This is a genomic window from Duganella sp. FT27W (assembly GCF_009295655.1).
GTDB lineage: Bacteria > Pseudomonadota > Gammaproteobacteria > Burkholderiales > Burkholderiaceae_D > Rugamonas > Rugamonas zoogloeoides.
In genome coordinates, this window is the sequence record NZ_WHIV01000001.1 from 1 (window position 1) to 56,555 (window position 56,555).

At 58.1% G+C, this 56,555-nt stretch carries 52 protein-coding genes, 5 pseudogenes and 1 other annotated feature (1 of these 58 running past the window's edge); of the genes and pseudogenes, 21 read left to right on the plus strand and 36 right to left on the minus strand.

Going from position 1 to position 56,555, the window contains the following annotated elements; translation table 11 throughout:
* The first annotated feature begins 178 nt into the window (after nt 1–178).
* Nucleotides 179–568, plus strand: coding sequence for a hypothetical protein (locus tag F8197_RS00005; protein ID WP_227011997.1), 390 nt, complete (start codon nt 179–181; stop codon nt 566–568).
* Nucleotides 569–596: 28 nt separating this feature from the next.
* Here the strand turns inward: F8197_RS00005 and F8197_RS00010 are convergent, their stop codons facing one another.
* Nucleotides 597–833, minus strand: coding sequence for an AlpA family transcriptional regulator (locus F8197_RS00010; protein ID WP_152878921.1), 237 nt, complete (start codon nt 831–833; stop codon nt 597–599).
* A gap of 1,149 nt (nt 834–1,982) precedes the next feature.
* On the opposite strand from F8197_RS00010, the gene F8197_RS00020 reads away from it, so the two are divergent.
* From F8197_RS00020 to F8197_RS00030, 3 genes are all read left to right on the plus strand, one after another.
* Entirely contained in the window at nt 1,983–2,453 is a 471-nt protein-coding gene (locus F8197_RS00020; protein WP_152878923.1) for an antirestriction protein, read from the plus strand.
* A gap of 157 nt (nt 2,454–2,610) precedes the next feature.
* Nucleotides 2,611–2,883, plus strand: coding sequence for a type II toxin-antitoxin system prevent-host-death family antitoxin (locus tag F8197_RS00025; RefSeq protein ID WP_152878925.1), 273 nt, complete (start codon nt 2,611–2,613; stop codon nt 2,881–2,883).
* 8 nt (nt 2,884–2,891) lie between these two features.
* Nucleotides 2,892–3,215, plus strand: a complete 324-nt coding sequence (locus F8197_RS00030; protein ID WP_193333282.1) for a type II toxin-antitoxin system RelE/ParE family toxin — start codon at nt 2,892–2,894, stop codon at nt 3,213–3,215.
* Nucleotides 3,216–3,826: 611 nt separating this feature from the next.
* Here F8197_RS00030 and F8197_RS00035 read toward each other — a convergent pair.
* The 3 genes and pseudogenes from F8197_RS00035 to F8197_RS00045 form a co-directional block, all read right to left on the minus strand.
* Entirely contained in the window at nt 3,827–4,198 is a 372-nt protein-coding gene (locus F8197_RS00035) for a hypothetical protein (protein ID WP_152878927.1), read from the minus strand.
* Between the two features lie 2 nt (nt 4,199–4,200).
* On the minus strand, nt 4,201–5,022 hold the full coding sequence (locus tag F8197_RS00040) for a DNA-binding protein (RefSeq protein WP_193333283.1): 822 nt from the start codon (nt 5,020–5,022) through the stop codon (nt 4,201–4,203).
* Between the two features lie 234 nt (nt 5,023–5,256).
* Nucleotides 5,257–5,882 (minus strand): annotated as a pseudogene (locus tag F8197_RS00045) (IS3 family transposase); the annotation flags it as partial.
* Nucleotides 5,541–5,656: a sequence feature (AL1L pseudoknot), on the minus strand. It overlaps the preceding pseudogene by 116 nt.
* A 404-nt stretch (nt 5,883–6,286) precedes the next feature.
* On the opposite strand from F8197_RS00045, the gene hxsB reads away from it, so the two are divergent.
* From hxsB to F8197_RS28450, 5 genes are all read left to right on the plus strand, one after another.
* A complete protein-coding gene (gene hxsB / locus F8197_RS00050) occupies nt 6,287–7,798 on the plus strand; it encodes a His-Xaa-Ser system radical SAM maturase HxsB (RefSeq protein ID WP_373996742.1) in 1,512 nt (503 codons plus the stop codon).
* Nucleotides 7,799–7,944: 146 nt separating this feature from the next.
* Nucleotides 7,945–8,919, plus strand: coding sequence for a His-Xaa-Ser system radical SAM maturase HxsC (gene hxsC, locus F8197_RS00055; protein ID WP_227011998.1), 975 nt, complete (start codon nt 7,945–7,947; stop codon nt 8,917–8,919).
* Nucleotides 8,916–9,623: a His-Xaa-Ser repeat protein HxsA gene (gene hxsA, locus F8197_RS00060; RefSeq protein ID WP_152878933.1), complete on the plus strand. Its 708-nt coding sequence runs from the start codon at nt 8,916–8,918 to the stop codon at nt 9,621–9,623. The genes hxsC and hxsA overlap by 4 nt, the downstream gene beginning before the upstream one ends.
* Before the next feature lie 187 nt (nt 9,624–9,810).
* Nucleotides 9,811–13,497, plus strand: coding sequence for a hypothetical protein (locus F8197_RS00065; RefSeq protein WP_152878934.1), 3,687 nt, complete (start codon nt 9,811–9,813; stop codon nt 13,495–13,497).
* Nucleotides 13,498–13,554: 57 nt separating this feature from the next.
* A complete protein-coding gene (locus F8197_RS28450; protein WP_193333284.1) occupies nt 13,555–13,935 on the plus strand; it encodes a hypothetical protein in 381 nt (126 codons plus the stop codon).
* Between the two features lie 38 nt (nt 13,936–13,973).
* On the opposite strand, the gene F8197_RS29125 is transcribed toward F8197_RS28450, so the two are convergent.
* The 4 genes from F8197_RS29125 to F8197_RS00080 all read right to left on the minus strand — a co-directional run bounded on the left by F8197_RS29125 (nt 13,974) and on the right by F8197_RS00080 (nt 16,350).
* Nucleotides 13,974–14,105, minus strand: coding sequence for a hypothetical protein (locus F8197_RS29125; protein WP_255472741.1), 132 nt, complete (start codon nt 14,103–14,105; stop codon nt 13,974–13,976).
* Between the two features lie 220 nt (nt 14,106–14,325).
* Nucleotides 14,326–14,580, minus strand: a complete 255-nt coding sequence (locus F8197_RS00070; RefSeq protein ID WP_152878935.1) for a hypothetical protein — start codon at nt 14,578–14,580, stop codon at nt 14,326–14,328.
* Entirely contained in the window at nt 14,577–15,344 is a 768-nt protein-coding gene (locus F8197_RS00075) for a hypothetical protein (protein ID WP_152878937.1), read from the minus strand. Before F8197_RS00075 ends, F8197_RS00070 begins: the two co-directional genes overlap by 4 nt.
* A gap of 538 nt (nt 15,345–15,882) precedes the next feature.
* Nucleotides 15,883–16,350: a hypothetical protein gene (locus tag F8197_RS00080; RefSeq protein ID WP_152878939.1), complete on the minus strand. Its 468-nt coding sequence runs from the start codon at nt 16,348–16,350 to the stop codon at nt 15,883–15,885.
* A gap of 977 nt (nt 16,351–17,327) precedes the next feature.
* Here F8197_RS00080 and F8197_RS00085 point away from each other — a divergent pair.
* The 6 genes from F8197_RS00085 (at nt 17,328) to F8197_RS00110 (ending at nt 22,035) form a co-directional block, all read left to right on the plus strand.
* The gene (locus F8197_RS00085) at nt 17,328–17,768 is read left to right on the plus strand and encodes an antirestriction protein (protein WP_152878941.1); all 441 of its coding nucleotides are present in this window, start codon (nt 17,328–17,330) and stop codon (nt 17,766–17,768) included.
* A 105-nt stretch (nt 17,769–17,873) separates the two neighbouring features.
* Nucleotides 17,874–19,853: a ParB/RepB/Spo0J family partition protein gene (locus F8197_RS00090; RefSeq protein ID WP_152878943.1), complete on the plus strand. Its 1,980-nt coding sequence runs from the start codon at nt 17,874–17,876 to the stop codon at nt 19,851–19,853.
* 67 nt (nt 19,854–19,920) lie between these two features.
* Nucleotides 19,921–20,448, plus strand: a complete 528-nt coding sequence (locus tag F8197_RS00095) for a single-stranded DNA-binding protein (RefSeq protein ID WP_152878945.1) — start codon at nt 19,921–19,923, stop codon at nt 20,446–20,448.
* A 267-nt stretch (nt 20,449–20,715) separates the two neighbouring features.
* On the plus strand, nt 20,716–21,231 hold the full coding sequence (locus F8197_RS00100) for a hypothetical protein (RefSeq protein ID WP_152878947.1): 516 nt from the start codon (nt 20,716–20,718) through the stop codon (nt 21,229–21,231).
* 25 nt (nt 21,232–21,256) lie between these two features.
* Nucleotides 21,257–21,829 (plus strand): hypothetical protein, encoded by a 573-nt coding sequence (locus F8197_RS00105; RefSeq protein ID WP_152878949.1) that lies wholly within the window; start codon nt 21,257–21,259, stop codon nt 21,827–21,829.
* The gene (locus F8197_RS00110; RefSeq protein WP_152878951.1) at nt 21,817–22,035 is read left to right on the plus strand and encodes a DUF3717 domain-containing protein; all 219 of its coding nucleotides are present in this window, start codon (nt 21,817–21,819) and stop codon (nt 22,033–22,035) included. Before F8197_RS00105 ends, F8197_RS00110 begins: the two co-directional genes overlap by 13 nt.
* Before the next feature lie 22 nt (nt 22,036–22,057).
* Here the strand turns inward: F8197_RS00110 and F8197_RS00115 are convergent, their stop codons facing one another.
* The 5 genes from F8197_RS00115 to F8197_RS00135 are packed head-to-tail and all read right to left on the minus strand — an operon-like array spanning nt 22,058 to nt 24,849.
* A complete protein-coding gene (locus F8197_RS00115) occupies nt 22,058–22,885 on the minus strand; it encodes a hypothetical protein (RefSeq protein ID WP_152878953.1) in 828 nt (275 codons plus the stop codon).
* Entirely contained in the window at nt 22,872–23,078 is a 207-nt protein-coding gene (locus F8197_RS00120) for a hypothetical protein (protein ID WP_152878955.1), read from the minus strand. The genes F8197_RS00115 and F8197_RS00120 overlap by 14 nt, the downstream gene beginning before the upstream one ends.
* Entirely contained in the window at nt 23,075–23,749 is a 675-nt protein-coding gene (locus tag F8197_RS00125; RefSeq protein WP_152878957.1) for a hypothetical protein, read from the minus strand. The genes F8197_RS00120 and F8197_RS00125 overlap by 4 nt, the downstream gene beginning before the upstream one ends.
* A gap of 1 nt (nt 23,750) precedes the next feature.
* Nucleotides 23,751–24,476: a conjugal transfer protein TraL gene (locus tag F8197_RS00130; RefSeq protein ID WP_152878959.1), complete on the minus strand. Its 726-nt coding sequence runs from the start codon at nt 24,474–24,476 to the stop codon at nt 23,751–23,753.
* A 10-nt stretch (nt 24,477–24,486) separates the two neighbouring features.
* Complete coding sequence (locus F8197_RS00135; RefSeq protein ID WP_152878961.1) at nt 24,487–24,849, minus strand: hypothetical protein; 363 nt, start codon at nt 24,847–24,849, stop codon at nt 24,487–24,489.
* A gap of 630 nt (nt 24,850–25,479) precedes the next feature.
* Here F8197_RS00135 and F8197_RS28455 point away from each other — a divergent pair.
* Genes F8197_RS28455 through mobF form a run of 3 tightly spaced genes read left to right on the plus strand, consistent with a single transcriptional unit; the run spans nt 25,480 to nt 30,443 of the window.
* Nucleotides 25,480–25,830 (plus strand): hypothetical protein, encoded by a 351-nt coding sequence (locus F8197_RS28455; protein ID WP_193333285.1) that lies wholly within the window; start codon nt 25,480–25,482, stop codon nt 25,828–25,830.
* Nucleotides 25,820–27,568: a type IV secretion system DNA-binding domain-containing protein gene (locus F8197_RS00140; RefSeq protein ID WP_193333286.1), complete on the plus strand. Its 1,749-nt coding sequence runs from the start codon at nt 25,820–25,822 to the stop codon at nt 27,566–27,568. The genes F8197_RS28455 and F8197_RS00140 overlap by 11 nt, the downstream gene beginning before the upstream one ends.
* On the plus strand, nt 27,561–30,443 hold the full coding sequence (gene mobF / locus F8197_RS00145; RefSeq protein WP_193333287.1) for a MobF family relaxase: 2,883 nt from the start codon (nt 27,561–27,563) through the stop codon (nt 30,441–30,443). Before F8197_RS00140 ends, mobF begins: the two co-directional genes overlap by 8 nt.
* A gap of 936 nt (nt 30,444–31,379) precedes the next feature.
* On the opposite strand, the gene F8197_RS00150 is transcribed toward mobF, so the two are convergent.
* The gene (locus tag F8197_RS00150; RefSeq protein ID WP_152878967.1) at nt 31,380–32,093 is read right to left on the minus strand and encodes a hypothetical protein; all 714 of its coding nucleotides are present in this window, start codon (nt 32,091–32,093) and stop codon (nt 31,380–31,382) included.
* 423 nt (nt 32,094–32,516) lie between these two features.
* Here F8197_RS00150 and F8197_RS00155 point away from each other — a divergent pair.
* Nucleotides 32,517–32,773 (plus strand): annotated as a pseudogene (locus F8197_RS00155) (IS5/IS1182 family transposase); the annotation flags it as partial.
* 135 nt (nt 32,774–32,908) lie between these two features.
* Here the strand turns inward: F8197_RS00155 and F8197_RS00160 are convergent.
* The 8 genes and pseudogenes from F8197_RS00160 to F8197_RS00195 form a co-directional block, all read right to left on the minus strand.
* Nucleotides 32,909–33,412, minus strand: a complete 504-nt coding sequence (locus tag F8197_RS00160; RefSeq protein ID WP_152878970.1) for a hypothetical protein — start codon at nt 33,410–33,412, stop codon at nt 32,909–32,911.
* Nucleotides 33,409–34,931 (minus strand): annotated as a pseudogene (locus F8197_RS00165) (IS66 family transposase). The gene F8197_RS00160 and the pseudogene F8197_RS00165 overlap by 4 nt, the downstream one beginning before the upstream one ends.
* A 186-nt stretch (nt 34,932–35,117) precedes the next feature.
* Nucleotides 35,118–35,471, minus strand: coding sequence for an IS66 family insertion sequence element accessory protein TnpB (tnpB, locus tag F8197_RS00170; RefSeq protein ID WP_152878972.1), 354 nt, complete (start codon nt 35,469–35,471; stop codon nt 35,118–35,120).
* On the minus strand, nt 35,471–35,782 hold the full coding sequence (locus F8197_RS00175; protein WP_152878974.1) for a hypothetical protein: 312 nt from the start codon (nt 35,780–35,782) through the stop codon (nt 35,471–35,473). The genes tnpB and F8197_RS00175 overlap by 1 nt, the downstream gene beginning before the upstream one ends.
* Nucleotides 35,783–36,654: 872 nt before the next feature.
* Nucleotides 36,655–38,274 (minus strand): UvrD-helicase domain-containing protein, encoded by a 1,620-nt coding sequence (locus F8197_RS00180; RefSeq protein WP_152878977.1) that lies wholly within the window; start codon nt 38,272–38,274, stop codon nt 36,655–36,657.
* Entirely contained in the window at nt 38,271–39,995 is a 1,725-nt protein-coding gene (locus F8197_RS00185; protein WP_152878979.1) for an ATP-dependent endonuclease, read from the minus strand. Before F8197_RS00185 ends, F8197_RS00180 begins: the two co-directional genes overlap by 4 nt.
* A 306-nt stretch (nt 39,996–40,301) precedes the next feature.
* A pseudogene (locus tag F8197_RS00190) lies at nt 40,302–40,533 on the minus strand (transposase domain-containing protein); the annotation flags it as partial.
* Nucleotides 40,534–40,566: 33 nt separating this feature from the next.
* Nucleotides 40,567–40,812: a helix-turn-helix domain-containing protein gene (locus F8197_RS00195; RefSeq protein WP_152878981.1), complete on the minus strand. Its 246-nt coding sequence runs from the start codon at nt 40,810–40,812 to the stop codon at nt 40,567–40,569.
* A 376-nt stretch (nt 40,813–41,188) separates the two neighbouring features.
* Here F8197_RS00195 and F8197_RS00200 point away from each other — a divergent pair.
* Nucleotides 41,189–41,370 (plus strand): annotated as a pseudogene (locus tag F8197_RS00200) (IS3 family transposase); the annotation flags it as partial.
* A gap of 86 nt (nt 41,371–41,456) precedes the next feature.
* Nucleotides 41,457–42,872: a hypothetical protein gene (locus F8197_RS00205; protein ID WP_152878983.1), complete on the plus strand. Its 1,416-nt coding sequence runs from the start codon at nt 41,457–41,459 to the stop codon at nt 42,870–42,872.
* A gap of 539 nt (nt 42,873–43,411) precedes the next feature.
* Here the strand turns inward: F8197_RS00205 and F8197_RS29045 are convergent.
* From F8197_RS29045 to traC, 14 genes are all read right to left on the minus strand, one after another.
* Nucleotides 43,412–43,666 carry an AAA family ATPase gene (locus F8197_RS29045; protein ID WP_373996743.1) on the minus strand — a complete coding sequence of 85 codons (255 nt, stop codon included), beginning with the start codon at nt 43,664–43,666 and terminating at the stop codon, nt 43,412–43,414.
* Nucleotides 43,667–43,953: 287 nt separating this feature from the next.
* Nucleotides 43,954–46,821: a conjugal transfer protein TraG N-terminal domain-containing protein gene (locus tag F8197_RS00215; protein WP_152878985.1), complete on the minus strand. Its 2,868-nt coding sequence runs from the start codon at nt 46,819–46,821 to the stop codon at nt 43,954–43,956.
* Nucleotides 46,822–46,832: 11 nt separating this feature from the next.
* Complete coding sequence (locus tag F8197_RS00220; RefSeq protein WP_152878987.1) at nt 46,833–48,230, minus strand: conjugal transfer protein TraH; 1,398 nt, start codon at nt 48,228–48,230, stop codon at nt 46,833–46,835.
* 2 nt (nt 48,231–48,232) lie between these two features.
* Nucleotides 48,233–49,030 carry a conjugal transfer protein TraF gene (locus tag F8197_RS00225; protein WP_152878989.1) on the minus strand — a complete coding sequence of 266 codons (798 nt, stop codon included), beginning with the start codon at nt 49,028–49,030 and terminating at the stop codon, nt 48,233–48,235.
* Nucleotides 49,027–49,398, minus strand: a complete 372-nt coding sequence (locus F8197_RS00230) for a hypothetical protein (protein WP_152878991.1) — start codon at nt 49,396–49,398, stop codon at nt 49,027–49,029. The genes F8197_RS00225 and F8197_RS00230 overlap by 4 nt, the downstream gene beginning before the upstream one ends.
* A gap of 33 nt (nt 49,399–49,431) precedes the next feature.
* Entirely contained in the window at nt 49,432–50,511 is a 1,080-nt protein-coding gene (locus F8197_RS00235; protein ID WP_152878994.1) for a conjugal transfer protein TraN, read from the minus strand.
* Nucleotides 50,512–50,520: 9 nt separating this feature from the next.
* On the minus strand, nt 50,521–51,519 hold the full coding sequence (locus F8197_RS00240) for a hypothetical protein (protein WP_152878996.1): 999 nt from the start codon (nt 51,517–51,519) through the stop codon (nt 50,521–50,523).
* On the minus strand, nt 51,516–52,148 hold the full coding sequence (gene trbC, locus F8197_RS00245; protein WP_193333288.1) for a type-F conjugative transfer system pilin assembly protein TrbC: 633 nt from the start codon (nt 52,146–52,148) through the stop codon (nt 51,516–51,518). Before trbC ends, F8197_RS00240 begins: the two co-directional genes overlap by 4 nt.
* An 87-nt stretch (nt 52,149–52,235) precedes the next feature.
* Nucleotides 52,236–53,267, minus strand: a complete 1,032-nt coding sequence (gene traU / locus F8197_RS00250) for a conjugal transfer pilus assembly protein TraU (RefSeq protein WP_152878999.1) — start codon at nt 53,265–53,267, stop codon at nt 52,236–52,238.
* Nucleotides 53,251–53,880, minus strand: coding sequence for a type-F conjugative transfer system protein TraW (gene traW / locus F8197_RS00255; protein ID WP_152879001.1), 630 nt, complete (start codon nt 53,878–53,880; stop codon nt 53,251–53,253). Before traW ends, traU begins: the two co-directional genes overlap by 17 nt.
* The gene (locus tag F8197_RS00260; protein WP_152879003.1) at nt 53,867–54,385 is read right to left on the minus strand and encodes a S26 family signal peptidase; all 519 of its coding nucleotides are present in this window, start codon (nt 54,383–54,385) and stop codon (nt 53,867–53,869) included. Before F8197_RS00260 ends, traW begins: the two co-directional genes overlap by 14 nt.
* A 9-nt stretch (nt 54,386–54,394) precedes the next feature.
* Nucleotides 54,395–54,634, minus strand: a complete 240-nt coding sequence (locus tag F8197_RS00265; RefSeq protein WP_152879005.1) for a hypothetical protein — start codon at nt 54,632–54,634, stop codon at nt 54,395–54,397.
* 7 nt (nt 54,635–54,641) lie between these two features.
* A complete protein-coding gene (locus tag F8197_RS00270; RefSeq protein WP_152879007.1) occupies nt 54,642–55,031 on the minus strand; it encodes a TrbI F-type domain-containing protein in 390 nt (129 codons plus the stop codon).
* Nucleotides 55,028–56,555 carry the 3' portion of a type IV secretion system protein TraC gene (gene traC / locus F8197_RS00275; RefSeq protein WP_193333289.1) on the minus strand. It continues 1,073 nt past the right edge of the window, so 1,528 of the gene's 2,601 nt are visible here — the last part of the coding sequence; its start codon lies off the right edge, out of view — the gene reads right to left on this strand; it ends in the stop codon at nt 55,028–55,030. The genes F8197_RS00270 and traC overlap by 4 nt, the downstream gene beginning before the upstream one ends.

The window sequence follows — 56,555 nt, forward strand, 5'->3', positions numbered from 1 at the left end:
CTCAATAACTGAATTTCCACGTACACCTCGTTGGGTTTCAAGGCTGCTCCGCAAAGCAGCCATCATCTCAAAACGGTGTATCAGTTTTCAATCGCTGCTTGTATCAGTTTACAACCGCTGCTGACAAACGATTCCATGGGTGCGTATGAAGCGCGGAAAAAGGAAGGTCAACCCCGACATGAACGATCACCACGTCTGCGCGCCCTGGCAAGCGCGGGCGCTATTGAAAGAGCTACACGGCTACACCGGTGGAGGAATTCTGTTGTTCCCGAATATGCGCGATCCAGCTGTACCTATGAGTAACAATACGCTATTGAAAGCGATAGAGCGGATGGGGTACAAGGGTGATATGACGGGGCATGGATTTCGCGCGCTGGCGATGAGCACGTTGAAGGAGCATCTGCGGTATCGCCATGAGGTGGTGGACCGGCAGTTGGCCCATGCGCAAAAAGACAAGCTCAACAGCGCATACGATAGAGCTCGCTATCTCGATGAACGCCGGGAGATGATGCAAGCCTGGGCAGACTATCTGGATGGCGTTTGTCCTGCGCTTGCGGTGCCCAGGTGACCGCGGCCGTCGACTTCTGTGCAAATGCCTAGGATCGGTCCTTGCGGCGGGTGGAGGCAATCTGCTCCTCCACCCATGCATCAACCTCCTGCTTAACCCAAGCGCTCGCACGTCCCAGTTTGACCGCAGGCGGAAATGTGCCGCGTTTTATCGCGCCATAGATACTTGCCCTCGATAGTCCGCAAATACGCTTGACTTCGTCCAGCCTGATCAGCCTTGAAGGCAAGGTGCGCGGCTTGGATCGTCTTTCTATGATGGTGTTCATGGCTGCCTCCCTTGTCTATTGTGAGGAATGGGATAGGCGCGTCGGTGCGATGAATCAAGGTGGGCGTCCAACGGTAACGCCGGTGGCGGAATTTAAAATTCTGCTTGCAGATTAGCGCTGTGCCCGGACTCGTCGAACGGCTGGCCTGCGGCGTCAATGATGCTGCGGACGATATCGGAGCAATGTCGTCGGCGGCCATGGCGTGCTCTGCTGCCTGATTGTCAGCATAGTTCACACGGTGGCGAAAGCCCGTTCGTGCATGTGCCGTACGATATGGTGGACAGCAAGGTGAGACCGCATCTGGGACAAAGTTCAGCGGGTTAAATTAGCGCTGGAACTTGGCTTCGAGCTACCACGCCAGGTGCCTGCAATGCCACTTCCTCGGCCGGCACAACGGTCGATCGCTGCAGCACAGGCATGTCGGGCAGCGGCACAAAAATCAACTCGTCGCTGTCCGGCCCCTTCCTCTTGATTATGTCCACGGACACGCCACCGGCTGCGGGTTGAATCGACATGCGCAGCGGGGATGGTGACGGGGCTGGCGGAGTAGGGCGAAAGCACTGCAGGCCCGTCCTCCTTCCGGGGCGCTGCGCTCTGTCCACTGCGTTTCCGGACCGGCACTGCGTGCCGCCTCCAGTCCTTCTCTCGCAACACCCGCTCCACAAGGGGATGCTGCGCAACCCCTTGGCCGCGCGGCGCATCCCGCAACCCCAACATCTACCCCACGCGATGCGCTGCGCACAACGCTGCCCCCCCGAAATGCCTGAAGTGAGTGGTGGATGCTTTCAAAGGCCACGCCAGCGATGAGGCCGCTGGCATGGCCTGTGAGCCGCCGCTTGCGCTATGAGGCCGGCCGCATCCCCCACTGGGGGCGCCGACGGCGCCTGCCCCCACGTGGGCAGCACGGGCCGCAGCGCCCATGGCATCAATCCCGCCACCAGCCTCCCAAGTCAAGCGAGGAGGACTGGTGGCGGGATGAACATGCAATGGGCTGGAAGCGCGGCCCGCACCTCGCTGCCTGAACACCACCCTACCCAAACCCTTCCCTGAGGGAAGGGATTCGCCGCCCCCCCGCCCCGCCCCGGCGGGGAGCGAGGAGGTGAGAGGACCACCTTCCTCTTGTGTGCAACTTTTACTAGGAGAAAAAGCATGGATACCAATCAATTCGGAAAGCTCAGCCGCTGCCAACTGGTGCTGATGGCGGCGCCAACACTCCGCAGTGGGCCGGTCACCGCCAAGCTGATGCCACAGAAAGCCCGGATGCGCCTGATGCATGAGCTGTTTCAGAAGCATTTCATCACGGTTGAAAACCTGATCTACATGAACATGGTGCGGGTATGCCCGCACTACGAGGGCGGCGAGTGGGCGTTTTATTCGCTGTCGAACGGCGGCTTTTACATGGCCCCGCTGGCCGCGCCCAGCTGGTTCGTGGTGTACGCGGCCAAGGAATATCAGGGTTCGTTCCTGGCCAACCCCACCGGGATGCTGGTCACGTCAATGGCGTTGAGCCAGCTCACGTGCTGGCGCGACGGTGAGTACATGACTGAAATGGCTTTCCGCCTGCGCGACTTCATCAAACTGCAACCGGATGCGGAGAGGTTGTGCGAATTGCTCGACTAATTTGCTGGGCGGCTGCTACGAGGTGGCCGCCTGCCTTGCAGTCCAAACGTGGTGATCTAACGTGGGGATCTATTTTGGAGCGAAGTCATGGTGATGCCAATTGTGCTCCTGGCTCACGCCAGGTGCTATCATTTATCGCAGCATTCAGGAGGACGATATGAACTTACTCGATATTCAACCGCTCAGCTATCTGGCCTCGAACACGAGCGACGTGGTCAAGCAGGTCAACGACACGGGCCATCCGGTGGCGATCAGCGTCGACGGCCAGGTGCAGGCAGTGTTGCAGGACTCGGCCAGTTATCACAAGACCCAGGGCCAGATCGCCATGCTGCGACTGCTGGCGATGGGCAGGCAGCAGGTCGAAGCAGGAAAGGTACAGGACCACGACGCGGTAGTGGCGCTGTTCGCGGCACAGGACCGTGCACGCTGACCACGGCCGTGCGCATCATCTGGACCGACCACGCGATCGATGACGTGACGGCGATCCGTGAATACCTGCTGGAAAACGAATCGCCTTTGTTCGTGGAAAGGGTGACCGCGCAGATTCTGGACGAGGTGGCATCGTTATCCACCTGGCCCAGCAAAGGGGTGTTCATACCTGAGCTGGAAGACCTGCAACTGGTGAACTATCGTCAGCTTCTGGCGGGGCAACATCGCATCATCATCGAACGGGACCCGCGCGATATCTGCTACATCCACATCGTCGCCCACACGACCCGTGACCTGGGCGCGCTGATCCGCCGCCGGCTAGGCGTTGCCTGAACAGTGGTGCTGGGAGTGCTCATCGAGCGCTCCCGCCTGAACGCCATCCCATCTCGCCGTGCTGCTTCTTAATCGAGTATCTCCGGCAACTTCGACGGGCGTTTTTCTGAACAGTGCATCGCCGTTATGAAAGCCGTGCCGCTGCACTTCGTCGAATTTTCTCCCCGCCGCATACGGGCTGCAGTGGCTACGATGCTGCGGACGGTGAACTGGGTGTCATTCCCATGTGCGCCGAAGCCAGCACGCTCTGACGGCAACTTATTCTCGGGCCATCGGCGGCGCGGATGATATGTGCGCGGTCGTCGCCGCTCCGACCGTGTTCGCGTGCTGCCGTGGGGCCGCGGATCGAGTAGGGCGACCGCGCCATCGCGGTGAGGGTGCGCAAGATCTGCACCGCCGCTGAACTGCGTCGGGCGCGTCCGCTAGGGCACGACAGCGATATGGCGCCGCCATACCGCTTGGTGCCGGGAATGCCCACTTCCAACACCGCTTTTCGCGCTTTGCAGTGCTCCTCGGTTCCTCGATATCGAAGTGAGCGTGACAAGGGGACAGTTTGGACAGGCGTTACGGACTGTCCCAAGCCCTGTCGGTTCTCGTCGTGGCCAAAAAGTTCAGGCCACGGGCTGCTGCTCAGCCGGGGCATCGAGAACACTGGCTTCGCACGGCTGACTGGCGGTCGTGTAGCGCTGGCGCTCGTTGTGCAGATTCCATAACTGGGTGAGCGTCACGGTTTCCCGCTGTGAGCGAACGGGATTGATTTCGCCAGCGTAGGCGGTGCACACATTCCACATGTTGGGCGGCGCGATGACCAGCAGGTCAAAGGGTTCATAGTCGGAGCTGAAAAGTTCTGCCGTACCGATGCTGTTGGCAATGGCGGCATCGATCGCAGTGCGCAGACGGGCCAGCGCCACGACATCACCGGCGATCATCGCCGGACTGCCGTCCCTGCATGGTCCGATCAAGTGCAGGATGGGGGTGTCCATGGTCATTCTCCTTGAGGTGGTGCAGGGTTGGCCTGCGTGGATGGCGGCTTGCCGTTCTGTCTTCTCGAAGTCTTTGTTTGTGGGCTGGGCAGGGGCGACGCCGACTGGGCCAGCCTGGCGCGTAGTTCGCCGACCTCCTGACGTAGCTGTCCTAACTGCTCGGCCGTGCTTGTCTGTTCGGCCAGGTGGCGTTCAGCAGCAGCGACTTGCGCTCGCAACTGCTCCTGCAATTGTTGGGTAATGCGCTCCTGCGCTGCTTGTGCGGCAACCAGCAGTTTGCGCAGTTCGAGAATCTCTTCCTGGGCCTGGCGCAGTACGCGCTCGCTGCCGATATGTGCCGTTTCCGCTTCGATGGTCCGTTGTTCCAGGGTGGAGCAGGCTGCGGCCCGTTCGTCGCTTTCCTTGCGGAGTGTCGCCAGTGCAGCTTGCGCCGCCTGCAGTTCCTGTGACTGGGCATCGAACGCCGTTGAGAGCTGGCGGCGGAACTCTTCCAGTTCCCCGCGCTCCTCCTCCCACGCCGCTTTGGCGCTGGCCAGGTGTGTGTTGGCTGTCTTGGTCGCCTCGCGCCAGATGTTGAGCATCAGTTGGTTGCCGACGTGGCGCAGGCTTTCCGGCATCACCTCTTCGGCAGGGCCGGGCTGGGCCTTCAGTTGCTGGCGCCAGGTGCGCATCACCAGCGATGCATGGTTCATGTTGGCGCGCGCGCGGCGCCGTACGGCGTCAACGCTGGGCACGGCATTGTGTCCGCCTTCGTTGAAAAGCTGGTCTGCCGCGTCACTGATGCGCCGAATGATCTCGGGATCGATGTCGTCGTGGGGAAGCATGATGTCCTCCGGTTGGTGCTGCTCATTGAGCATAGGCCTTCAAGAAGCGGACGGTTTGATCTGGGGCAGAAGAATAAGCATTAGCCGGTATTGCTTATTCTTATCAACCAATTTTCATCTTCTTATTCTTACCGTTTTTACTTATCTTGGCGGACGGTGGTGGTGTCGGAGTATCGGCTACAGCGATTCCATATCTGAGTGGCGCCGGTTCACGTTACGGGCGAGTTACGCCGAGCGATCAAGGTGGCACGGTGTCGTTGCGTCGGCAACCGTCGTGTGCACAACCTTGCCGCGCATGATGCCACGCAGATCGGACTTGAGTATCAAGCGCTCCACCGTGCACCGGGCTACTTCGGTTCCCTCACGTCGCATTTGACGCCATACTTCGTCGTCGCCGTAAACCTGAAGGCTTGCTTGCCAACCCGCTCAATATCGACACTCAGCGCATCGTCCCGCTGGACTCGTGCACAGCGCAACGACGGGTTGCGCTGATGCGTCGCGTATCGCCAATAGCCGACCGGCGCGACCTGCATTACCCCGCCGATCGGCTCGACGCCTTAAGCATGGCGGTGCTGGCGATGAATGCTCTTACGGTTTGAAGCGGCGGTCGAACTCCCCTTGGGCGAAAAACGATCTGGCCAGACGCAAGATCTCGTTCGTCTTGCGCAGTTCGCGCACTTCTCGTTCCAAGGCCTTGATTCGTTCTTATTCAGCTATTGTGGGACCTGGACGCTGCCCGGTATCTCGTTCCTGATGGCGTACCAGCGACGCAGTGCCTCTGGCGTGCAGCCGATCTTGGGCGCAATCAATGTGATGGTTGCCCATTGGGATTCGTACTCGCTGGCAGCATCGCTGACCATCCGCACAGCACGCTAGATAACTTCCGAGGGATACTTTGGTTGCTTTTTTCATAGCTCCATTTTCTTAAAGAATAGAGCCTGCTTCAAACCCGGGGCGATTCACGCTGTTTAAGGAGGCCCATCTTCTGGATCTAGAACCCGTTGACTGGAGCGCCAGTCGGTGCTTGCTAGCGGTGTGAAGAGGGCGAGGAATGGCTGGTCGATGGATTATGCCATCGCGGGGCGGCACCCTGCGCCAAGTTGGCAATGCGGGACGTAAAACTCGCATAAATGTGTCGCTTTCCAGCCAACTTATATTGCTTTAGATTATTGGTAATTTAGATTATCATCAAGGCAATAGTGAGATATTAATTGATCCGCATAAACGTGAGCCACGTGGCGCACATTCGGTGAGGCCTGTTTCAGTGAACACTTTTCCAATGATCTTCCATGTACCAGCGAAATCTCCTGAGCTGGCAAATGCGAGCAGCAAAATGGATGGTTTTGACTTCACCATCCGCGGAATGAAAGTGCGTCAGTTTTCCCCGGGAAATTATGTGGCAGTCGCCAAATCGGGCGATTGGGAATTCTTGAGTGGCGAAACTCTGAACCTGCTGGCAGACTACACCATAACTTTGCCGACTGAGCTCAGCGCAAGGCTTATCTCCAAATTTCTGATCACGTCCCCCTTCGAAGGGAACGGAACCGCGCTTTTGAGAAAAGCTCGCTCGACAGCAAAACACACTACTGTCCGTCTTGGCCCGTCACTGCACATTATTGTGCCAACACTTCAGTGCGCTCATTCATGCCAATACTGCCAAGTTAGTCGCGCCCTTGGCAGTGAAAGTCACACAATGAAGATCGACGATCTGGATGCGGCGTGCGACCAGGTGTTCGAATCTTCTGCGCAGACATTGACGGTCGAGTTCCAAGGCGGTGATCCGTTGTTGCGCTTCGACTTAGTGAAACGTGCGGTACTACGGATAATCAACAGGAATCAAGGTGAGCGCCGGACACTGCGGTTCGTTATCGCTTCGACACTGCACCAATTAACATTTGAGATTTGCGAATTTTGCAGGGAACACGGAATCTATCTCTCAACGAGCATCGATGGCCCATCATGGCTACACAACCGTAATCGTCCGACGAAAGAGCGCGATGCTTATGAACGTACGCTGAAGGGATTGAAGTTGGCCCGCGAGGTAATGGGGCCAGATAGCGTTTCGGCACTGATGACGACGACGCGTCTTTCTCTCGCACATCCGCACGAGATCGTCGACGAGTACGTCCAGCTGGGACTTCATGAGATATTTGTTCGTCCCCTGAGCAGCTACGGCTTCGCAAAAAGGAATCAGGCGCGCCTAGGCTATTCGGTCGGTGAATTCCAGTCGTTTTATGAGGCAGCCTTGGACAGAGTGCTTTGGTGGAACGCGAAGGGTGTGCCGATTCGCGAGGTCTATGCTTCAATCATCTGCAACAAAATCCTGTCGACCTTTGACGCGGGCTACGTCGATCTTCAAAGCCCAACTGGCGCTGGCAGTAGTGTGATCGTCTATAACTACGACGGATACGTTTACCCGAGCGACGAGGCACGGATGCTGGCTGAGACTGGCGATGATAGCTTACGGATGAGGGCGATCCGTGGAGCTGACAGGGAGCCGTTTCCAAAAGTTGTGGAACGACTGCGGCAGGCCAGTGAGCCCGATACGGCTGAAGGCTGTAGAACTTGCGCTTACCACGCCTATTGCGGGCCGAATCCTGTAGACGCTCAAGCACAGCACGGCTCAATGAATGTCCATGCACATGACACCGAACACTGCGCCCGGCACCTCTCCATGTTCGACAACATGTTCAAACGACTGGCGAAAGCCCCGGAGTATTTGTTTGATGTCTATTGCGCCTGGGGTAAGCCGGTTGGCACGGGGGAAGCGGTATGAGGCAGTCACCAGGTAACGTCAGACCCGGAACATCGCGCAAAGCGTTTCGCGCCGTCCCCCTGGCAGAACTTCCAGCGGTATGGCAGCCTGAACTTAGTTACATCGTGCCAATCCGGGACGATTCGGATATCGCATGCGTCGAAGCCTTGATCGAGAAAGGCCTCACTAACCTCTCTTGGATCACCTGCTCGAATATCGAACACGGTGATGTGATTTTCCCACGCCCTGATCGCAACGTTGTGGACATCTCGTACAGGGAGAGTGACCTCCATCACACGCTATTTCTGACAAACCGCTGCAATAGCAATTGCCTGATGTGTTCACAGCCCCCAACCAAGCATGACGATGGCTGGCTCGTCGATGAAGCGCTCGATATTGTGCGGCATATTCGTCGTTCGCCAAGCAGTATTGGTATAACGGGCGGTGAGCCGCTTCTACTAGGAAGTAGGTTGCGCCAGGTGCTGGACCACATTGAAGAAGTACATCCTACGACCCGAATTGATTTATTGACGAACGGAAGATTGCTGAGCGACGCTACGGTTGCCTCAACTGTGCTTGACGGGTTATCGGCGCAAGTGGCATGGTTAATTCCATTATACGGTCATGCGCATATGCTTCACGACTTTGTTGTGCAGGCCCCTGGGGCTTACGAACAAACCCTTGAAGGAATCCTGCGGTTGCAGGAGCGCGGTTTTCCGATTCAGTTAAGGGTTGTACTTATCGAACCAGTGCTGGACTGGCTCGAAGATCTCTGCGACTTCGTCGGCAAGAATTTGCCCTTCGTTCGGGAGGTCGCGCTGATGGCATGCGAACCAGTCGGATTTGCGTTAGCAAACGATGATATTTGCAGGCTCGATCTCAATGACTGGCAAGTGCAACTATCGAGATCATCGCGAAACCTGAGCAGGTATGGAGTACGTCACCTGTTCATGAACACGCCGCTGTGTGCACTCCCGCCTGAGCTCAGGTCCCTGGCTCAACGCAGCATATCCGATTGGAAGCAGGTGTACTCGGACGAATGCACCGGATGCGCCGCCAGGGAATCGTGCAGCGGACTCTTCGCATGGCATGAGCGTGCTTGGGCACCTACCAAAATAACGAGAATTGAGGAACTGGCATGAGTAGATTCATAAAGACATTGGCTCTTTTCGTTGCTGGGCTACCGCTGATGTCTCCGAGATCGGCTGGTGGACAGGTCATGCCGCCAACTATAACGGGTGACGACGAGTCTAAAGGTATTACACTCCAACCTCTTAACGGTCGGTTTGATAATCTCTTCGCCGGACACAGGTCACATTCAAGTCACCGATCACATTCCAGCCACTCGTCCCATTATTCTGGGTCGGGAGGTGGCTCGAGTACCTTCACTCCGCCCCCGGCCAATGTAACGCCAAGCCCGGCGCCGAATACAAGAGGCGCTGCGACTACCGACACGATAACCCCAATAGGTGCGGAGCCGACTAATGCCGTGCCGGTCACCACTTTGCTTGAGCCAAGCCAACTTACGTCATCAGGAGCTGGTCGCATTGCTATTCCAGACCAGGTTACCAAGTCGACAACATCTGCGCGTCCTGCTACCGCAGCGAGTGCGGATGGTGCCCAATCCCAGCTACCAATGTCGCGCGCGGAAAAACTCCATCTTCAAGTTTATCGGGTTCAAATAAAACTTCATACACTTGGACTTTATCAGGGCCAGATAACTGGAAAAATGAACGAGGAGACTAAGGGCGCATTGCGCATGTTCCAAAGCGTGAAGGGATTGCCGGAAAATGGCCTCATGAACAACGAGACTATGAATGCTCTGGGCATCCCTGCGGTTAAATAATATTAATTTATAACTATAGAACTAAAGATAGGACCAAATTCCGCTGAATTCGATAAATTGAGGTCATGGTGAATTGCCAGGTTTCAAGTGCATGGCTATCAAGCAAATTTTATGGCAACAGGAATAGATTCTTTCGTAGCTTCCTGCTGATAAACTGATTCCAAGTTTCAATAGAGATGGACCTTTCATGTATCAGGTAGACTCGAGTGAAAACCTCGCTCTTTCGAGAGTGCTCAAAGAATTTAACCGGAAAGCAACCGTCGCCAGGTGCGCAGGTTTGCTGACGGTTCCAGCGTTCCACGCAAATACAATCCGTATCGAGACGATGGTTCATCTCGCGGTAGCGAATTGTGCGGGGAAGCGGAAGCCAACGTTTTCGGATATCAGTCGGTGGCTAAATCGAAACCTTGGGAATTCTGCGGTGGCTACTGCGGAAGACCCTCCAGAGGACGTTTTCATCAGCAATATCAGCAGTCAAACTGGGAACTTCAGGCTCTTTGAAGGCACTTGGGAAAGTAGCGACTTTCACCTGCAACAGATGTTGGATACGGCGGAGGCCTTGTCGCCGGCCATTGAACGAATCGCGGCTGCGCTTCCTAACATTTACGCGTTACTACGCATGGGCGATGCAGTCGCTGCGCGGTTGAAGCTCGTACGGTGGCATGCCGAGCCTTCAGCACGTGCTGGCAGCTTAGTCATTGGTCCCAATACTAATATCGACCGAAGAGCCGCAGCGGTTACCTTTACCCAACCAGAATTGATGGCCTTTGGAATTGAGGTGACGGAATTAGAGCCTTTTCTCTTTACCGATGAGGACGAGAAGATTCTTCCATTGCAAGTGGTGACCCAGGAAACAGCGCTTGAGCTTCGGCCTGTCGTTCGATTCGGGAATGAATACGTCCTGGCACTGCCAGCAGGTGTTGGTTCGGCACTCCGCGCTTATATTCTCAGAGAAGTCGTTCAAGCTAGGGCGTTTAAGGTTTTTGATAGCACATTAGGTCGACGGCAAGCGGCTCTTGTACGTCGTTTGCTACAGAATATTGGAGAGGAGTATCGCTCTCTTCTATCGATAGATAGCGACCCAGATTTACCGCAGATTCAGAGTTGGTGTTTTAAGCGCGACACCTCCGAGCATGTCCATGTTGTTGTGTTGCATGAAGACCTCGGTGAATGTGTGGACGAAGGTTGGGGCCTCCCAAGTAAGCTAAGTCAGAAGCAGCAAGCAGCGTTCGAAGATTTTCTTAGTCGCAGTGCTGCGCGCTGTGAGGCGGAACCAGGCTTCAAGCATGGAACAACAATCGTGATTCGCGCCGGCGTTGGTCGCGGCTTTGCCTCATCATTGCCGCGACTGGGTTTGTCATGGGACGTGATTTTTCTGGGCCTTGCAGACCTCGACATGCTGGTTGCATATCAAGATGAAGCGGTCGATTTGCTGTTTAAATTTTTGCGCCAAGAGAACTGGGTAGCTTCACACAAAGCCAGGCATTTTAGCTTTAGCAGCTTCACTTTGTTCTGTCAGTGGGTGCAAGACGACTTCAGTATCTGGCCGCGAGATTTGCCGTTGAGAGAAGGGGCCATCTTCATGGTTCCGTCGGATTCGCCGTTTGGCTTCAGGCAAAAAGTTCGAAAATCGCGTGATAAACATTCAATCCTGACTTGGTCTGGAAAGTGGATGGTTTGCGAGCGTTACGGACGGAATTCTTATTTTGACAGTCGCGCGAAGCAACCGATTTTTATATGCGAAAGCGTGATCCAACAATCGACTCTAGCGGTGGCCGTGGAAACCTCGAAAGGTCCACAATGGCTGATTTGTGCTGACCAAGGATATGACTCCAGTAAGCGGAAATATGTGTTTCGGCTTTGGTCCGATTTTGTCGGCTCTTTCGCTGAGGTCGCTCTCTTCCTTGATGCTCAAGGCGCGATACCTGAAGGCATTTTAGAGGTTTTTCTGGACTGTACTCACATGGTCGACATCGAATCGGTGTCGTATGCAGAACACGATGACCTTGGCGTCAAGCCTATCGTTAGTTCGACGGTACCGGGCCGCGCGACAGTTAGTTTGCCGAGAGACTTCTTTGCAATTTTCCGCAGGGTTGGGAACGAAGGTGAACAGGCGCTTGTTTCGGCCTTTGTGACCGCACTGGAGATGGCCTCCAAATTGGTTGTTCCACTGGAGGGAAAGCTTGTTCAACAAGCGGTTGCTGCTGCATTACCTTCGGATGGCGCCCGTTTGGTCCATCTATTCAGCAGCACTCTAATGTCAGACCATCTGATTTGGACATCGAGTGCTAAACCCGTTTGGTTGAACCGTGCAGATGCAGCGTTTGTTCGGATTGGCTTGGACGAACACCCGCCCGTCAAAGCGAAGCTGACTGTCGGAAGCTCTTCCTGCACAGACGTTTTAAATGGTTACGTCGCAAGGATTTGGAACGAGATTAAGCTTCAGCTCAACGAACTAGATTTGGACTCTGTCCTAGGCGCGCTTCTGTCATCAAATGAAGCCATCTACACGGATAGGATGCACTGGCGGCGGACGGCCAAAGCGATTCTGTCATTGAACGAAAATGGAGAGGGGCTCGATGCGGCCTTCACTCGCGAGCAAAAGAGAAACCGGACATCCTTGGGCACTCGAGTACTTGCGGAAATGGCTGTGTGCGAATGCGCGTTGTCGGGGAAGTCTTTGGTAACGCAGGCTGAACTCGAGTTGCTGATTGCGCGAACTTCATTGCTTATTGAAGTAGCTTACGACTCTGATGCGATTCGTGGGGAACTGGCGCCAGCGACGCTTACCGTGTTCCCGAACGGCGAATACGAGATTGACCGGTCTTATCAATCTTCAATTATGCGGCCGTTTGTAGCGAATCAGTATTCCGACGAGTACAGGGAAGCGGCTGCAGATTACGCGTCGTATTATCAGGAGAAGGAGCGTAGCGGGCGCGGGCTCGCATCGGACTTTTATGGAGCGGATTTCGTAGACGCTTTTGAGAAGGAGTATGGTCTCAGCCCTGATGAGTTAATCGACGGCTTTGCAGAGCTTATTGATATGGCGACTGACGCAGGCCTGGTGGTGGTCAAAATGGAACTTGGCCATCTAAAGGAACGGCTCATAGAGAAGCGCGGAATTAGCCCGGAGAGGTGCAATGCGTTCGTCAGCGGTTTTGCCTTGGTTCGCAGACCTAGGTGGGACAAACCACCGAAGGGCTTTGCGGCTAAGGACATCTGGCCGTGGCTCTTCAAGCGCAGGCTTTCAATCATCTCGCGGCCGGTGGTGTGTACCGGTATTGCCAATGCAGATATCGCTTATTTTGGCGTGAGTCAGGTGCTGCAATCCTGGAACTACCTGATGAGCCGCTCGAGCAAGGCGTGGATGCCGCAAGATTATTACGTCTCTCAAGCGATGAAAGCCTTTTCGGGCAAGACCGCGCATGTGCTGGGTGGTGTCTTCGAAGATGAAGTCGTCGAGAAGTTGACCGCATGCGGTTGGGTGGCGCGCGCTCGTGTTCAGATGACAGAACTTGGCGGTACCCAGGAAATGGGGGATGTAGACGTTCTCGCTTGGCATCCGGATGGTCGAGTTCTTATTATTGAATGCAAACGCCTGCAGCCGGCCCGGACTGTTGGTGAGGTCGCCGACGTACTGCAGAAATTTGCCGGCGAGGAGAAGGATAAGTTGGCGCGGCATTTAACTCGGTTGGCGTGGCTTCAGGCATCACCATCCGGCATTCCTCGCGCACTCGGATTGGACCGAACAGCGAAGATTTCGACCGTTCAGGGCAGGCTGGTCACGAACACAGATGTGCCGATGATGTATGCGAAAGACCTTCCCATTCCGATGTCCGAGATACTCCCCATCAGAGCTTTGGAGAAGATTTGAGGGGAGGCAGAAAAACTGAAATTTTTGATGCGATACGCACTTTCTTTATAAACGATTATGAGCTTCCCATCCTTACAGCTTGAACATTTCAACCGAGTTTTCGAAAGCTGGCGTGCCGGCATTGCGCATGTGCGCGCCCAATATGCTGCGGTGTTTGTTGAAGGGGGCTGGGTGCTTCTCCATGCTCGCGTGGACTTGAACCCGTTTGAGCTCACAGAAACCGTGAATGAGGTAATCAGTACTTCGAGCATTAGAGCTGGGCACGTGAAGGCAAGCGTTACACAGCCTGCGCTCGAAGAGTTCATGGCGGCGCTGCGTGCGGGGCGATTGCGTTTGTCAGAACACGGCCTAGATTTGGCACTGCCTGAGTTGAGCATGTCGATTCACCCAAGGTTCGGGCTCCGTAGTTTATTTGATCGGCGATCGGCGGCTTGCTAATGTGACAGAACCTTTGCCGCTCGACACCGGTTTTCCGGTCAGCACAACATGCAGCCTCCCATCAACCGATTCAAATTCTGGCGTTTGACCAGAACTTTCGCACGGTGAAGAGCGGTGGCAATGGCATAGCTGGCTTTTTTGTCCGGTAGAACTTTCTTCGCGGCAGTCATGGTCCATCCTCCTGCAAGGCGTCCTGCAAATAGCTTAGCAGAATCGTCGCCGCGCATACGCGGGGCATGCGCGCGACGTAATTTGCCATTAACTTATTCGGCGGGGCTGGACGAAGTCCTGGGCATCAAGCTCTGCCGGGGCCCTGTGGCCTGGGGAGGCCGGTGAGCAGGACGCTGCAGTGGCGGTACCCCAACCATACCAACAGCGCAATGCCGACGCTTATTTGCTTTTTTGTATCAGCTTCTTCAGCGCTTCCTGGTACTCAGGGATGACGATACGCGATGGACCGAACACTTCTGCTTCTGTACCTGGTTTGATCGGTTTTGCGTTGAGGGTAACGTGCAATACGCCGTCTATGGGCTCAAACTCGTTGGGGTGCGGCACGTACTTGGCAACCATTTTGGCGCGGTGGAGCGCAGCGGCAATCTCATAGTCGGTTGCGGGCGCTGGCGGTAGTTTTTTGACGATGGTCATCGTGCATCCTCCATCAAGGCAGTGTAAAGGTAGTTTAGCAGAATCGACCAACTGCGGCTGTTGGCCGCGAGCTGAAAAAGCATGGTGCGACCGCTGCCATGTTCTTCCCACCAGCCAGGTGCATTCTTGCGCACGTCCTGCACGGTGGCGGCGCCCACCAGGGCGGGGTGAGGAAAGCGGTCCAGCTCGACGGAAGCGACTTCGGCATCGAAGCCGAGCTTGGGCCAGACGGCATAGCCGATGAGATCATCTTCACTGGCTTCCCGCAGCGGTCCGCCGCCTGCGGCCAGCAGACTGATGTGTTGAAATCCCAGGCGGTAGGCCGCAATCGCCATCAAGCCGAAGGCGACCGATGTCAGGCGCGGCGGCGCTTGCGGTGCGAGCATGACATTGCGAATGTAGAGGGCGTCGATCCACATGGCGGGGCCGCTCTGGCTGCGGTACATGACCACGCTGTTGTGATGGCCATTTTGAATGAAGATGTTGCTGTAGTGGATATCGACGCCTGCTGGGGCATCCGAGCGATCATCGATACGCGTTGCCGTGACCAAGGAGCCGTCTGGAATCATGCACAGGCGGCCGGTGGTGGCGGCATCGAGCCGCAGCGGAGGGCCTTCCGCGTGATGAATGTTCAGTTCCCTCAAAGGCTGGCCGTAGCCGTCGAAGAGCCTGCCCTGGAAGTAAGCCTGCGCAACGGGATGCGCCAACAGCGCGGCTTCGACTCTCACGAGGTTACGGGCATTGAATGTTGAGCTAATGTCCATGTCCTATCGTACGCGCGCGCGACGGCGACGTATTGCGATGGATCAAAGGAATGTCAAATATTTCTGAGCGAGGCCAGTGCGGTTCATTGCAGTCGTCCAGCGGACCAGGTCGGGGTGTTGTGCCAGGTTTCTGCTGGAAACGCCGGTGTCATTCAGGTGCGAGCTCAGGCGCAAGACAAGTGGGTGCTGCGCAATCCCTTGGCCGCATGGCGCATCCGCAAATGCTAGATCTACCTCGCGTGCAGCGTTGCGCGCAACGCGCCTGTCTGGTACGTGTGCGCCGTGGTCGTAGCTGGTGCCTTTGGTGCGCGACCGATGCTTTACGTCGGCTGTGGTGGGCTTCGGGGCCTCAGCGGCCCCAAGATCGACGGTGCGGTACACGCCAGTATCGACATGGCACCCGTCAACCGGCGTGCCATGCTGGCGATGCCGCTCACTTGGCGGATCGCATCGTGCGGTTGGTGATCGCGACCAGATGGCCTGTTGCACCGCTTAAAGCTGTTCCGATCCTCGATGCGCGGGGAGGGCGCTTACCAAACTATCGGGCTGCTTTACCTCGGGTGGATACACATGCGACCTTCATGACCCGCTCGCACTCGACCGCACCATCGGGCAGCAGCACGAAGGTCAGATCGGATCTCACAAATTGTTCGGCTGTCACCCCGACGTAAATTGAGTCGTGCAGCCACGCCGATATGGCGACATTGGTCGCCTGCAGATCCCGGGCCTCGCGCGGCTGGCCTGTTTGTATCGACTTCAACAATTCCTGGGCGAAGAAGGGCACTGCGCCGGCAGCCCAGACACGCCCTCGGCGCCGGGTGTTCTCCTCGCGATCCTCGGCAAGGAGCATCAGCCGCAGCGCGTCCACTTGCAGCTCTGCCATCAATATCTTCTGTGAATTCTCGTCCACCCTGTAAATTCGTATCAACATGGTTTGCTCGCCACTGTTCTTGGTCGCTGTCCGTACTGCCGGTACTGCTGCATGCAGGGCCAGCGGTGTGCCCATACCTGCTCAGCCAATCTGTTTGTAATGACAGCACAGGGGCACTCAGCGCTGTGCGCCTGGCATGTTCAATGGCACCTGTGAGGCCGGTGGAACCTGCTTCATTCCATCATGTGCCTGGGGCATCATCGGTAACTCTCCGACCGAAGCCGACCCTGGCGATATGATCCCACCGAGCTTGTCAGTCGTTTTGAGCGTTAGCAGGCCCGGGTGCCTGTCCATCAGTGGTGACGCGTACCGGTAACGGGGACTTGCCAGGGAACTTGCCACGCGCCTGCGGTAGCCGCACCGGCAACGTCCCGGAGCGAGGGCTGCACCTGTCTCACTGTAGGGGGCAGTCAACCTGGCGCAGCAGGGGGCGGTGCGATGGCCGGGGCCGAAACCCCGGTCTCTCGTGAACCGAGCCCCGGAAGGGGCTCGGCCCTGCGGGCTCGGCCCGGCGGCCGGTTGGCATTGCTGTCATGTCCAAGCTGTGCCGGCCTGCATGCAGACCACCTGAAGTGAAGGACCGCCGCTTTCAACCGTCGCGCCAGCCCAACGGCACGGCTGTCACGCCGGTTGAGCCGCCGCTGGCGCTATGAAGCCGGCCGCGCCTGGTCCAGGGGCCGGGAGCTTTCAAGGGCTGCGCCAGCCCGACACCACGGCTGTCACAGCCCTTGAGCCGCCGCTGGCGCTATGAAGCCGGCCGCTCCCTGGCCAACCCCCACGATGGGCAGCACGGGCCGCGGACACCCCGTTCCTCAATCCCCAAGCAAGCGCCCCCCAAGGCAAGTGAGGGGGGCTTGCTTGGGGATCATCGACGGAACGGGGCAGATGCAGCGGCCCCGTACCTCGCTGCCTGAACCCCACCCATCCCCACCCTGCCCGTGAGGGCAGGGCATCCCCCACCCTCCGCCCGCCCCAGGGCGGGAACGAGAGAGTTCGAGCAAGAGGATCAGCCTGACCTCTTAACTCCCAACAACTTTCTGAAAGGGACAATCATGGAAACCATCAACGCCCACCTGAAACAACCGCGCGGCCGCGCGGCTGTCACCGCCACGCTGGTGACGAACGACCTCGAGCGCCTCGAATGCCTGCCGCGCATCGCGGGCATGCGCTGCGTGCTGCTCGAGTCCACCATCTTCGACACGCTGGCGCGGCTGTGCGACAGCTATGAAGGCGGTTACTGGCACTTCTACAACCTGTCGAATTGCGGCTTTTACATGGCCCCGGATTCCGATGCTGCCTTCCCACTGTCGTGCGAAAACTATTTTGAGCACACGGTGTGCGCCGATACGGCGGGCATCATCGCCACCGCCAGTGCTTACAGCCACCTGTCTTTCCTCAGCAATGGCGAGTGCTTCGCCAACGCCTACCACCGGCTGTCCGAGTTCATTTTCCAGCACCGTGATGCTGCCCTGATCCGCGCTGCTCTCGATTAGCACCCCGGGCGTCGGGAAGCGGTCCACCCCGACGCCGACGCTGGACCGGACCGGCCCCGGCCGCGATGCGCGGCCGCTTTTCCTCATCAAATTTCAGGAGCTATCATGCACGCACTGATTGAAACCCGTGACACCCGCGACAACCCCAACACCATCATGGTCCCCGGCGGTGCATACCTGCCGCCCGCCATCGACGCACTGGCGCAGCTGACCGCGCATGCAACGATCACGACTGCCACGTACACGCAACTGGTGCGCAGCCGCTACAACGTGCGCACCAAGCAGACCGATGTCAAGGAGCTTGCCGCCCTGATCCGTACCCACGGGCTGCTGCAAAACCTTGTCGGCTACCGCCAACTGGTGGACGGACTCGCCACCGGCATCATCGAAATCGTGGCCGGGGGCCGCCGCCTGCTGGCCATCGGCCAACTGATCGAGACCGGCGACCTGCCGCACGATTTTTCCATCCCGCTCCTGATCGTTACCGAGGACGAGGCGATCGAACTGAGCCTTGCGGAAAACCTTGGCCGTGCCGACATGCATCCGGCCGACCTCTACGTGGCGATGCAGGCCATGATCGACCACGGCCGTGCCATCGAGGACGTGGCGCTGCGCTTCGAACTGGAAGTGACGACCGTCAAGCGCTACCTGAAACTGGCGAACGTCGCACCGCGCCTGATCGACCTGTACCGTGATGGCGTGCTCAACTTTGAACACATGATGGCACTGGCGCTGGTTGATGACCACGCCGCGCAGGAACAGGCGTGGGACAGCCTGCCAGTGCACAGCCGCCACCCGTACGACCTGCGCCGCCTGCTCACAGCGCAGAAGATCAACACCCAGACCGACCGGGTCGCGCGTTTCGTCGGCGTGCGCAGTTTCGAGGCGGCGGGTGGGGCAGTGGAACGCGACCTGTTCAGCCGTGACAATACCGGCTACATCAGCGATGCGGCGCTGCTTGAGAAGCTGGCGCTCGACAAACTGGGCAAGCAAGCGAAGCAATTGCGCAAGGATGGCGTGGCATGGGTCGATATCCTGCCGCGCGCCGATCACGCCGACTTGTCTGCCTTTGGCCGTGTACGCCGCACCACCGGGGAACTGAGCGACGCCGACCGGCAAGCGGCAGACGACCTGCAAGCGCAAATTGCCGCGCTGGACGAGCGCATTGATGACGCCTGCGACGGCGACAACGAGACGCTGGCCGAAACGCTCGACGCCGAACGCGATGCCTTGTCCGCACAACGCGATGCGGTCCTTGCCCGCCGCGCCAGCGTGACGCACCCGGACGATGCGGCGCTGGCCGGCGCCGTGCTGTACCTCGATCATGACGGCAAGCCAGCGGTGCTGCGCGATGCAATACGGCCCGCCGATGTCGCCAGCCGCGCCAGCGCCGCCAAGGGTGCACACGACACGCCGACGGTCAGCAAGCGCGCCAAGCGCGATCACTCCGACCGCCTCACCTTGGAGCTGACTTCGCAGCGCACCTTGGCGCTGCAAGCAGAAATGATGGACCAGTCCGAGATGGCGCTGGCGTATCTGACCTACACGCTGATGCGCTCGGTACTGCTGCCGCACCACGGCTACGGCACCGTGTCGCTGTCCCGGATCAGCCTCGGCGGCGCGACCCTCGCCGACAATAGCACTGACAGTGCGGCTGGCGCAGCGCTCGCCCAGCGCCGCGAACAACTGCTGGCGCGCCTGTCCGACGCCGCGCAGAACGGACAGAGCGGGCAGGGCGGCTGGCTGGCGTGGTTGCAATCGCAGCCGCAGCCGGTGGTACTGGAACTGCTGGCGTTTTGTGTCGCTGCATCGCTGGACGCCACGCTCGAGCGCGAACAGGACTCGCCCGATTTCGTGGTGCTGGGCAAGGCGTTGAAGCTGGACATGACCAAGTGGTGGCGCGCCACTGCGGCCAGCTATTTCGACCATGTGCCGCGCGATTGCATGGTCAGGGTGGTGACCGAGGCAGTATCCGCCACGGCGGCGGTACCGCTGGAGAAACTGCCGAAGAAAACGGCGGCCGTGGCGGCTGAGCGGGCGCTGGCCGATGTGGGGTGGCTGCCGACGTTGCTGCGCACGGCGTAACACGAAACACGGAGCCCCGGCTGCGCGTCTGCCGGGGCCTTAAACAGGGACGGACGGGGAGGCAACCATGTCGCCATCGATCAACCGGGTGACCTTGCAGGGAACGGTGGCACTGCCGCCACGCTGGTCCCGCCTGCCCGGTGGTGCGATGGTGTGCCATGTGATGCTGGCGACCGAGGAACATGCCTATGACTGGAATTCCGGCCGACTGGCACCGGTGACTGTCCGGCACCGGGTGGTACTCGGTGGCGCGTCAGCCTTGAGACTGCGTGACACGCTGGCGCAGGGCGCGGTGCTGCGTGTTCACGGATGCATGGAATACCGCCGCTGGACTGGCCGCGACGGCGTCAATCGTACGGCCACGGCGGTCGTTGCCACGGCAGTGCGATTGCGGCATGCACCTGTGCCGGCGCAGCCCGTTGCAGGCGCGGCTCCCGCATCGATGGATGACCCGGAGATTGCGGCGTGGCTAGCTGACTATGACGCGGCGACGGCACGCGCCGCGATCACGCCACCGCGCAAAGCGTTTGGCAGGAGCGGCGCAGGCCGACGTGTGGCGAACCTGGGGCAACCACGCCAACGGACTGCCCGCTAAAACTTTGGTAACACAGGCGGGTCGCCCGCCATCGGCCCTCTCTACTTCGGTACCTGTTACTTCAACCGCCACCGCCAATTCCTCCAGCGCCCAAAGATTTTGCCCTTCGGGCCGCGTCAGCCGCCACCCCGGGGACCCGTAGATTCCGGCTGTAACTCATTGATTTATATCAGAATTCATGGTCTAAAATATTGACAGTCAATAGTAAAATGTCTACACTGTAGTCATAGCTTGATCGATGGTGAAGTGTCTTTTAAGGAGGCAATCATGCGTGGACTCGATATCAGGGTGTCGCTGGCACAAGCGCGCATCCTGTCGTTACTTGATGGGGCGGCGGGCGCGGTGCAGGCGCGCGCGGCAGGACTGGCGGCGCAAGCACAGGGCCGCATCGATGCGGCGGCGGGCATTGCGGCAGTGCCGCTGCTGTTTGCGGACGAGGCGTTTCTGGTGGAGCAATGGCATCACGGTCATGACCGGTATCTGTGCCTCGACACCTATGCATGGCGTGCACGGTGCACAGCATCGGCCCGGGATGCGAACACCTGCTGCGGCCTGTCGTACGACCTGTTCATGCGCCGTTTCAGCGCTGCGGTGGATGAGACGTTGACCGGCATGTCCTCGGCGCTGCACGCACAGGCCATCGACATCGCGCGCGAATATGGCTATGAGCCGCAGTCCGTGCGCGAGGAAGCGCGCCATTGGCACGAGGAATCCGGCTACTGCGCGCACGGCATCGAGCGCGGCTATTGCCCGGCCGGGTGCGGTTCCGGCCCGGACGACTGACTACAACAACCTAGAAGGAGCCATCATGCATACCGCTACCCTGTTGCCGTCCCGTCCTTGCGGCATGGCCCGCCTGCCCGGGCCGCAGTGTCCTGTCTTGTCCCTCGGCGCGGACATGGACGGTCTGGGCCTGATCTGGACCTTGTCCGCCACCGTGCCGCCCCACCAGCGCCTGGGCTTTGCGCTGGCCGTCCACGCGTCGGGCGGGTTGTCCCTGCTGATTGATGCCGACCGGGGATTCCTGAACGTCGAACGCATCGCGCGCTGCACGGCAGCGTTGACGCTGGCGCGCAGGCAAGGTGCTTACCGGGCCGGTTACGCTTTTGCGCAACTGGTCGAAGCACTGGGCTATGGCGAGCGCGATACGCGGGGCTTTGAACTGTTCGACCCCGCCGACTGCGCCGCTCCCGCTGCGTTTGTCGCGGGCTTTGGTGCTGCGGTGGCGCAGTCGCTTGAGACCGATGTGATGCGGGTGGTGGGCAGCGCGCTGGCTGCACCGGTGCCGCTGGTCGAGCGCCTGCGCTGCTGGATCGACGCCCATGGCGCGACCGCCATGGTTGCCGGTGATGTGTTGCAGGAGGCGCTATGGCAACCATAACGATCATGGAACTGGAAGCGGCGATTAACCGCTGCGCCAAGGCACGCCCGCCCATGAATTGCGTGCTGGGTCCCGATTTGCGGGCGCTGGCGGCGATCTACGGCGACATGATTTATCGCCGGTTGCGCACGCTGGAACTGGCGACGTTGTCGCCCACGCAGCGCGCCGTGTTCGAGCGCTGGGGACAGGTATCTATTCCAGGCTAACCGCCGCAGTGGGCGTTGCCGGTCAGCGCTCGGGGTCGCGCTGCTGGCTTGCCTGCAGTGACCGATCGGGGAAGGCGTGATCGTAGGCCACGGTCAGCACGGCGGGCATCGCCAGCATGCCGCCCGGTAGTGCGGCCAGCATGCCGAGGTCATGGACAACGTGCAGCGCCGCGCCGACCTGCTGCAACAGGTGATGTTCGGTGGCGGCGACGACCGCGCCGGTGTAGGTGCCGCTGGCGGCGGCCAACTGCCACAGCGGCTGTACCGGACTGTGGGCGGCGATGGCATCGTAGGCGCGGCGTATCTTGCGCAACGAAGCATGCCGTGCCAGCCGTGGCATCAGCATGCGGCGCACGATCCAGCCGGGGCGCGTGTCCAGCACGCTGATGCGGCCATGCTCGATGCGTGCGGCCATGCGCGCCACGGCCGTGCTGTTGTCGATGCACAGCACGCGCTGGGCCAGGTCGGCAGCAACGGCCAGTCGCCGTTGCGTTGCTTCAACTTGCGTTTTTGCAAGCCGGCGCGCGCGGCTGCGCCGCGCGGCCAAAGCATCGCCTTCCACGCCGACCCACACGAGCTCGACAATGTAGCCGCGCTCGCCCGCCTGCTGCATCCAGTGCAGCACGGCGGGGCTGTCGCAGCGCGATTCCACGGCGATGCTGTGGCGCAGCGCCAGGGCGTCGCAGATGGTGTCTGCTGCCGCCTGCCGTTCTGCCGGCGTATCCTGCATCAGGTGCGCCGGAAAGCCGGTTTCATGGCGTACCTGGTCCAGCAGCGTGGACTTGCCTACCCCGGGCAGGCCGGCGATCACCGCCAGTACCGGCGCGCTGCGCTTGTCATTCTCCATCATGCTCCTCTCCATCGTCATCAATCTCGCCCATGCGCTCGCAGTGGCCGTCCGGGTACAGCAGCACCAGGACGCCATCGTCCCAGAGCGCGTACGGTCCGCCGTCGGCCAGCGCGCGGGCAGCCGCTGCGACGGTGGCGGTCGCCACTCGGGCGAACACCTTGGGGCGTTCCAGCAGGTCGATCACGGAGTTCATTGCTTGTCGGCGCTTGGAGGCGAGATAGGGGCTTTCGGCTGCACCCCGAAGGCGGCGCGCGCCGCTTTAGGCAGCTTCGGCCAGGCGTCGTCGAGCAGCAGGCCGTTGTGGATCAGTCGTGCCTGCTCGTCGTTGTAGCGTGGCGTCTCGCTGTGATGCAACACCACGCTGGCCAGCAGGCCGGTTGCCAGGCCGGCGATGGTGGCGAGCAGCATCTTCCAGCGGTAGTTGCCTGGCGCTGCACGCTGGGCGTCGCGCCGTACCTGGTCGAGCGTCTCGGCGGCCATCCGTGCGAAGCGTCCTTGTATCGTCGCCAGTTCGTTGTCGCCGGCCGCCTTGGCGCCATTGGCGATCTGCTGGAAAGCGGCAGCGACCGACTTGTCCAGGTTGGCCGCTTGCTCGCGTTCCTCCCTGACCGCCTCGGCCAGCATGGCGATGGCCCCGGCTACTGTCTGCTCGAACGCCGTTGTGATGTCGGCGCCAGCCTTGCGCATCAGTTCGGACTGGAATAGCGCCGCCAGCAAGATCGGATCGTTGTCGGTGATGGTCTGGCCGGTGAGGCGGTAGACTTCGGCGCAGACAGCAGCGATGGCCTCATCCTGCTCATGCAGACGCAGCTTGCCCTGGGGCGGCTCCTGCCGTGCACGCGGTGGGGAAGAGGGCGTCTTCATGTCAGAAACCGATGGCGTCGAGCTGGTTGAACAGCGCCTCGCGCATCATCTTGAGGCGCTGGCGCGACATGATGCCGAACTGCGCCGACTCGAGCGCCTGGTCGAACGTGAGCTTGTTCTTGCACATCATTTCCATATCGTGCCCGAAAGTGTCCGCGTTCCCCTTCTCGATGGTGATCAGACCGTGGATACGGTGCTTGAAATCGGCATACAGCGACGACTGCTGGAAATTCTTGCCGTCGCGCTCGACGGCGCCGAAAAATTCGTTGAGCCACACGACCACCGGCGCCGGCTGCTCCTCGAGCATCACCGCCAGGCCTTGCAGCGTATCGGCAAAGGCCTGGCCGCCGGTGACCACCGAATGGATATAAACGCGCTTGCCTGCCTGTTCCAGCAGCTCGATCACGCGGTTCTCCACCATGTAGGCCATCAGCGGCACGAACGTGGAGGCGCCATTGTCGATGACGCACACCTGGTCGTTGCCGAGGACCGCTTCGATCAGCCCGTCGAACGCCCTGGCGTTGATATGGTTGCGCGCGTCGATGATGTCCACCCGCGTGGTGGCAAACGCCGCGTACTGCGACAGCGTGTCGTTGACGGGATCGGTATCGAATGGCTGCACCTGGCCCGCCTTGTGCTGAAAGTACTGGGCCAGGATGGCGGCGATCAGCGACTTGCCGACGCCGCCCTTGCCCTGGAGAATAAGATGCACCTGATGCTGGTTCATGACGTCCCCTTTACCATTTCGGTTTGTCCTTGGTTCGACTCTGCTGCCAGCTGAACCTGGGCAGCGTGCTGCCTTGCCCCTGCGATGTTGCTTCATCTGTTGCGAGCGCATCGCTGCATGGACAGTCCTGCTGTACTGCCGTCGCAGCAGTGGAGGCGGCGGCTGGCGTGCCTTGCAGCAGGTGGCGCCGTTTGTTGCGGTGGATATAGCGGTACACCTCGATCTTGCTGACCTGCACCGCATGCATGCGTAGAAAATCTGCGATTTTTTCGTACGACACCTGCGCCCGATAGAGCGCGAAAATCTCGGCCTCCCAGCGGTCCAGCTTGCCGCTTTTTCCTTCGTGCTGTTGGACAAATTGTTTGACGTCCACGACCAGGCTCCATGCAAATTCAGCCACGCATTTCAACGTAACAAGCCGCTGCTCATCGCATCAAGATGTCCGGCAGGGCAGCCAGTGTAACGGACCCGGGTGTGTCGGCGGGGGCGGGGATGGGCCATGTTTGATCCTGCTCCAAGCACCTGCGGATGGCGCCGCCCATGCTCTCAAAACAAGCTCAGCACCGTGCTTGTTGCAGGAGAAAAATGCGTGGTGGTGCAGCCGGTTTGAAACCGTTGGCGTGGTCCGTGTCTGGCGCTGTTTTGGTGCGGCGTAGCTCGTTCGTAGCTCATCCGTAGCTTGTTCGTAGCTCATCCGTAGCTCATCCGTAGCTCACGCGTAGCTCGTCCGTAGCTCATGTGAATGCCGCGCGCGCCAGTGGCTGTTTCCTGGGGGCAGAAAATCCCGCTGATGGGCTCGCTTAGGCAGGGGGGGGGAAAGTGGCGGACTGAGCCTCACGGGGAGGCCCCGTGGCCCCCCGGCGAAGGTTCACACATCACGCAACCTCCGGTTGCCGCTGCAAGCCGCGCTGCGCCTGGCTTGCAGCGTATTCGTGTCGCTGCGCTCTGTATGACGTGCTTCGGTGCGAGCATCCGCAAACCGTTGATTCGAAAGGAGAATCAGATGAAAAAAGACCCGAAAATGCTCACCCTTAGACTGGACCCGGATCTGCGGCACTGGATCACCGCTCAAAAGGGCTTGCGCAACAAGACCGAAACCTATATCGCGACCGAACTGATGATCCAGGGACTGCGAGCGCAGACAGTAGATGAGCTGGTCGACAGCATCCGTGCTGCCGCCGGTGCCGGCATGCAGCGCGAGATATTGCGCCAGACGCTGGCGATGCGCTACATCGTCGAGGCGCAGGCGCGCGGCGGGATCCGTCATCCGGAAACGCTGGGCACCGACGCGCAAGCCTGGGCCAGCCGCGAACTGGAAGCGATGTTTCCGGCAGGAGGACATCATGACCATTAGCCGCAACGACAAGCGCCACCAGTTCACCCGCGGCGCCGAGGTCATGCGCCATGAATACGGGCTGTATTTTAGTGCGCTTTTCTTCAGCTTCATGATCGCCTTGCTCACGGCGCTGGGCACCGGCTTGCTGGTCGCCAATGCGGCCCTGAGCGAGGACGAGGGAAAAATCATCATCGCGCGCACGGTGGCGCAATTCAGCGTGCAGGCCAACAAACCCCGCGACGAAGTCAAGCTGGTGCTGAGCCGCGCAGGCAGTCCCAAGACCTACCTTTTGCCCGCACAAACGCTGCTCGAACTCACCAGCCCCGAGTGGATAAAAATTAAATGGAAACTCAAGCTCTGCGCTTGGGGTGCGCTGGTGACCGGCATCGCGTTGTTTTTCCTGACCAACTGGGTGTGGCGGCAGTTCGGCAAGAAGGTTTCCAAGGATGAGATCGTGCGCGGGGCTGTGTTCGCAGACGAAGCCGACGTCAGGAAAGAGCTCGAAGCCTCAAGCAGGGCCAGTAAGGTCCATATCGCCGGCGTGCCGTTGGAAGCAGGCACCGAGGTGCTGAACATCGGTGTATCTGGCGCCGTCGGTTCGGGCAAGACGGTCAGTATATCGGCGGTGCTGGCCGACATCCGGCACACAGGCAAACGGGCGATCGTGTTCGATTCGACCGGAGAATTCATTCGGCATTTCTACCGTCCAGACGTGGACACAATCCTCAATCCTTTCGATCAGCGCAGTCCGCCCTGGACCGCGTGGAACGAGGCGCGCAAGCCCTACGACTACGCCAACATCGCCGAGTCTTTCATACCCGTCATGAACCGGCGCGAGCCGTTCTGGGAGGAGGGCGGCCAGGCCGTGCTGGAAGATATCCTGTCACGCTTGGCCAAGACCAACCAGGCCACCAACCGGCGCCTGGTGGAAGTGATCAACGTCCTGAGCCTCAAGGAAATCCAGGCGATCGTCAGGCGGCTGCCGGCGGCCGTGTACATGGACCCGGAAGCGGCCAAGACCGCCCTTGGCATCCGCATGAACGTGGTGCGGGCGGCCAAGGCGATGCGTTACCTGGCCGACGGCGACGCTGCTGCGCAGTTCTCGATCCGCCACTGGATCAACCAGGAGCAGGGCGACGGCTGGCTGTTTCTCTCCACCAAGGAGGAGATGTTGTCGACGATGCGCCCGTTGCTCACTGCGTGGTTCGATATCGCCATGCGCTCGATCATGTCATTGCCGGCAAGCCGTTCGCGGCTGATTTTTTCAGTGCTGGACGAGCTCGCCTCACTCAATCGCATCAGTACGTTGAAGGAAGTGGCAACGCGCGGTCGCAAGTACGGCATCTCCCTGTTGCTCGGCTATCAGAACATCGCACAGGTACGCGACATCTACGGCGAGAACGATGCGCAGACCATCATCTCGATGCTGCAGTCACGGCTCACGCTCGCAGTGCCTGACTTCCAGACCGCCAAGTACGTGAGCGAGAACCTGGCCAACCAGGAGTTGATGGAAAAGGACGAGAACATCAGCTTTGGCATCGACTCCACCCGCGATGGCGTCACCATCGCCACCCGGCGCGAACTGCGCGACCTGGTACTGGCGTCCGAAATCCAGGGCTTGCCGACCATGGAAGGGTACCTGCGGCTGGCCGGCCGCAACGACGTCATGAAAGTCAAGATCGACTATGTTGAACGCCCGGCGATTGCGGAAGCGTTCATCGAAAGGGAGGTGGACAGCTATGCTCTCGATGAGTAACGTCACCAGCGTGGCCAGCGCCGCCGCGTACTACGCGGAAGACAATTATTACAGCCAAGAAGAAAACCGCGAGATGTCCGTATGGGCCGGCAAGGGTGCGGAGGCGCTGGGCCTGGTCGGTCCCGTGGATCCCGCAGATTTCGCCAAGATACTGGCAGGCGAGATCGGAGAATTTGGCCTGGGACGCATCGTTGGCAAGGACGCTGACGGCGAGGTGCTGCGCGACCACCGGCCTGGATTCGATGTGACGCTGTCGGCGCCCAAGTCGGTGTCGCTGTTGGCGGAGGTGGCCGGCAACCAGGAGGTCAGGGGCGCGCACGAAGCGGCCGTCACCAAGGTGCTGGAATACATGGAAAGCAGGCTGGCGCAGGCGCGCATGACCGAGGCCGGCGAGACCACGACCGTGCCAACCAATAACTTGATCGTCGGCAAGTTTTACCACACCACCAGCCGTGACCTGGATCCGCAAACGCACACGCACCTGGTGGTGGCCAATGCCACCCAGCTGGACGATGGCCGGTGGCGCTCGATCGCCAACGAGCTCATTTACAAGCACCAGAAACTGCTCGGCGCCATCTACGACAGCGAACTGGCCGCCAACTTGCGCGGACTGGGATACCGGCTCGAATCGACTCAGGACGGCCGCTGGGTGATCGCAGGCATCACGCGCGACCAGATCGATCACTTCAGCCAGCGCAGCCAGGCCATCGCGGAGCGGCTGGAGAAGTTCGGCTTGACGCGTGACACCGCGACCGCTGCCCAACGCGAGGATGCAGCGCTGCGCACACGCGACCCCAAACGCGAAGTCGATCACCATGTGCTGGCAGAGGACTGGAAGGACCGGGCGCAGGCCACCGGCGTTGATTTTAAACGCATTGAAACCGAGCGCGAGCAAGGCGACGCCCCGCTCATCAGCGATGCTCAACGCAGCGACAAGGCGCACGATGCCGTGAGATTCGCGATTGCCCATTTGACGGAGCGCGAGAGCGTGGTGCCCTGGGAGGACGTGATCAAGACTGCCCTCGAACACGCGGTCAAGGATGCTCCCTGGGCCGGGGTGCGCCTCGATGATGTCGAAAAGTCCCTGGCGGGCAGATTGGCCAGCAAGCAAGCGCTATCGACGATTGAAGGCCATATCAGCACACCTGAAGCGCTGGCGCGGGAGCGGGGCATGCTGGCGATGCTGGAGGCCGGGCGAGGCGCCGTCAAACCGATTGCGCAAGCCGAACGGGTGGCGGCAGGCATCGAGCATTTCGAAGAAGCCCGTTCGCAGGCGCTCGGAAACACGTTCCAGCTGACCTTTGGACAGGTCGAGGCGGCCCAAGTGGCGCTGACCTCGGACGACCGATTCCTCGGCTTGCAGGGATATGCGGGCGTCGGCAAGACGACCATGCTGGAACTGGTGCGGGTCGTGGCGGAAGATGCCGGCTACAAGGTACGTGGCATGGCGCCAAGCGCGATGGCGGCGCTGACGTTGCAGAACGAGTCAGGCATCGAAAGCGTCACGACCGCGCGGTTCCTGCTTGATGAAGGGGCTCGGGCCGTCGAGCAAGCTAAGCCTGTCAAGGTGGATTTCTTCGGCGCCATGGACCTGAACGGGACGCAGTGGCGCAAACTTTCTCTCATGCTGCCGGCCAAGGCGCGCACCGGTTACGGCAGCGGAGAACTGTGGATCATGGATGAAGCATCGCTGTCGGGCCAGCGCGAGATGACGCAACTGATGGAAATGGCAAACAAGGCAGGCGCACGGCTGATCCTGGTGGGGGACAGGTTGCAGCTCAATGCAGTGGAAGCAGGAAAACCCTTCGAGTTGTTGCAGAAAGCCGGCATCGGCGGCGCGGTCATGTCGGACATCAATCGCCAGCAGGTTGATGATCTCAAGCATGCGGTAACGGCCGCGGTGAACCGCGACAACCTCAAGGCGTTCGAACTTTTGTGTGAGCGTATTGTCGAAATCGATAGCAAGGGCGAATTGCTGCGGCGCGTGGTCCACGACATCCTCGAGAAGCATCCTGATGATCGCGAGAAGGCACTGATCATCGTGCCGCTCAATATCGATCGCCACAAGATCAACGCGATGGTACGCGAGGGGCTGCAGGACCGTGGCGAGATCGCTACGGACGTGGCCGAGCGGACGGTGCTGGTGTCGGCTGGCTACACGGATGCCCAGAAGGGTTCGACGCCGTATTACGAACCGGCGATGCAGGTGCGCTTCGGACGTGCCTACCGCAGCCTTGGCGTCGCTGGTGGCGAATACGGAACGGTGACGCGGATCGACGTGCCGGGTCATGTAGTGCACCTCAACATGGAAGACGGAAGGAAGGTTGCGTGGAGTCCTGAAAAGCACGCGAAAGTCGAAGCGTACAAGGTGGAGAGCCGGCAGTTGGCGGTCGGCGATGAACTGCGGTTCACCCGCAACAACAAGAAGCTTGGCGTGAACAACGGCACGCCCATGAAGGTGGCGGCGATATCGGACGACGGCATGGTCGTGGAGACGGCGAAGGGGGCGATGACGCTGAGCCCTGGCCAGTTGTCGCATGCGCACTGGGATTACGCGTACGCGATGACGGTGTATGCATCGCAGGGCAGGACGACCAACGACGCGAATTTTATGATCACTGCGGACAGCGGTGCTGCGATGGGCGAACGCTCGTTCTACGTGGGAATCACCCGGCCGAAGCTGGACATGACGATATACACGAACGACCGGGGCAAGGCTGAAGAACTCATTTTGCAGGCGCAGAACAAAACCAGTGCGGTTGAAGCCTTCAGCGTGAAAGATCTTCTGGGCGGAGCCAGGCCGGATGAGGATGGTAAAGGAACGGGCGGAAGGGGGCAGGCCGGTGGCGATCGCAGCGCGGGTGCGGAACGGTGAGCCCAAGGCTGCTGCGTAGCTGTGAGGGAAAAGGTCTATCGCGACGTAGGTGCTCGGTCCCGGTCGCGACTGGCAGAGTACCAGATTGGTTAGAGATGGATCAAATAATGGAATCGCGCGACGTGCTAGTTTCTTCTGTGGTCCGAGTGGGTGCAGAGTGTACTTTGCACTTGCACATTTGGCCGTCGGGGGCAACGGTAGTTCGTTGCCATTCACTGCTGTGAACAGTTCCGTTGGACAGCTTGTCCAGGGCCACTTAACGTAGCAAGTCGAGGTGAGTATGAGGTGCTTAGTCCTGTGGGGTGCGCTTGTCTTGTTGGCCTGCCTGGGTAGTACGGCGGTCCGTGCTGAGACGGCTGATAGTCCGGTTGCTGATGGACGTGAGCGCGTCTGCGCCATGGGAATGGCGGTTCAGAATGAACAGGGTTTCGCGGCGGCGCTTGCCCGGTGCAAACGCGGCGATATTTTAGACATAGGATGGGCAAAAATTACCGCCGCCATGCAGGTATGCGATTTCACAAAGTCAATCGTGTACCACCCGCAAACAGGGGCGATCGTTGCATGCGTATATATCGGCAGCAGAAGGTCAATAAGCAACTAATTCACAGGAGGTTCTATGACGATCAAGCTATCCAGGGATCAGGCAGAAGCTGTGGCACTCGCCATTCTCTCCCAAGAGCCGCGATTTGCTGACACTTGGCTTGGGCGTGCATCCAGGATATTGCGAAATCGTCGGATGAGTGACCTGCAATTTGATGATGAAGTTGCAATTGGAAAAATGCCAGAGCCAAGTATAGATTCCCCTGGTTCCCCGTATTGGGGCGTGTTTCACAGAAAGTAATTTTTCAACTTCTGCGCTGACCGTTTCTGTGACCAGCGTCTCCCCGTCTCACATCTGCCTAATAACGAGATGGCGTTAGGTTCTACCCGTTATATTTAAGAACGGGAACTTACTGGAAACGGCCATACTGCTGCTTTGGGTGCTTCTTCTGCCTCAAAAAAATCCTCAACCTTGTTCCTCCACCCATTATTTGCACCGGATTTCGAACCAGTTGGCACATCTGATCCCTGTAGAGCTTGAACATTTGCCAAGCTCAACAAAATATCCTCATTACGCCCTTCCACAAAGTCGGAAATTTTCGACCATGGGCTCTCGGTCGCACCGATGATCATCCCTCCCACGTGGTCCAAAATGTGCAATCGGAACTTAACCGTTTCACGCTCGACAACCTCAACCGCGCGAGGGCTGTTCGCCATGATGCGAAGCGCCTCAATGCGAACCGACTCTGCAATCATCCATGGACCGAACCATGCGTGTTTTCCCTCATTCATCCTCAAGCGCGAATACTCAATCTGCTCAGAGATAGACGCCACCGCCGTACCTAGCATTGCGTCGTTGCCAAACTCAAGAGCGAGTTTGACCACTTTCGCCTGGGACGACAACCGTTCAAGTTGCTGCTTCTCGAGTTGGTAGCTCAGTTCTCCAGCGAACCCTTTTGCTAAAGAGTCAATTTTCTTGGAAACATCGTCGATAATGGACACCAATTGCAACTGATCGGAGTCACCTCCACTACTAGGCGTACGCACGGCCAAGAACACCTTGGTGGCGAGGTTCACTGCTTTTTCGATGAGGCTGAAGGTTAAAGGCATTATATTTCTCGTTAAATTTAGGATTTCACTGGATATGGGCGCCACGAAGCTGAGCAGTGAGCGTACGGAAGCCCGACGCACCCATCACCCTCTAGTATTGCATATTTGAATGGGACATTTGTGTTGCATTTTGTGAATCCGCACAAAGAAACAGGTGAGCTATCGGCTACCATTTCACGAGCAGAAGGTCTACGGCCAGTTGCTGTCGCCGGGTTACTTGGCCAGCGGCGCTATGCCTGATATCCGGTGGCCTATGTTCTGTATAAGATGCAAGACCTTATCCAGCAATAGCAATATTAAGTAGTCGGGCCTGAACAAATCCTTACCGATTGATTCTACTGCCGAAAGATCGAAAAACAGTAGCTGGGATTTGCAAGCTTTCGCTAAAATGGAGTCAATTCCTTGCAAATTTCAGAGGCCTGAATGGGACCGAAGCCAGCTGGGTCACAAAGCGCAGACATGTTCCGACAACGGCTGGACGAATTGGCCAACCTGAATTATCCTCTGGCACAGTGGCCACCAATATCGAATGGAGCGTCTTTGAGCGCGAATGGGCCGAAAATTTTTCTTCTTCGCGCGGCCGTCCTGCCACTTCCACCCGGCTCATCGCCGGCCTGCTGTACCTGCAGTACAAGTTTGCGTTGTCCGACCAGGACGTAGTATGGGGCTGGGTTGAAAGTAAGCGGCATATTTACCCCACCTTCCATTTCTGAACACAGGTAAACAAACTGTCGGCTCCAATAACAGAAGGAGTCGCAACAATGCAAAGAGAATCGTAAGCGATCCATAAACCGCAGGAGGTGATGTCGTAGCGCTTACTTTTCCATCAACTGCAACGGAACATACGCAATGCAGTTGACCAGATTCATGGTGGCCATAAGGACGAAGCGATCACTGTCTTCGGATACGACATGGGACAGCCACTGGGACGTTTCATTTGACACGTAAGCGAGCAACTCGGGCTCGGGGTGGCTTACGATGTATTGCTGTTGAGCCTGCTTTACCAGCGCCGGTTTCATCCCTTCGCTGAATTTGAGCGTTGCTGCGTAACGGTCCGCCTGCCGTTCCAGTTCGCCCTCGGAAATACAGGGCCATGGCAGGCCGGATTGCTTCATGGCTTGAAAACAAATGAATAGCAGATTCAGCGGCAACTCCATCTTCTCGGGCGATACGCCCAATCGAGGCAGGACGAGGCAGGAACCGAGCAACGTCGGCTGTGTGCGGAACAGTTCGTCAACTAGCGCTTCCTTCTGCTGTGAGTTCATGGTCTGGACAGCCTTGATGGCCTTAACGAGGGTGTCGATGGAGATGCGGCTCATGCTGGTCCTGATAGGGAGGCCGGCGCGGTGCCGGCTTGGGTCATGTTGATATTCCATGGCAATAGCGCCTCGGTCTGTTCGACGGTGGAAGCGGCCGGCAGGTCGCGCAGCACCCGGCACAGCCATTGGTAGGGCTCGACCCCGTTGGCTTTGGCCGTCTGCACCAGCGAGTAGATCACGGCGCTGGCGTGGGCGCCGGCGGGCGTGTCGGCGAACAACCAGCCTTTGCGCCCGATAACGAACGGACGGATCGCATTCTCGCAGCGGTTGTTGTCGATCGGCAGATCGCCGCGCTCGGTGTAGCGCTCCAGCTTGGTCCAATACTTGTGCAGGTAGTTCAACGCCTCGCCCAGCTTGTTTTTGCCGGGAACGGTGGGCAGGGTCGCGTCCAGCCATGCCCGCAGCTCGGCCAGCAGCGGCACGCTGTGTCGCTGGCGTGCTTGCCAGCGCTGCGCGTCGTCGCCGTCGCGCCAGCTTCGCTCGACGCCATACAGCCTGCCGATTAGTTCTATGGCCTCGTCCGCCTTGCCGCGCTTGCCCTTGGGCTGCACCCGTGCCGCTTCCACGAAACGGCGCCGCACGTGTGCCCAGCAGACGAGATGTTCGACATGGGGGCCACGCGCCACCGCGCTGTAGCCATCGTAACCATCGGTCATCAAATAGCCACGAAAGCCTTCCAGCAGGCGTGACGGCACCTCCGAACTGCGGCTCGGATCGTAGTCGTACAAAACCACCGGTCGCTCCGGAGGACCGCCCGTCTGCACCCACATATAGCTGTTGCTCGTTGGCGCCTTGCCCGGTTCCTTGAGCACCTGCACCACGGTCTCGTCCATGTGGATCAGGGCGCCGTCGAGCAGTATGTCGCGCAACAGGTTGTGCAGCGGCTGCAGTACGGCGGCGCCGATCACCCAGCGCGCCAGCGTCTGACGCGGCACCAGCGCGCCATGACGCGCCAGGACATGCTCGAAGCGCGTCAGCGACAGCCCGTCGAGAAATTTCGCCACCAGCAACATGGCCAGGAAATTGACGCTGGCATTGCTCTTTGGCAGAGGTTGTGCCGGCAGCGGCGCCAGCACGGGCGCATGCGTGCCGCCGGGACAACCGTAGCGCTTGCGCACATGGCGCAGCACGCGCACTTGTATCGGCACGATATCGAGTTGTTCGCTCACGTCCTCGCCGATCACCACCATCGCCGTGCCGCACGGACATGTACGCTCGGACTCGGACACCTCATGCACCACGTCCACGCGCGGGAGGGTGTCTTGTCGCCAGCGTCGGCCGGTGCTTGCGGCGCCGTGTCCTGCGCCGTGCCGCCACCTTGCGCCAGCGTCTCGGCCTCGTCGAACAAACCGTGCTGCAGCGCCGCCATTTGCTCCGAGCTGGCGCCATACAGCCGATGGCGCGCCAGCTTGGCTTGCTCGACCATGCGGACCACATACTCGTTGACCGCCTGGGCCGCGGCACGTCGCACAGCTTGTTCCAACGCGTGCTGCGCTGCCTGCGTGGCGTGGGAAAACATGGTGTCGACCGAGTCGAGGAACGCCTTGTGCTGTGCCCGCAACAAGGCCGCCAGAGCGCACGCGTCGCCCGGCAGCGTATCCGGCAACTCGAACGCGCTCACATCGGGCTTGGGCAGCTCGATTGGCGGCAGCGTGATGGCGGCAATGTCGGCGACAGTAGGCATGCCACATGTTAACAGCCCTCATCAAGAAACAGAAGAGAACGTCAATGTTTTATGCGGGGCATGGCGCCACAGGTCGAACCCCTCGAGCAGCCACTCCAGTTGTTGCGCGCTGATTATCTCCATGCCCGTGTGCTTCTCCGGCCAGGCGAACCGTTCCGCCTCCAACCGCTTCAGCCACAGGCAGAAACCGTTGCGATGCCAGTAGAGCACCTTGATCTTGGTGCGCTGCCGGTTGACGAACACGTATAACGCCTGGGCAAACGGATCGAGGCCCAGTGCCTGCTCCACCAGCACCGACAGGCCATTGATCGACTTGCGGAAATCGATCGGTACGCGGCACAGGTGCACCTGTGCGATGTGATAGCCCGGGTGCATCAGCGCGCCCCCCGGGCGGCCATCGCCAGCGCCGCCAGCCATTCGGGGGCGGGCAACGCGCCTATTTCTAGGCGCACGGTGCCGATCATCAGCACGCAGCCGTCAGATGGTGCCTCTCCCATTGCGGGCGCAACATGCAATGTGACGAACTTACCCCGGCGGGCCGTCGCCGCCATCGATTTAAACTTGGCTCGCCAGTAATACAGCGCACTGACCGACAAGTCATGCGCCCGAGCGTACTCGCTGATTATCCATCCGTCACGCTCGATCACCGTCACGTGCTCGCGCCAAAAATCCATGGCGTCTGCCATATCCACTCCGGCGCATATGTGGCATAAAACCACAACTATTTGCGCGTAAGTGAGTCAGGCGGTCTTCGTCTGATTAGTAGCTGTACTAATTTTTGCAGCACTATTCGCTGCATTGACGACCACTAAGCTGCTAGCACTGGCGCTGCCAGTGTTGCTCGTGAGGCTATCAAGTGCGTTGGTTCTTTGTTTTCCTTGCCGGAGCAAGTCGTAGGTTTAATGTGCGGTCCCGGGACTTGTCGTTCCGATATGAACTTTGATGGCGGCCCTCTTGACTATGCTAAATGAAACAAATTCCACCGTCGGAGGCGCCTGCCTAACTGCTACGCCCCTTAGCGAACGTTTACGGGCTTTCGCTTCCGACCGACTACCGCCCGTCAGATAACGTTTCTGAAGGACCAACATTCGCATCAATATGCAAGTGTTGGGCTGCTGACGGAGCGCTTAGAGGGGATTGGCAGCGGCATTCTGTTTATTTCATGACTCGAGAAAAGAGCGTCCGGTTAATACCTGTAAGCCCTATTAAGGCCCTGCAAGCCAGGCCCCCCTTGCCGCGTCGCCACCCCTCCTGACCGCCTGATCCCGCCATAACGGCTCGTCAAGGGACGGCAATCCCGCTCGCGGGACATAGCCTCCCCCGTCAACAATCGAGGGGGAGCATGGAGGGGGAACGTCTTGAAACTAAACAAACGAACCACTGTCGCCACGCCGCTGGCCGGCGACGCCGTCCAGCGCCAGATAGCGCACCTGACCGGCATTGATCGCAAAACTATTCGACGTGTCGCGCTAACCTTGATCCGTCCGGAAGGGGCACGCACGCGTGTGCCCAACTTCGCCGCCAGGCAATAGCTTGCGACATTCATTACCGTGAGGAACTAACGAAAAAGACCATCTAAACCGAGCCTCTCAAAGAATTGCGAAGGCCGAGCATTTTTCAGTTGATTGTTAAAGTTAAATCGCTGAGTAGATGTGAGCAAAATACAAGCAGCTTGCGCCCTCGTTATTCCCACATAATGAAGGTTTAGGCATTCCTGCTCATTCTCGAAAACCGCATCGAAGTTTCCTTGGATAAATTCACGACGTGGAAGAATCCAATCATATAAATCGAGGTGGAAGACAACCTTGAATTCGAGGCCCTTGGCTTTGTGCAAAGTTAAGATCTGAACTTCATCGTCAGAAATCGGATCGAAAATCTCCATTTGGTTTGGTTGCTCAAGAACCTTAGTCAACTCGTCAATGGAGGATGGGGGCACTACTTCGCCAAGCGCTTCTGCAGCCAGAATGGAAGTGTTGACTAGATCAGGAGCGGCACAATTTCTGCAAGCAATAATGACTTTTCGAAGACTAGACAGCTCAGAGCGTTTCATATTTCTCACACAAAACTCGTCAATGATCGCCTGCGCAGTAAGACGCGAATCCATTCGGAAAGCGAGCAGAGCACAGAAGATTGTTGAACACTGTGAAGTTGAGCGAGTTAGGTCATTGTCTGTAAAAAATCTAGAAGGGGTGATCAAATTACGTTTGACGATCGCTCCCGTACCAGAGTTTCGAACTAGAATTCCGATCTCGCGATTGTGGCGAACGCCAAAATTTTTTTTCACCTGATCAAGGACAGAGTTTATCCATAATGTGACTTCGACTTGAGTTCCGGTAATCTCCCGACGGAAAACCAGCACACTAGGCGCGGCTTGCAGATTGCAATTTTCATCCAAAAGCCTATTCGCGTAGTTTACAATCGAAGGATGACATCGATGATTAATCGTTAATTCCAAGTGATTGAATCCACTGTTCGGCAAGCAAAGAGAACGCAAGTACATAGGATTTCTATTGGAAAATGCAAATATCGACTGGTTAACATCCCCGACAGCAACAGAAACAATTTCTAGGTCTTTGAAGCAGCAGAAAAGTTTGTGCTGAGGCTCCCCTGAGTCCTGATATTCGTCAATGAAAATAGCAGAATACCGCGACCGCAGATATCGCTTGCATGCTTTCGAATTTTGCAAGACATAGACTGCTAAAATGCCAACAGTCTCCATTAAAATTATTCCATTTTCATAAAGCACCGCTAACCTCTCAATAAGTAAATGCGTTTGAGCTGTGGTTAACGAATCAATCGAAACATCGTTAAATAGAGCCTTATTTTCATCATCCAACGAATTAAAATATTTAATCTCAACTTTATCAGGATTATTTTCACAAAGGTGGCGAAAAAAAGGAACTACAATTTCAGTAATAGAAAACGAATCAATGGTGCCGAAGAATGATTTTTTTGTTAAAACTCCATCAAATTCACATCGTCTTTTTAATTCAGCGCTCGCTTTCCTAGTGTACGATATAGCGATGATCCCGCGATACGAAGGGATATTCGGCAAAATCTGCCGAACCTTTTCAGAAATAACTGCAGTCTTTCCACTTCCTGGGCATGCAGTGATGACCATGTGAGAATGGAAATCAAGCACTGCCTGCTGTTCAGGTGTCGGGGCAAATCCGCTCATAACACTACCGAAATCGCTTTCGCGACGCAATAATGCAGAGGACGGGCAAGCTCGCCTGCAGCCGTCGTCTCAAGCGCGGCAGCATAGTTAACCAAAAATTCTCTCATTCGTACGGCTTTTTGATCTTGAAGGTAATTTATCGAGCTTTGCAAGTCTGGTCCTTTGAAGGCAATCATTTCTGCTGGCAACTCAACTGCAAGATCCGTTTCAAGATCAAACTTTGATAGAAAGAGTCCATGTGGATTTACAAGATCCGAAACTGCCTTCCAGGTTCCATCTGCAATACTTTGATTTTGCTCATATGGAATTGGCCTGTGGGCAATTTTATCCTGTTTTGATAGATGTAAACAGCGATTGAAGCCCGCCAATTGACGAAGTACGATCGGCGCGTCCTTCGGTCCGGTCGATATATTCGAAATGTCGTTATCAGTACGCATTGCCCATGGAATTTCCATTGCATTCAATATAGTCGTGTAAACCTCAAACTGGACTCCATCGACTGATAATATTGAAATATTATAAAAATCTAAATCAATCTTTAATTTCTTGGCTAACGTCTTATAGAGCAACAATTCAGATGGTCCCTCGACTAAGAACACCACCGACGAGAAAAACGCTTCAGCTGGAAGGATGCTGATTCGGTACCCCATATCGTCCCACGCAGTACTGATGCAATCAGAGCATCCCTGACTTGCAGCTAAAGTAACACCTTTTCGTGCGAAAAGCCTAACAATAGAATTGGGAGAAAAATTCGATGCAATCTGAGGAGAGTGCGTGGTTACGATAGACTGTCCGGGAAGGTTTTCGCTTAAATAAGAGGCGAGCTTTCGCTGCTGATGCGGATGTAAATGAGCTTCTGGCTCTTCTACACAGTAAATTACTACCTCATTAGCCGGATCGTGCTCTCGTGCGCTTTTTGCCTTCCAAAGAGCCAAAAGAATCTGATTATTCCTACCATCGCCGCCCAGCATCATCCTCGCGCCATTCGTACTAGCAGCCAACTCGAGCTTTTCAACAAACTGTTCAATCTCGATTGCTCCAGTATCCAACTGTACAGTATATGGCGAATTATGATAGGCCATCGCCTTTAATTCTGAGTTGACGTCATTGGTCGCCGCCGTGACGTAATTTAACTTTCTGATACGCTTGTTAATTCTTAATAATGATGCGCTTACCCTGGATAAAATTAGCTTGTCACTTTCCTCTTCTGGTGGAGTCCGTTTCTCTTGAGAGAGGCGAAGCAAATGCTTTTTCTCAACCTGAACAAATTTCGTCAGGTCGCGCTGGGAGTTTACATATTTCAAATTCAGATGCTTTAGATAGAATCGAGAGGCCACTTCCTCCATGCTCTTAAGGTCGCGGCCGATATAGATCTTATGCTCCAAACTTTCTCTCGATGCTGCGTAACGGAAAAAAGTTATCCCCTCGGCGTCAACTCGCCCAGCCAATTGGGAGAGCACTGCGTCTTCTGTGACATCTGTAAACTTGATTGTAATTTCAAGATTTTTTTCAAAAGTCCCATCTTCATTAATATGAAAATCCAATTCGGATGGTTCGATATCTAATTCCGACAATCCTTTATCAAGTAACAATCTCAACGAGTAAATAAAGTTCGTCTTGCCCACGTCGTTGCTGCCGATGATCAATGTTTGACGATTTAACCGTACTACCGTGTCCTTAAAATTTCGGTAGCCTTTGAGGATTACTGAATCAATATGCATGGTTTTGTCCTTCGATCTTGGGCAAGTGGGTTTGAATTCTCTGGCACCGCAATTCGCGCTACAGATTTCATCAGAGCAATAAAAATTATTTGTGGGTCTTCGCCAACATTGCCTAGGCTAAACATGTACGCTAACACAAAACTCTTCCCAGGAAGAAAATTGCCGCTATTCTTGGCAGAGGCACGATCATTAGGAGGCGTAAGCGTCCGCTCAGCGCCGTATTGAGTGCAGGGGCGTTTTGATCGATGATGGTGTCACACCGCTGGAAAGCTGCTTGATCTCAAGGGCTGTTGGCACCTTGCAGTTCTAGGGCAAGAAGTCATTAACCCGTTTGATGGGATGATCGGCGATATGCGTTAGCACGTGACACCATTAGGCTTCGGGGGCGACACCGTTCAGCTTGGCTGTGCCGGTCAGTGAGTAGATCGCGGCGGCCTATGGCCACGCCACGCAAGGCGCGTTCGGCCGCAGAGTTATCGATCTCGATGGCACCGTGGTTGCGATAGCGCTGCAGCGCCGCCCACAGCTTGAGTGCGTATGGGCTATTCAACTTTGCGGGGATAGCCAAGTTCTAGAATCCGGCTCGCACAAGCAAGTCGGAAGGCTTACAACGAAGAGCCGCTGAAATCCGTAGTAAATTCCCAACGCTAAGGTTTCGTTCGCCGCGCTCAATTTTTCCCATATCGCTGCTGTCGATTGAAGCAAGATGGGCTAATTCCTCTTGGGACAACTCAAGTTCCCGTCGTAGCGAGCGGATTTCTCCCCGAATCGCGCCAAGGCAATCTTCAAGTTGATAGACAAGTGGGCCGGAAGTCATGCGACTATAGTCGAATCTTGAGGCAAATTAGGCCACGGCATCCGCGACCCATTCTGGATCAACTTGTCTTCTTGATCAGCTAACTCCTTTCTTATCCTGTTACATTGAAGGAATTTATGGCGAATTTGAAGCGTGCCATGGGTACGCTATCCAATGGAGATTTTGCGGCTGCTGTAGGCCTCCATACTCGAATGGAGGCTGAACATATATCAGTGGCCCGGGCCTTCCTTGTCCGACCAGGGCGCCTGCAATTGCTTATTGCCGAAGATTCCGGCATTAGCAAGAAATTAGTGCATCGGCACTGCAAAAAGCTATATGAGACACACTGCAATTTGAAAAAAATGAGGTAGATATAGTGGCGTTATGAGGGATGGGCTTCCACAGCTTTAAAACGGACTGGCTGCCGTCAACCGGTTACAATGTCCGCACGAGAGGCACAACGGGACCTCAGCTATTACCTGATGCACCGGTATAACTGGATACGACCCCGTCAGTTCAACCAAGAACCGGCTCCGACGTCGCCGAAGAAAATTTAACGTAGTGTCCGGGATGGGTTGACCAGTACAGTTTGATACTGTGTCTAGGAACGAAACTATCCGCCTCAACAAGACTACGACCTATTCCACTAAACTGGAAGTACACCGATGCCAGATATTTGTATTCTATGCAAAAAACCTGCAAGCACAGGAGAACACCTTTTCCCCGCTGCGATGGGTGGTCGCCGAGAGAACCAGGGTATCTATTGTGCTGAACATAATAGGGGATTCTCCGGACTTGTCAATTTTTTGGTTAAACAAGTCGCCGCGCTTAACGCCCGTTTAGGCGTATTGCACGACCGCGGCCACAAACCTCAGAAGTACTCCTTTACTGATACTGGAACGGGTAGAGAATATACAATTTTTGGCAACCATATTGAACCTAATATGCCAGGGTCGGCTACCACAAAAAATGATGGTGAGGATTCACCGACTTATCATTTCGCGGGGGACTCACAGTTTCAGCAATGGTTGAAACGCGAACGAAAGAAGCCTGGAAAGATCGTTTTTAAAAAGATAGACAAAATCAAATCGTTTTATTTAACGGAGCGGCCAACTCTATCTACCGAATTTGGTGGCACCGAAGGCATGCGAACGATTGCCTATATAGCATTGACGCATTTTGCTCATTATTTTCCCGACGAGTCACGCCAGCCCGGAATGAACGCTTTCAAGGCCTATGTTTTGGGAGGTGAAAACATCCGATTTGCTTGGTGGGACATTCTTCCCGAAACAATAAAGCAGGCCGCTCAGTTTGAGTTTTCGCACTGGATCATCATAGGCGTGTCAGCATCGACGCAAAGAGCGTATGCAAGGATGTCCCTATTCGGCTTGGCGGATTTTTCTGTGAATTTTGGGGCAATCAATGTAAGCGCTGACAAGGAGGTCGCTGTCGAAATAAATCCGACTGCGCTTCATTATCCGCAGCATGTCAATGAACAGGTTTACAATATCGTAAAGACATTTCCTATCTATCCCACTGAACCGGAAGAGACGTATCGTCCGCGAGTATTACAGACTTGCGTTAAGGCGCTATCGAAGCTTCTCGAAAAACTGGAGCGTAAAGAATTAGAGCAATTGCTCGATGAGATATTTCCTGTGCTAGCAGAAAGCGCCGCCATGGCGCGTCCGGATCGAGTCGAGTGTGTTCATAGCATAGTTGGCATCCAATCCCAGCGAGTTTTGATGCTATTGAAGACGGCGGTATCAGGGCTGGCTAAGCAGTTCCAAGAGTCGTACCTAGCGGATGTGGTACGCGATGAGATTGATAGCTTCATACAGCCAGATGCCTCATCGCAAAGCGGTTTGTCGGAAAAAACCGAACACCTGCTGGGTTTGGCACTAGCTCGCTTTGAGGCAGAGTTACTTCACCAGATCGAAACCGGCAGGCTAGATCGTGCGTCTCTCGCGTCCCTCCTAGACGGCGGGCCGGGTGCCGCAGTTGTCGGGCCGGTGGTCATGCCATTTCTTAAAGAGGCAGTGGTGAGATATATGGCTGGGCGAGACGCACTGCGGCAAACCTAACTTAATCTCTGGCGCGCAACAAAAATCTGGCATATTATAGGAAGCTGCTGTTGAATCCGACGATGTTCAGCGGAACACATACAGTACAATGATAAGGCGTTCTGATACGGGGAAAGTTGGCACTCCATGTGAACTGTTGTTTAGCCAGATCGACCAAATATCGAATCCCGAAGATCAAAAGTCCCGAGATCCCACTGGCAGCCTGCGTCAAGAGTCGCCCGAAGTTTGCACGTTTGGCGCCCCCATGACTGAGTAATCGTGATCATGCGGTGTAATCATCGCTATGATTGTTGTCTTTTGGCAGGAGAACACTCTTGTTATTATTCTTGCAGATAGGGATTACTAAACGGAATTCAATAGGTACATGCAAAAAAATAGTGAATTTTAAGATTAAGTAGTTTGATAGTTATGATTGAGTTTAAGGTGCGCTCTGAAAAAAAGATCCAAACGACGTCAGACATGCCCCTACAAATGACGCAACATCTAGCACAGGCAAATCGTTGCCGCGAACACGGGACGCTTCAGGAGATTTAGGTTGTTCAGTGTACTGAAATGAACATCTCTAACTTAGGTGGTGGCTTTCCATAAGAACGTTTACCATCTAGCATACGAACAAACTCGTAACTGGTGGTCCAGAGCACCTGACGGATGGCATCGATCACAGTCGACTTGCCGGCGTCATTTTCTCCAACCAGGATATTTAGACCGGGGGCAAGCTCCCAATCTAGCGCGGGTACAGCTTTACCATCGCCGAACACTCGAAAATTTCGGGTTTGAATTTTTTTGAGATACACCGGACAGATGCCTATGGAAAAGTGGGGTTTTGCACCAACACGTCGTCGCCTAACACATTAAGCACGTCGGCTACCATCCTTGGCGCAACACAAGTGAATGGATGATAACAAATTCTCTTGAGAAAAATCTCTCACATTCCCACTGCACAAGTAGTATCACCAAATTTTCCATTTCTTCGATATCTTCGGGGATAAATATAGTGCAGACGGAAAAGGCGATAGGCCCGATTTTTGACGGCGAAATCGAAGAAGTCTGCGGGTTGCGATGTCGCATCTCAAAGATCGAGCTATTTGTCCATGTCGTCTTTAAACAATTGCCGGTGAGTTTTGTCCTGGTGCTCTGCCGCACTACCCGGGGATGGCGACTCGCGTGGCCCTTTAAGCCCCGGTATCTGGGAGTCGCGACGAAGTTCCTCGGCCGCCTTGCTCCTCGCTTCCGCCACAGCCGGCTCGATCTCTTTTTGCTGATGGTTGAACTCCTCAAGGCTTCGATCAACAGCAGCATTCACTTTTTCCTCCACCTCATTTTTTATCGTCTCTTGTTTGTATCCTTGTGCGCCTGCGGCACCTTTGTTCCTGCGATGTGCGCCAGCGGTACCATCAGTGACCTTGCCCTGGTGGCGCTGATGTTCAGCCTCCAGCGACTTCCCGGACAGGGCAGGGGAGCGTTGCTGCACGTCCTCGAGCTTGGTTGACACCTGCGATGGCGTTGGCATCGCATCAAAGCTGGTTTCCGCCAGATAGGTTGCGGCCATGCGCGCTGCGCGGTCCGGATCGGTCTGGTAGAGCATGTTGAAGGCGTCGAGTTTTCCGTCCTGGTGCAGGCGGTCTGCCAGATAGCCGGTGTAGTCCATTGACGAATGCAGCCATTGTTCCTGTACCGTGCTCGCTTGATGGGAAAGGCTGAATGCTTGCGAATGTGCCGCCTCGGCATTGCGACTATGCTGGGTGGCCTTGGCCAGCGCTGCTTCCTCGCCCTGTACCGATTCCGTGCGGTTCTGCTTACCCCACTGGTACGCTTCGGACGTGCGGAACTCCGACGAGAGTGCCTGGTCAGTGGAGATGTTCCTGCTGTGGAGCTGATCTTTCGCGAAATTGACGGCCGCGTCAAAAGTCTTTTGCTTACTTGTGTCGTCGATTTTCTGGGAGTTGATACTGGTTTCAGTGCTCGCAGATATTTTGGCTGAAATCGGGAGGGCGGATGGCGTACCCAATGCAGCTTCTACCGACATTCTGCCGCCCGTGGCAAGAGTACCTACTATGCGCTGGCCTACCGAGCTGGCGGAGGTCAGGCCCAACCTTTCATTGACGTTTTCTGCGATCTGCTGGAGCTCCGATACGGCCTGACCGCTGCGGGTACCGTGGGAGGCGTCGTTGGTGTTGCTGGCGCCATGCTGATCGGTGAAAGCCTTGACGATGCCCATGCGCTCCACCAGGGCGGCGGTGCGCATCTGCGAAGCTGCGGTTGTTTCGCGCAGTGCCGTTTCTTCGCGCTGGCTTGCTTCGCTGTTCAAGGCGTTGCCGATTTTCTGGCCAAAGTTCGCACTCAACCCGAGCGTGCTCTGGTTCCCCTGGAAGCGGAATGTGCCATCGCTGCCGAAAATAGAGGTGCCAGCAGCCGAGCTTACGCGGCTGAATCCTGACGCCATCGTCGGCGCTGTGTCGTAATGGTTGGCGTTGACGTTGTTGCGAGCGACCGTATCGAGAGAGACGTTGCCCTGGCTGATATTGCCAGTGGCGACGCTGGCTGCGGCACCGTCGACCGCCGCCTTCGACGGGCTCATGATGGCGCTGAACAAGGCCGACCCGCCAACATCGCCGCTCTTGACCAGGGCGTACGCTATCGCCGGGAGGCAGAGCGTCAGATAGCCGGCGATCGCGGAATCCGACAGGCCGCGTTGGCTCATCTGGCCTATGTTCACCAGGTTGACCGCAGCACTGGCTGTCGTCGATTCAGCGATGCCGACAAGCGTGGCGCGGGAGGCGCTGGTCATGGCAAAATTCAGGATCGCATACAGCGGTGGAATCAGTTGGACCCAAACCAACGACATCACGTAGGCCTTGAATAATTTTCCCGCGTGCTCGCCAGAGACGATCAGCAGCAGTATCACGATGGGAAAAACTGCGTAGCAAATCAGTTCGATGACATTGCGGATCGCCGGCGCCGCGCGCTCGGCAACCCTGGCCATCGTCAGGTAGTTGGTGTTGGCGGTTACTTCGGCTTGTGCCTGGGCAGCGCCGACTATGGCGGCGCTTGGCGCGTCCAGATTCTGTGCTGAAATCAGCTGCGAATCGCGTACGGCGTTCAGTGTCATGTTCTGGCGCAGCATGTCGGTCGATGACTTGGCGATGTTCGTCAGGCGCGTGTAGGCGCTGGTAATTTGCGAACTCAGTGCCGCGCCGGCCGCGACATTGTCGATAATGTGCGAATTGAGGGCGCGGCCGCGCGCCTGCATGGTCTGCGTGATTTCGTTGCCCCAGCGAGTGTTCAGGTCATTGTAGGCGGCGGCGCAAACCATGCTTCCGGTCGGCGACGTCGATATCCTCGTGCTATGGGTGTTGGAGGTTTCGGACATCGCGGCCCACGCATCGTCCGCCCGCGTGAAGACGTCTTGCGGTATGCGGCCGTTGATGATGTCGTAATATGTACAGCTGTTGATGAAGGTGGTCAGGTCATCGCGGAACGACGCATTGATCGGCACCGTCTGCAAGGAATCGACCAATATCGTGTTGCCGAACATGATGCCGTGTTTCTGGAATTGCAGGTCGTCCGGGAGTGCGAAGACAGTCTCGAACGTGCGCGTGAGCGTATCGCCGACATGCGAGGTGACGGATGCGAAGAACGCCAGTCCGATCGGCACATTCGAGCGAACGGTGGGCGGTGCGCTGCCAGTGCGGTCGATCAGCACCACGTCGGCTTTGGGCACAAGCAGCAGCGAGTGTATCAGCACCACCAGCATGAGCCAGCGGAAGAATTCGACCGGGTCTTGCGTCTTGCCGGTTGCCAGGCCCGCAACAAAGACCAGGAAGGCGAGCATGGATACCAACCGGAAGACGTCGAGGTAATCACCGCTGGCAGTGATGGCGGCGATGCCATCCATCAGCGTGGCCAACTGGTCGACGTTAAAATAGGCGTAGACGTCAAAAGTTGCCATGGCATGCCTCGCTATCTTGCGCCGGTTGCAAAGCGCAGATTGCCTGCCAGGCTGGCCGGCAGATTTGCCATCAGGTTGCGCTCCATGTAGATCACTTCTTCCGCGATCTTGTTGACCGATTCAACTTTCGAATAGGCTAGGCGCACTTCTTCGCGCGCGTCTCCGCGCAGCCGGTCCACGTTGGCGGACATGGTTTTCATGTCATCGATGGCGAGGGCGGGCGCACCGGCCGAGGCTTGCGAATAGGCTTGCTTGATCTGGTGGGTAGCCTGCACGATGTACTGGTACGCATATTCCGCAGCAATCAGGTCGGCGTACTTGCCGATCCAGATTACATCGAGGCCGACATTGGGTAGCGACGTCGATACGGCCAGCGCCTTGTAGACCGGCAGGCCGGTGATGTTGATGAAGGAGATCTCGTCAGGAGTGAGGGCGACGTTGGCTTTGAACTTCTCGGCAATCGCGATCAGCTTGCTTTCAACCTTTTGCGCAAATGGCGAGACCACAAGCTCGTCATCCGACAATACCAGGCATCCTTCCGGCGTCGTGCTGTCGACGCAGCCGTAGATGGGCAGCTTTCCATTCTCATTGCCGCGTATGAATTGATGAATCGTGATCGCCTTTGGCTCTTTATATAACGGAGCTTGAGTTGAAGCGCGATCCGAGGAAATAATTGTTGTCCCTGAAAGCGCCATCAGGATTTTCCGGTCATCATTATCCAGACCCGCAAGTCGGGATAGTGCGCGCCAGGCGATGTTGCCGGGTTGGACTTGCACTTTGGTGGCGGGATCAGTCACGGCGGCAATGGCGGAGTCGGTTTTATCATCATCCCCCTGCATCTCTGCACGGGCCTCGCTGTGGTCCGAGAAAAGCCCCGTAATTGGCGCCGTCACCTTGGCGAAGTACTGGGCAGAGCGCTGCCAGTCGCCACTGGCGCCACGTGCCAATGCTTCGCCGGCTTCGCAGGAATTGATGTTGGTACCGTTGAGATCTTGCGCGGTTTGCTGGAGCTCGGTGAGGGTCTTGTTGATTTGCGGGCTGATCGAATCGAGCGCCAGCTTGAAAGCGTAGGAGACTGCGCTCGAGCCGATATTCTTCATCATGCTGACCAGCTGCGCTTTTGAGATGAACGAGAACGAGCCCGCATACAGGTCGATGCCGCCGCATCCCATTTTCAGGCTGGGCAGTTGGGCGGCCACGGGACTGTAGTTGCGCTGCGGTACACGCATGAAGAGATTCCCGCCGGTGACCATGTTCATGCCTTGGGCGCGATAGGCGCCGGGTCCGGTGACATTTCCAAAGGCTCCCATGTCGTCGAATAGTTGCTGCATGCCGTTGTCGCCAGCGCTTGCTGCCTGGGTGAGCACTGCTGCCGCTACGGCGCAGGCAGCAATTTTTTTCCTAATCATGATCAGTACTCCTGGCCTAGTTGGGTTGAGGTGAGCACATAGATACGTTCGACTAGCTCCTGCAGCGACAGCACGCCATATCCGATCGGCTGGATACTGCCTGTGCGCTTGTTTGCCAGGAACACGGCTGGCACGGTGGTCACGCGCAGGTTTTCGGCAGAGCCGTTGTCTAGCCTGGCGTTGGGGAACTCGGGCAGCGTGCCGCCGTCGAGCGATACCGGGAAGATCTCCATGCCGGAACTGCGCTGGTACATGCGCAGGATGGGCGCCAGCTGGTGGCAGTAGGGGCAGTTGCTTCTGAAATAGAAGAACAGGCCGTGGGTTTGTGCCAGTTGAGCGGAGACGGCAATGCGTTTGCTGTCGCGCTCTACGTCATACGTGTTGATCGCCATGGCGTTGGTGGGCCGGCTGCGCAGGCTGTAATCGAGTTCTGGCGTGGTCCAGACTGTGCGGCGGAACACGTCGGAAAAGCGGCTGGCCCGGTCCATCGCATACTGTTGCAGGAACAGGTATTCCTTTACCGCTGCAGGGCTTTGCTGTTCCACGGCGATGTCCAGCAGGCGCTCGATTTCCTTGCCCAGCTGCTTGTTGGTCATTTGCTCGTAACGCTGCGTGGGCGCGGCTTTCGGATCGTCCTGCGGTTCCTCTTTCGCTGGTTTCGGCGGCGCATACCAGAGGAAGCCGCGGTCAGGATCAGTCCAGGTCGAGCCGCGCCAGTAGGTCGCGGGTTCCTGGTCCGCGCCGGCCGCGCTGGCGACGCCGGCGGCGATCAGCAGCATTGTCATCATGAGCAGCTTCATTTGCTCCTCCGTGCGGTGTTGGCAGGCGGATGGCCGTCGGCGCAGACGCTCATCTGCGTCGACCAGGTGTAGGGCGCTGGTTGCGTGGCGCCGGGTGGCAGTGCGTCGTACTGGGTAAAGTCCAGTTGCAGCCGGGCGCAATCGGCTTGGCCGAACAGGTAAATCCTCTGAACGGCCAGGTGCAGCTTTCCAGTGGCGTTGAGGCGGCGCCGGGATTCGTCGGCAAGCAGGCCGCCGATGGTGGCTGTGGCGTGGCCGTGGGCGATCGCTTGCCGCACCACCTGGGGTGCTTCCTGCTGCTGCGGTTGCTCATCGGCGCCAGCCGCAGCCGACACGGCCACCAGCAGTGCTGTCAATCGGCGTTTCATCACGTTCTCCTTTTTACGTCTACTTTTACTTTTTTATTTGCCGAAGTAAGAATCGACCTTCTGCGCCGCACGACGGCGGACATCGCCTTCGTTGGGCGCCGTGGGGACGATGTCGGCGTAGAAATCGCTGAAGTCGACGGTGGACAGGTCGATGGCCTGGAACTGTGCGATGGTGATCCCCTGGCACGACGGCGCCTCAGGCGTGCCCCAACCGAGGCCTGGCAGTTGCATCCTTGCCGCCTCGTTGATCAGCCTGGATATCTTGCTGTTGAAGCAGCAGTGCGTCTCTTTGCGCTGCACACAGATGCGTGCCAGGCCCAAGCGGATTCTCCTGGAGCAGTAATCGCCCACGTGGTGGCACAGGCGGTTGTTGCGCTTCAGGGCCACCAGTACGTCCTCTTTGTCGCATCCCTGCATCTCTTGCACCACCATGGCCGACATGACCAGCGCCAATGCTGCGGGATCGGCGCCCAGTACCAGCGTGGACTTCATGCCACCGCCGGAGAGGATGTCGAACGCATAGGCGCTGCCGCCGGCAAGGGCCAGATTGGTGAGGTCTTTACCCGACTTCGATGCGTCCTTGCAGCAGTTTTTCAATGCGCTTTTCGCGCAGCGGCTGTCGTGTCCCTTGAATACCTGGAAGGTCTCTTCGTCCACATAAACGCCCGCCTCACGTGCCACCTCCATCCCGGCTACAGCTTTGGCGAAGTCAGGATCGGGTACCGCGCCAGTGTCGAAGCAGTGGCCCTCGATACAAAATTGCTGTGCGCCGCAATCCACGGCGGTGCTGCTGCTTGCTGCCTGTGTCTTGCACGCATACTCGCGCTGCTCGGTGATGCATTGAAGTGCGCCGCCGGCTGTCACGCCTTCCGTGCAGACCGATTGCTTCAAGTCGCAGCCTTTGGCGGCGATGGCACTGCACGTGTCGGTTGCGCCGTCTTCGATACAGGCGTACTCGATGGTGTTGCGCCAGCATGGGCGGGTCACCTCCATGCCGTCGATATTCACCGTGGCCGGCCCCGACGAACAGGTCTGGCTCGCGATGCCGCATTGCGTGGCTGCTGCGGCATCGCACGAGAAGAGCAGGGCGGCGAGGATCAGAAAGAGTCGCATCGTGGTGCCTCATTGGGTGATTGCGGGGCCGTTGTTCAGGGCAGCACACGCGCTGTCATCCCAGCGATCCTGGAATACCGGGACGCTGGCTTTGGTGGCATAGCGGCCATCCGGCGTAAAGCAGTTGTCGGACGTGCGCGGCGCGTCCGCGCACGTCTGCGCCGGCGCGCGCGGTGGATCCAGTCTGGCTGGCGTCGGCGGCGCCGTGCAGGCAGAGGCATCGTAGCCGTGCCGCACATCGTTTCCTGCACAATCGCGATGCCGAATGGTGACTTCAACTCCGGTGCCGTGGCCGAAGTCGGCGCAGGATCCGTTCTCGCTGCGGTAGGTGCTGGTGATGGGCAGCGCCAGGCTGTCGCCCCGCACCTGGCCTGGCGCACAGCGGCCGTAGCGAAGATCGGCGCCGGTCTGGTTGGTGTAGGGCTGCCAGCTGTACGTGACCGACAGTGTCGCGCTGCACTGTGTCTCCGTCACCACGCGGTCGATGTCGCATCGTTCCGTTCGAAAGCGCTCGGGCGTGCTGGTGGTCTTTTCAGTACAGGCGGTGTAATTCCCGCTCAGTCCCGACATACCCGCCGTATGGGTTTGCGGCGCACTACGCACGTCATTGCTACGAACGATCAGTGGATCGTTCTGCTTGTCGATGGTATAGGACGGCCGTTCGCCGGGGTTACGCGCGACATAGTTGACGGTATCGCACTCGGCGTTCTTGTACCCGTCACTGCCCGGCACATACGCGGCGCAGGCGGCCACCTTGTCCTGTCCAGCTGCAGCAAGGTTGGCGCCATACAGGCCCGTCAAGTCGCTGGTAGTGGCGCCATCCTGGCCGGGTACCTGCGCCAGCGCGTTCGGCTCGATGCCGTTCCTGATGCCGGCGTTGGCAGGTTTATAGGCCTTGCCGTCGGCGAATGCCTGCTCCTGCGTGGTCTGCGCCAGCGCGGGGTGCACGCACGCGCTCAGGGCCAACGCCAGCAGTGAGATCGCGCGATTGATGGCGTGCCGGTTCATGGCGTGCCTCGCAGCTGTTTGAGTCGTTGTTCCGCCAGCGTGGCGAAGCGCGGGTTGGCCTGCCTAGCAAGGTGCTCGAGCGCATAGTCGAGCGTCACATCGCCGGACACGCGGGCAAAGGTCTGTTGCGCGTCGCAGTCCTTGGCGCAGCTCTGGCCCTGCGCTGTCGGAGCGGCGAGAACGAACGTGGGCACCTGGTCGACGTTAAAGCGGCGAAACAGCGTGGGGTCAATCTGGAACTGGGCACCAGGGTGTTGACGAATGACTGCGGCCGTCATCTCCGCCGTTCTTGTCAGTGACCCGTCCACCACGCCGCGCAGCACCAGCGTGGCCCCCGCCTTGCCGGCCTGCGCCGCAAGGCGTTCGAGGGAGGACTTTGGCATCGACAGCGAGACCAGCACGAACAGCGCAGCCTCCGGTTGGAGCGGGGGCGCGTAGCGCCTGGCGATGTCGGCGGGATCGGGTGCTGGCAGCGGAACGGGCAGGGGAACAGCAGCGCCCACGTCGGGTATGGCCTGGCGAAGCTGGCGCGATTGCTGGTCCGCTTTGTCAATCGCGCCCGCCGAGCGTGCGGCCAGCTTGTCGGCCTCGCGCGTGATCGCTTCGTCCGCCGGGAGTTGCTGCGCCATGGCTGTGAGCGAGGCGGCAGTTACCAGCACGACTCCAAGGGCGCTGCCGGTTCGATGTATGGATCGCATGATGGTGACTCCTCACGGCTATTTAACCCAACCGTAGATGCGCTCGCAGCAGTTACGCTTGCGGTACATCATGTAGGCGAAATCCTCGCCCTTGATCGGGTACTCCTTGCCGGCGCTCCACAGGTGCGTAGTGCGGCCCAGCGGCTGGCAGCAGCGGCCATCGACGCCCTTGCCCTGAGCGCTCGGATACAGCATCGAGTACTTGTAGATGCGCTTGTCCAGCACCGGTGCCGGGTACATGCCGCACCAGCCGGGGATGCCATTGCCTGCGAAGGCGAGAAATTCCCGATGTAGCTTCATCGCGTAGCGCTGCAGGATCAGGGACGAGGCCTGCACACCGCCAACGTGCGACTGGACGTGGCCATTCAACGGGAACATCGATCCCTGGCAACCGCCGCACCATTGCAATGCCGGCATTGGAAAACCGAGCGTGGCCGCCACGCAGTCGGCGCCGCACGCCGCTTGCGCAGCCGGGTTGGCGAACAGGAACACGTCGGGATTGAGTATCACCGCCAGTTCGTCGTCGTTCCATGCGGGATCGAGTTCGGTCACATAGGCGAGATCGAAGCCACCCTGTTCCAGGCAACTGGTCTCGGACAACACTTCGAGCCAGTACAGGACCGGGTTCACGTACCAGTGCGCCTGGTAAATCGAGGTGTTTGACGCCCGCCGTCCATAGTTGCCTTGGGAGACGGCCGGCATGGGCGCGGAGAAGCTGTCGCCCATCGTGTCGCCGCCCAGCGACGTGAAGCACCAGGGCGTGCGGGTGACGTCAACTTGGCGCGCAGGTTCCCAGAAGCCGATGCTGATGCCGATCTTGCCGAACGGCGGCGGACCGCACGCGCATACCGGCGTGCCGACATTTTCAATATCTTCCTGTCCCATTTGCAGGATCGGCGCGCTCCCGATGCTGATCGGGAAAATGCACGACCAGCAGATGTCCGTGATGGGATTCATGAACTTGCCGCTGCATGCGGCGCTGGCAGGCTGCCACGCAATGGTCCACCACAGCGCAGCTGCCGCGAATACGAATTTAGAGAGCGATTTCATCGATTCTCAACCTTTTCCCATCCTGCACCACGATGGCCGGCACATGCCGTATGCCCAGCTTGCGGATCAGGGCGCTTTGTTGATCGAAATAGACGGGCGTCTGCCATTGGCGCATCAGCTCGAAGTAGCTGCCGCCGACCAGGATCGGCTTGGCCAGGCCGGCGCGCCCGTCCAGGTAACGCTTGGCGAACGCCACCTGGTTTTTGTCGCGCGCGTCAAAAAACACCAGTGGGCGATGCAGGCCCACGCGGTCGAGCGGGTTGATGGTGGTGCCGGCCGCCACGAGTATCCGGCCGCCTTCGTCGGTGATGTTTTCCTCGACCACGAAGGTCGGGTCGTAATACAAGGTGCGGGGCTTGCGCGCCCTGGTTACGGAGCGCAGTGGTTCCGGGTTGACCAGCTTGTGCTTAATTTTCTCGGCTTGCTGCTGCTGATGGCGCAGCGCCTCGCCGCTGGCCACCTTGGCGGCCACGCGCTGCTCGATCCACGCCAGCATGTCCGGCTCGCGCACCGGATACGTAGGACCGATCTTGTCGTAGTCGGCGGCCCATGCAGGCGAGAGGGCTGTCACTGCCAGCACCAGCGCCGCGCTAAGGTGCTTAGAAGATCGCATATGCTGTCCCCACAATGCGTGACGAGGCAATGAGTCCGGTAATCCGGTAGCGGCTATCGAGGCTGTCCGGGTGACTGGCGGCGGCGTAGATATACCCGGCCGGAATCACGCCTGGGGGGATCGGCGCCAGCGGGATGCCGTGCCGGCTGGCAGGCTTGGCGTAGCCCGCAAGCTTGCCGTCGATGTACACAGAGCGCTGCGCGACCGTCACGCATTGGCCGGGCAGGCCGGCCACGCGCTTGACGAACAGCCAGTCGCGCCGGTAGAACTGGTCGCGCTGCCATTCGAACGCCACGTATTGGCCCACGCGTGTCGGCTGCGTGCCGAGCACCACCAGGTACATCGATTCCGGCAGGCTGTTCGACATGTTCAGCGCCAGGCGGTAATGGCAGAAGGTCCACGCAAAGGCCGCCGATGCCAGGCCGTACAGCCACCAGCGGCGCCGCACATGGCGCGCCAGCACCGACAAGGTGAAACGGGTGCGTGTATAAGCCGGGATAGTCATGGGCGCTCCTCACTCGCTGGTGGCTGGCATGTCGAAAAATGACGGACCATTTGCGGCGTCGCACAGCTCGAACCAGTAACCGAAATCGTCGTCGTGCGCGGTACCCGTGGCGTCGCCTTGCTTGAGACGCGCCACCACGATCTCCAGCAGTTCAATCAGGTCTTGCGTGCTGCTATGCCGGGTGCCCTGAACCTTGACGGTGATCTGCTGCAGCGGGTAGGCATGACCCACCCATTCATCGTGTGCCATGGCATCCTCACTTCCTGCCCAGCCGGGTCATGAGCGCCGGCGTCAGGTCTTCCAGTTCACCAGCGACCACGGCTTCGCGCATCAGCAGCACGCAATCGCATTCGGCGCTCAGGGCGCGCACCTCGCGGTCCAGCTGTTGGCCGAAGTCGCGGGTACGGGCCAGTGCACTGGTCCTCGCCGCCGGGTTAGTGCCTTGATCGGCCAGCAGGGCGACCGTCTGCTGCTGATTGGCGCGCACGACAGCGGCGAGGTCGATCACGGCGATCCTGGCGGGGCCGGAGCGGTTATGCAGGGGCGGCGCCAGGGCCAGCGCCACCGCGACCAGTGCTGCCGCTGTGGCGCACACGCTGGCGGCAATCCACGGATTGATTGGAGCCACCCTCCCAGATGTGTTCATGACGTGCTCCCGCTGCGCTGTGCGCGTTCCTGCAGCACCGCGTTGATGGCTTCTGTCACGCCGAGGCCCGCGTCGCGGTGGCGCTGGATATCTTTCCAGTCGGTGGGGTCGGTGCTGTAGGCCAGCAAGGTAAAAGGATCGACGATCAGGCGGCCGATGCCGGCGCCCATCGGGCAGCTAATGTAGATCTCCGAGTACAGGCCCTGTTCGGTCTTCAGCGACATCACGACGCGCTTGGTGGCCTCGTCGAGTTTGAGCTTGCCGCCTCGGTCGAGCTGTTCGATCGACTCCTTTTTTTGCTTGAGCAGGAACAGCCAGTCCGAGTTTTCCAGTGCGGCCTGCGACGCCGGATTCTTGTAGTAGTCCATCACCGACTGCGTCAGCGTGCCGAAGGCGCCGCCGTACTTGCGGGCGCGCCGGTATCCCACTTCGATGAACTTGCCGGAGTTGGCGCCGTCCATCAGGTCCCAGGCCTCGTCGATGATGCAGATTTTTTTGCGGTCGCGCCGTTCGTGGTACATCGCCTGCGTGATCCGAAACATCATGATGAACAGGATCACGCTTTGCAGGTCCTTCTTGGAGTTGAGCTCCTCGAGTTCCAGTACCACCAGATGCTTGCTGAAGTCGACATTGCTCTTGCCGGTAAAGTACCTGCCATACATGCCCTCGCGCGTGTACGGGAACAGCTGGTCGCCCAGCTTGCGCGCATCGCGGTCCTTGCTGCTTTTGAGCGCCTGGGCGATGTCGCTCACCTCCATCGCATTGCCCTTGAGGCCCCACTGGTCGATGATGGCGATTTCGATCAGCGAGCGGTCGTGGTCAGTGAGCGTGCCGGAAGGCGATGCCATTTGCGCCACCAGCGGCTTGATCATCTCCATGTCTTCGATGATGTCGACGATGTTGTCGAACGGGTTGACGCAGATGGTCAATTGGGCCTGCTTGGCAAATTCGATGAATTCGCCGTTGTAGCGGCGGCAGATTTTCTCGTAACTGCGGCCCACGTCGATGATGAATACCTTGGCGCCCACGCCGAGGTACGACGTCGCGATCTCGTTGCCGAACATCGACTTGCCGGATCCCGACGACGCGGCACAGGAAAGATTGTAGTTTCCTCCCCGGTTGTCGAACAGGTCGATCGTCATCAGTTGGCCGCGGCGCCCGATCAGGTTGAACACCGGTGTGCTGGTGCCTTTCCATTCGGCGATCAAAGGCGCCAGGTTGACCGCGTTCATACTAGTCTTGCGGCAGCTCAGTCCCTTGCGCTTGTAGAATTTCTGCATGGTGGGCGTGTACCCCAGCGGCAGCGAGGTCAGAATGCCGGGCACCTGCATGTACTGCATCGCCACCAGGTTGAAGCCGCGTGCGCGCCAGATTGAACGCGCAGCCGTTTCCGCCGCCTCGATCTCGCCGGGCGGCGCCATCAGCAGCACCTGGTGGTACATGTCCACTTCGCCCATGCCGGCGGCATAGGAGCGGTTCACGGTGTCCCAGTCGCGCTTCTTGTCCTGGAATTCCGGCAGAAAG

What these genes read in the sequence shown, in the direction of transcription:
- F8197_RS00005 (WP_227011997.1), top strand. Translation starts at nt 179, where the DNA reads ATGAACGATCACCACGTCTGCGCGCCCTGGCAAGCGCGGGCGCTATTG.
- F8197_RS00010 (WP_152878921.1), bottom strand. Translation starts at nt 833, where the DNA reads ATGAACACCATCATAGAAAGACGATCCAAGCCGCGCACCTTGCCTTCA.
- F8197_RS00020 (WP_152878923.1), top strand. Translation starts at nt 1,983, where the DNA reads ATGGATACCAATCAATTCGGAAAGCTCAGCCGCTGCCAACTGGTGCTG.
- F8197_RS00025 (WP_152878925.1), top strand. Translation starts at nt 2,611, where the DNA reads ATGAACTTACTCGATATTCAACCGCTCAGCTATCTGGCCTCGAACACG.
- F8197_RS00035 (WP_152878927.1), bottom strand. Translation starts at nt 4,198, where the DNA reads ATGGACACCCCCATCCTGCACTTGATCGGACCATGCAGGGACGGCAGT.
- F8197_RS00040 (WP_193333283.1), bottom strand. Translation starts at nt 5,022, where the DNA reads ATGCTTCCCCACGACGACATCGATCCCGAGATCATTCGGCGCATCAGT.
- hxsA (WP_152878933.1), top strand. Translation starts at nt 8,916, where the DNA reads ATGAGTAGATTCATAAAGACATTGGCTCTTTTCGTTGCTGGGCTACCG.
- F8197_RS00065 (WP_152878934.1), top strand. Translation starts at nt 9,811, where the DNA reads ATGTATCAGGTAGACTCGAGTGAAAACCTCGCTCTTTCGAGAGTGCTC.
- F8197_RS28450 (WP_193333284.1), top strand. Translation starts at nt 13,555, where the DNA reads ATGAGCTTCCCATCCTTACAGCTTGAACATTTCAACCGAGTTTTCGAA.
- F8197_RS29125 (WP_255472741.1), bottom strand. Translation starts at nt 14,105, where the DNA reads ATGACTGCCGCGAAGAAAGTTCTACCGGACAAAAAAGCCAGCTATGCC.
- F8197_RS00070 (WP_152878935.1), bottom strand. Translation starts at nt 14,580, where the DNA reads ATGACCATCGTCAAAAAACTACCGCCAGCGCCCGCAACCGACTATGAG.
- F8197_RS00075 (WP_152878937.1), bottom strand. Translation starts at nt 15,344, where the DNA reads ATGGACATTAGCTCAACATTCAATGCCCGTAACCTCGTGAGAGTCGAA.
- F8197_RS00080 (WP_152878939.1), bottom strand. Translation starts at nt 16,350, where the DNA reads ATGGGCACACCGCTGGCCCTGCATGCAGCAGTACCGGCAGTACGGACA.
- F8197_RS00085 (WP_152878941.1), top strand. Translation starts at nt 17,328, where the DNA reads ATGGAAACCATCAACGCCCACCTGAAACAACCGCGCGGCCGCGCGGCT.
- F8197_RS00090 (WP_152878943.1), top strand. Translation starts at nt 17,874, where the DNA reads ATGCACGCACTGATTGAAACCCGTGACACCCGCGACAACCCCAACACC.
- F8197_RS00095 (WP_152878945.1), top strand. Translation starts at nt 19,921, where the DNA reads ATGTCGCCATCGATCAACCGGGTGACCTTGCAGGGAACGGTGGCACTG.
- F8197_RS00100 (WP_152878947.1), top strand. Translation starts at nt 20,716, where the DNA reads ATGCGTGGACTCGATATCAGGGTGTCGCTGGCACAAGCGCGCATCCTG.
- F8197_RS00105 (WP_152878949.1), top strand. Translation starts at nt 21,257, where the DNA reads ATGCATACCGCTACCCTGTTGCCGTCCCGTCCTTGCGGCATGGCCCGC.
- F8197_RS00110 (WP_152878951.1), top strand. Translation starts at nt 21,817, where the DNA reads ATGGCAACCATAACGATCATGGAACTGGAAGCGGCGATTAACCGCTGC.
- F8197_RS00115 (WP_152878953.1), bottom strand. Translation starts at nt 22,885, where the DNA reads ATGATGGAGAATGACAAGCGCAGCGCGCCGGTACTGGCGGTGATCGCC.
- F8197_RS00120 (WP_152878955.1), bottom strand. Translation starts at nt 23,078, where the DNA reads ATGAACTCCGTGATCGACCTGCTGGAACGCCCCAAGGTGTTCGCCCGA.
- F8197_RS00125 (WP_152878957.1), bottom strand. Translation starts at nt 23,749, where the DNA reads ATGAAGACGCCCTCTTCCCCACCGCGTGCACGGCAGGAGCCGCCCCAG.
- F8197_RS00130 (WP_152878959.1), bottom strand. Translation starts at nt 24,476, where the DNA reads ATGAACCAGCATCAGGTGCATCTTATTCTCCAGGGCAAGGGCGGCGTC.
- F8197_RS28455 (WP_193333285.1), top strand. Translation starts at nt 25,480, where the DNA reads ATGAAAAAAGACCCGAAAATGCTCACCCTTAGACTGGACCCGGATCTG.
- F8197_RS00140 (WP_193333286.1), top strand. Translation starts at nt 25,820, where the DNA reads ATGACCATTAGCCGCAACGACAAGCGCCACCAGTTCACCCGCGGCGCC.
- mobF (WP_193333287.1), top strand. Translation starts at nt 27,561, where the DNA reads ATGAGTAACGTCACCAGCGTGGCCAGCGCCGCCGCGTACTACGCGGAA.
- F8197_RS00150 (WP_152878967.1), bottom strand. Translation starts at nt 32,093, where the DNA reads ATGCCTTTAACCTTCAGCCTCATCGAAAAAGCAGTGAACCTCGCCACC.
- F8197_RS00160 (WP_152878970.1), bottom strand. Translation starts at nt 33,412, where the DNA reads ATGAGCCGCATCTCCATCGACACCCTCGTTAAGGCCATCAAGGCTGTC.
- tnpB (WP_152878972.1), bottom strand. Translation starts at nt 35,471, where the DNA reads ATGCACCCGGGCTATCACATCGCACAGGTGCACCTGTGCCGCGTACCG.
- F8197_RS00175 (WP_152878974.1), bottom strand. Translation starts at nt 35,782, where the DNA reads ATGGCAGACGCCATGGATTTTTGGCGCGAGCACGTGACGGTGATCGAG.
- F8197_RS00180 (WP_152878977.1), bottom strand. Translation starts at nt 38,274, where the DNA reads ATGAGCGGATTTGCCCCGACACCTGAACAGCAGGCAGTGCTTGATTTC.
- F8197_RS00185 (WP_152878979.1), bottom strand. Translation starts at nt 39,995, where the DNA reads ATGCATATTGATTCAGTAATCCTCAAAGGCTACCGAAATTTTAAGGAC.
- F8197_RS00195 (WP_152878981.1), bottom strand. Translation starts at nt 40,812, where the DNA reads ATGACTTCCGGCCCACTTGTCTATCAACTTGAAGATTGCCTTGGCGCG.
- F8197_RS00205 (WP_152878983.1), top strand. Translation starts at nt 41,457, where the DNA reads ATGCCAGATATTTGTATTCTATGCAAAAAACCTGCAAGCACAGGAGAA.
- F8197_RS00215 (WP_152878985.1), bottom strand. Translation starts at nt 46,821, where the DNA reads ATGGCAACTTTTGACGTCTACGCCTATTTTAACGTCGACCAGTTGGCC.
- F8197_RS00220 (WP_152878987.1), bottom strand. Translation starts at nt 48,230, where the DNA reads ATGATTAGGAAAAAAATTGCTGCCTGCGCCGTAGCGGCAGCAGTGCTC.
- F8197_RS00225 (WP_152878989.1), bottom strand. Translation starts at nt 49,030, where the DNA reads ATGAAGCTGCTCATGATGACAATGCTGCTGATCGCCGCCGGCGTCGCC.
- F8197_RS00230 (WP_152878991.1), bottom strand. Translation starts at nt 49,398, where the DNA reads ATGAAACGCCGATTGACAGCACTGCTGGTGGCCGTGTCGGCTGCGGCT.
- F8197_RS00235 (WP_152878994.1), bottom strand. Translation starts at nt 50,511, where the DNA reads ATGCGACTCTTTCTGATCCTCGCCGCCCTGCTCTTCTCGTGCGATGCC.
- F8197_RS00240 (WP_152878996.1), bottom strand. Translation starts at nt 51,519, where the DNA reads ATGAACCGGCACGCCATCAATCGCGCGATCTCACTGCTGGCGTTGGCC.
- trbC (WP_193333288.1), bottom strand. Translation starts at nt 52,148, where the DNA reads ATGGCGCAGCAACTCCCGGCGGACGAAGCGATCACGCGCGAGGCCGAC.
- traU (WP_152878999.1), bottom strand. Translation starts at nt 53,267, where the DNA reads ATGAAATCGCTCTCTAAATTCGTATTCGCGGCAGCTGCGCTGTGGTGG.
- traW (WP_152879001.1), bottom strand. Translation starts at nt 53,880, where the DNA reads ATGCGATCTTCTAAGCACCTTAGCGCGGCGCTGGTGCTGGCAGTGACA.
- F8197_RS00260 (WP_152879003.1), bottom strand. Translation starts at nt 54,385, where the DNA reads ATGACTATCCCGGCTTATACACGCACCCGTTTCACCTTGTCGGTGCTG.
- F8197_RS00265 (WP_152879005.1), bottom strand. Translation starts at nt 54,634, where the DNA reads ATGGCACACGATGAATGGGTGGGTCATGCCTACCCGCTGCAGCAGATC.
- F8197_RS00270 (WP_152879007.1), bottom strand. Translation starts at nt 55,031, where the DNA reads ATGAACACATCTGGGAGGGTGGCTCCAATCAATCCGTGGATTGCCGCC.